Origin of the sequence: Tistrella arctica (assembly GCF_039630945.1) — a bacterium.
In the GTDB taxonomy this organism is placed as follows: domain Bacteria; phylum Pseudomonadota; class Alphaproteobacteria; order Tistrellales; family Tistrellaceae; genus Tistrella; species Tistrella bauzanensis.
On record NZ_JBBKTV010000007.1, the window covers coordinates 230687 to 286783 of the forward strand.

52 protein-coding genes (2 of these 52 only partly in view) are annotated in these 56097 nt (G+C 67.0%); 23 read left to right on the forward strand and 29 right to left on the reverse strand.

Features of this window, described 5'->3' with window-relative positions:
- The 3 genes from WG924_RS17285 to WG924_RS17295 all read right to left on the reverse strand — a co-directional run.
- Positions 1-283: the 5' portion of an ABC transporter permease gene (locus tag WG924_RS17285; protein ID WP_345934346.1), read on the reverse strand. It extends 602 nt beyond the left edge of the window; only the first 283 of its 885 coding nucleotides appear in the window; it begins with the start codon at positions 281-283; its stop codon lies beyond the left edge, outside the window.
- Positions 284-286: 3 nt separating this feature from the next.
- Positions 287-1300: an ABC transporter permease gene (locus tag WG924_RS17290; protein ID WP_345934347.1), complete on the reverse strand. Its 1014-nt coding sequence runs from the start codon at positions 1298-1300 to the stop codon at positions 287-289.
- A gap of 108 nt (positions 1301-1408) precedes the next feature.
- Positions 1409-3037: an ABC transporter substrate-binding protein gene (locus WG924_RS17295; RefSeq protein ID WP_345934348.1), complete on the reverse strand. Its 1629-nt coding sequence runs from the start codon at positions 3035-3037 to the stop codon at positions 1409-1411.
- A gap of 338 nt (positions 3038-3375) precedes the next feature.
- Between WG924_RS17295 and WG924_RS17300 the strand changes: the two genes are divergently transcribed.
- The 3 genes from WG924_RS17300 (at position 3376) to WG924_RS17310 (ending at position 6379) form a co-directional block, all read left to right on the forward strand.
- The gene (locus tag WG924_RS17300) at positions 3376-4011 is read left to right on the forward strand and encodes a gamma carbonic anhydrase family protein (protein ID WP_345934349.1); all 636 of its coding nucleotides are present in this window, start codon (positions 3376-3378) and stop codon (positions 4009-4011) included.
- Between the two features lie 194 nt (positions 4012-4205).
- Entirely contained in the window at positions 4206-5888 is a 1683-nt protein-coding gene (gene ettA / locus WG924_RS17305; RefSeq protein WP_345934350.1) for an energy-dependent translational throttle protein EttA, read from the forward strand.
- A 98-nt stretch (positions 5889-5986) separates the two neighbouring features.
- Positions 5987-6379: a virulence factor gene (locus WG924_RS17310; protein ID WP_345934351.1), complete on the forward strand. Its 393-nt coding sequence runs from the start codon at positions 5987-5989 to the stop codon at positions 6377-6379.
- A 137-nt stretch (positions 6380-6516) separates the two neighbouring features.
- Here WG924_RS17310 and WG924_RS17315 read toward each other — a convergent pair whose 3' ends face one another.
- Positions 6517-7209: an MlaC/ttg2D family ABC transporter substrate-binding protein gene (locus tag WG924_RS17315; RefSeq protein WP_345934352.1), complete on the reverse strand. Its 693-nt coding sequence runs from the start codon at positions 7207-7209 to the stop codon at positions 6517-6519.
- A 91-nt stretch (positions 7210-7300) separates the two neighbouring features.
- Entirely contained in the window at positions 7301-8038 is a 738-nt protein-coding gene (locus WG924_RS17320; RefSeq protein ID WP_345934353.1) for an MlaA family lipoprotein, read from the reverse strand.
- Between the two features lie 415 nt (positions 8039-8453).
- Here WG924_RS17320 and WG924_RS17325 point away from each other — a divergent pair, with 415 nt between their 5' ends.
- The 6 genes from WG924_RS17325 to WG924_RS17350 all read left to right on the forward strand — a co-directional run bounded on the left by WG924_RS17325 (position 8454) and on the right by WG924_RS17350 (position 17496).
- Positions 8454-9419 (forward strand): ArsR/SmtB family transcription factor, encoded by a 966-nt coding sequence (locus tag WG924_RS17325; protein ID WP_345934354.1) that lies wholly within the window; start codon positions 8454-8456, stop codon positions 9417-9419.
- Positions 9420-9495: 76 nt separating this feature from the next.
- Complete coding sequence (gene metF, locus WG924_RS17330; protein ID WP_345934355.1) at positions 9496-10458, forward strand: methylenetetrahydrofolate reductase [NAD(P)H]; 963 nt, start codon at positions 9496-9498, stop codon at positions 10456-10458.
- Between the two features lie 80 nt (positions 10459-10538).
- Positions 10539-14048, forward strand: a complete 3510-nt coding sequence (metH, locus tag WG924_RS17335) for a methionine synthase (protein ID WP_345934356.1) — start codon at positions 10539-10541, stop codon at positions 14046-14048.
- Between the two features lie 478 nt (positions 14049-14526).
- Positions 14527-15666 (forward strand): Re/Si-specific NAD(P)(+) transhydrogenase subunit alpha, encoded by a 1140-nt coding sequence (locus WG924_RS17340; protein ID WP_345934357.1) that lies wholly within the window; start codon positions 14527-14529, stop codon positions 15664-15666.
- Positions 15666-16082, forward strand: coding sequence for an NAD(P) transhydrogenase subunit alpha part 2 (locus WG924_RS17345; protein WP_188575186.1), 417 nt, complete (start codon positions 15666-15668; stop codon positions 16080-16082). Before WG924_RS17340 ends, WG924_RS17345 begins: the two co-directional genes overlap by 1 nt.
- A 64-nt stretch (positions 16083-16146) precedes the next feature.
- A complete protein-coding gene (locus WG924_RS17350) occupies positions 16147-17496 on the forward strand; it encodes an NAD(P)(+) transhydrogenase (Re/Si-specific) subunit beta (RefSeq protein ID WP_372045135.1) in 1350 nt (449 codons plus the stop codon).
- A gap of 108 nt (positions 17497-17604) precedes the next feature.
- On the opposite strand, the gene WG924_RS17355 is transcribed toward WG924_RS17350, so the two are convergent.
- The 4 genes from WG924_RS17355 to WG924_RS17370 form a co-directional block, all read right to left on the reverse strand.
- Positions 17605-18096: a winged helix-turn-helix transcriptional regulator gene (locus tag WG924_RS17355; protein WP_345934360.1), complete on the reverse strand. Its 492-nt coding sequence runs from the start codon at positions 18094-18096 to the stop codon at positions 17605-17607.
- A 33-nt stretch (positions 18097-18129) separates the two neighbouring features.
- The gene (locus WG924_RS17360; protein WP_345934361.1) at positions 18130-19107 is read right to left on the reverse strand and encodes an NAD(P)H-dependent flavin oxidoreductase; all 978 of its coding nucleotides are present in this window, start codon (positions 19105-19107) and stop codon (positions 18130-18132) included.
- 69 nt (positions 19108-19176) lie between these two features.
- A complete protein-coding gene (locus WG924_RS17365; protein WP_345934362.1) occupies positions 19177-20940 on the reverse strand; it encodes an alkaline phosphatase family protein in 1764 nt (587 codons plus the stop codon).
- Positions 20941-21072: 132 nt separating this feature from the next.
- Entirely contained in the window at positions 21073-21639 is a 567-nt protein-coding gene (locus WG924_RS17370) for a TIGR02444 family protein (protein WP_345934363.1), read from the reverse strand.
- A gap of 129 nt (positions 21640-21768) precedes the next feature.
- Between WG924_RS17370 and purE the strand changes: the two genes are divergently transcribed.
- Together purE and WG924_RS17380 are read left to right on the forward strand one after the other, a co-directional pair.
- Positions 21769-22314 (forward strand): 5-(carboxyamino)imidazole ribonucleotide mutase, encoded by a 546-nt coding sequence (gene purE, locus WG924_RS17375; protein ID WP_345934364.1) that lies wholly within the window; start codon positions 21769-21771, stop codon positions 22312-22314.
- 72 nt (positions 22315-22386) lie between these two features.
- On the forward strand, positions 22387-23538 hold the full coding sequence (locus WG924_RS17380; RefSeq protein WP_345934365.1) for a 5-(carboxyamino)imidazole ribonucleotide synthase: 1152 nt from the start codon (positions 22387-22389) through the stop codon (positions 23536-23538).
- Here the strand turns inward: WG924_RS17380 and WG924_RS17385 are convergent, their stop codons facing one another.
- Entirely contained in the window at positions 23539-24282 is a 744-nt protein-coding gene (locus WG924_RS17385; protein ID WP_345934366.1) for a COQ9 family protein, read from the reverse strand.
- Between the two features lie 51 nt (positions 24283-24333).
- Entirely contained in the window at positions 24334-25050 is a 717-nt protein-coding gene (locus WG924_RS17390) for a TenA family protein (RefSeq protein WP_345934367.1), read from the reverse strand.
- Between the two features lie 330 nt (positions 25051-25380).
- Between WG924_RS17390 and rpsU the strand changes: the two genes are divergently transcribed.
- Positions 25381-25587 carry a 30S ribosomal protein S21 gene (gene rpsU / locus WG924_RS17395; protein WP_188575168.1) on the forward strand — a complete coding sequence of 69 codons (207 nt, stop codon included), beginning with the start codon at positions 25381-25383 and terminating at the stop codon, positions 25585-25587.
- A 246-nt stretch (positions 25588-25833) separates the two neighbouring features.
- Positions 25834-26148 carry a Dabb family protein gene (locus WG924_RS17400; protein WP_345934369.1) on the forward strand — a complete coding sequence of 105 codons (315 nt, stop codon included), beginning with the start codon at positions 25834-25836 and terminating at the stop codon, positions 26146-26148.
- Here the strand turns inward: WG924_RS17400 and WG924_RS17405 are convergent.
- Positions 26106-27197, reverse strand: a complete 1092-nt coding sequence (locus WG924_RS17405; protein ID WP_345934370.1) for a helix-turn-helix domain-containing protein — start codon at positions 27195-27197, stop codon at positions 26106-26108. The two genes, WG924_RS17400 and WG924_RS17405, sit on opposite strands and share 43 nt — an antisense overlap.
- Before the next feature lie 184 nt (positions 27198-27381).
- Between WG924_RS17405 and WG924_RS17410 the strand changes: the two genes are divergently transcribed.
- Positions 27382-28329: a TauD/TfdA dioxygenase family protein gene (locus WG924_RS17410; protein ID WP_345934372.1), complete on the forward strand. Its 948-nt coding sequence runs from the start codon at positions 27382-27384 to the stop codon at positions 28327-28329.
- Positions 28330-28344: 15 nt separating this feature from the next.
- Here the strand turns inward: WG924_RS17410 and WG924_RS17415 are convergent, their stop codons facing one another.
- Positions 28345-28938, reverse strand: coding sequence for a UbiX family flavin prenyltransferase (locus WG924_RS17415; RefSeq protein ID WP_345934373.1), 594 nt, complete (start codon positions 28936-28938; stop codon positions 28345-28347).
- Between the two features lie 168 nt (positions 28939-29106).
- On the opposite strand from WG924_RS17415, the gene WG924_RS17420 reads away from it, so the two are divergent.
- On the forward strand, positions 29107-29274 hold the full coding sequence (locus WG924_RS17420; RefSeq protein ID WP_188575160.1) for a YdcH family protein: 168 nt from the start codon (positions 29107-29109) through the stop codon (positions 29272-29274).
- A gap of 224 nt (positions 29275-29498) precedes the next feature.
- On the opposite strand, the gene WG924_RS17425 is transcribed toward WG924_RS17420, so the two are convergent.
- Together WG924_RS17425 and WG924_RS17430 are read right to left on the reverse strand one after the other, a co-directional pair.
- Entirely contained in the window at positions 29499-31136 is a 1638-nt protein-coding gene (locus tag WG924_RS17425) for an acyl-CoA synthetase (protein WP_345934374.1), read from the reverse strand.
- Positions 31137-31229: 93 nt separating this feature from the next.
- Positions 31230-33146, reverse strand: coding sequence for an acetate--CoA ligase (locus WG924_RS17430; RefSeq protein ID WP_345934375.1), 1917 nt, complete (start codon positions 33144-33146; stop codon positions 31230-31232).
- 703 nt (positions 33147-33849) lie between these two features.
- On the opposite strand from WG924_RS17430, the gene WG924_RS17435 reads away from it, so the two are divergent.
- Positions 33850-35136 (forward strand): MFS transporter, encoded by a 1287-nt coding sequence (locus tag WG924_RS17435; RefSeq protein ID WP_345934376.1) that lies wholly within the window; start codon positions 33850-33852, stop codon positions 35134-35136.
- Positions 35137-35143: 7 nt separating this feature from the next.
- Here the strand turns inward: WG924_RS17435 and WG924_RS17440 are convergent, their stop codons facing one another.
- From WG924_RS17440 to WG924_RS17455, 4 genes are all read right to left on the reverse strand, one after another.
- Positions 35144-36913, reverse strand: coding sequence for a serine hydrolase (locus tag WG924_RS17440; protein ID WP_345934377.1), 1770 nt, complete (start codon positions 36911-36913; stop codon positions 35144-35146).
- 186 nt (positions 36914-37099) lie between these two features.
- Positions 37100-37690: a DUF1013 domain-containing protein gene (locus tag WG924_RS17445; RefSeq protein WP_188575151.1), complete on the reverse strand. Its 591-nt coding sequence runs from the start codon at positions 37688-37690 to the stop codon at positions 37100-37102.
- Positions 37691-37885: 195 nt separating this feature from the next.
- A complete protein-coding gene (locus tag WG924_RS17450; protein ID WP_345934378.1) occupies positions 37886-38896 on the reverse strand; it encodes an NAD(P)H-quinone oxidoreductase in 1011 nt (336 codons plus the stop codon).
- A gap of 178 nt (positions 38897-39074) precedes the next feature.
- Positions 39075-39908 carry an MBL fold metallo-hydrolase gene (locus WG924_RS17455; RefSeq protein WP_345934379.1) on the reverse strand — a complete coding sequence of 278 codons (834 nt, stop codon included), beginning with the start codon at positions 39906-39908 and terminating at the stop codon, positions 39075-39077.
- Positions 39909-40208: 300 nt separating this feature from the next.
- On the opposite strand from WG924_RS17455, the gene WG924_RS17460 reads away from it, so the two are divergent.
- Positions 40209-41060: an MBL fold metallo-hydrolase gene (locus WG924_RS17460; protein ID WP_345934550.1), complete on the forward strand. Its 852-nt coding sequence runs from the start codon at positions 40209-40211 to the stop codon at positions 41058-41060.
- 193 nt (positions 41061-41253) lie between these two features.
- Here WG924_RS17460 and WG924_RS17465 read toward each other — a convergent pair whose 3' ends face one another.
- Positions 41254-42177, reverse strand: a complete 924-nt coding sequence (locus WG924_RS17465) for a cyclase family protein (RefSeq protein ID WP_345934551.1) — start codon at positions 42175-42177, stop codon at positions 41254-41256.
- 603 nt (positions 42178-42780) lie between these two features.
- On the opposite strand from WG924_RS17465, the gene WG924_RS17470 reads away from it, so the two are divergent.
- Positions 42781-43557 (forward strand): 3-hydroxybutyrate dehydrogenase, encoded by a 777-nt coding sequence (locus WG924_RS17470; RefSeq protein WP_345934552.1) that lies wholly within the window; start codon positions 42781-42783, stop codon positions 43555-43557.
- Positions 43558-43619: 62 nt separating this feature from the next.
- Entirely contained in the window at positions 43620-44447 is an 828-nt protein-coding gene (locus WG924_RS17475) for an alpha/beta fold hydrolase (RefSeq protein ID WP_345934380.1), read from the forward strand.
- Here the strand turns inward: WG924_RS17475 and rutR are convergent.
- From rutR to WG924_RS17500, 5 genes are read right to left on the reverse strand one after another with little or no spacing between them, the layout of a single operon-like run.
- On the reverse strand, positions 44431-45084 hold the full coding sequence (gene rutR / locus WG924_RS17480; protein ID WP_345934381.1) for an HTH-type transcriptional regulator RutR: 654 nt from the start codon (positions 45082-45084) through the stop codon (positions 44431-44433). The two genes, WG924_RS17475 and rutR, sit on opposite strands and share 17 nt — an antisense overlap.
- A gap of 4 nt (positions 45085-45088) precedes the next feature.
- Complete coding sequence (locus WG924_RS17485; protein WP_345934382.1) at positions 45089-46033, reverse strand: ABC transporter permease; 945 nt, start codon at positions 46031-46033, stop codon at positions 45089-45091.
- Positions 46030-47118 (reverse strand): ABC transporter permease, encoded by a 1089-nt coding sequence (locus WG924_RS17490; protein WP_345934383.1) that lies wholly within the window; start codon positions 47116-47118, stop codon positions 46030-46032. The genes WG924_RS17485 and WG924_RS17490 overlap by 4 nt, the downstream gene beginning before the upstream one ends.
- Entirely contained in the window at positions 47115-48683 is a 1569-nt protein-coding gene (locus tag WG924_RS17495; RefSeq protein ID WP_345934384.1) for an ABC transporter ATP-binding protein, read from the reverse strand. Before WG924_RS17495 ends, WG924_RS17490 begins: the two co-directional genes overlap by 4 nt.
- A 53-nt stretch (positions 48684-48736) precedes the next feature.
- Positions 48737-49717 carry a BMP family protein gene (locus tag WG924_RS17500; protein ID WP_345934385.1) on the reverse strand — a complete coding sequence of 327 codons (981 nt, stop codon included), beginning with the start codon at positions 49715-49717 and terminating at the stop codon, positions 48737-48739.
- Positions 49718-50044: 327 nt separating this feature from the next.
- Between WG924_RS17500 and WG924_RS17505 the strand changes: the two genes are divergently transcribed.
- Entirely contained in the window at positions 50045-51100 is a 1056-nt protein-coding gene (locus tag WG924_RS17505) for an isopenicillin N synthase family dioxygenase (RefSeq protein ID WP_345934386.1), read from the forward strand.
- A 33-nt stretch (positions 51101-51133) separates the two neighbouring features.
- Here the strand turns inward: WG924_RS17505 and gloA are convergent, their stop codons facing one another.
- Positions 51134-51670, reverse strand: a complete 537-nt coding sequence (gene gloA / locus WG924_RS17510) for a lactoylglutathione lyase (RefSeq protein WP_345934387.1) — start codon at positions 51668-51670, stop codon at positions 51134-51136.
- Between the two features lie 300 nt (positions 51671-51970).
- Between gloA and WG924_RS17515 the strand changes: the two genes are divergently transcribed.
- From WG924_RS17515 to WG924_RS17525, 3 genes are all read left to right on the forward strand, one after another.
- Positions 51971-52444, forward strand: coding sequence for a 2,4'-dihydroxyacetophenone dioxygenase family protein (locus tag WG924_RS17515; protein ID WP_345934388.1), 474 nt, complete (start codon positions 51971-51973; stop codon positions 52442-52444).
- A gap of 79 nt (positions 52445-52523) precedes the next feature.
- Entirely contained in the window at positions 52524-52886 is a 363-nt protein-coding gene (locus tag WG924_RS17520) for a nuclear transport factor 2 family protein (protein WP_345934389.1), read from the forward strand.
- Positions 52887-53011: 125 nt separating this feature from the next.
- Positions 53012-53971 carry a helix-turn-helix domain-containing protein gene (locus tag WG924_RS17525; protein ID WP_345934391.1) on the forward strand — a complete coding sequence of 320 codons (960 nt, stop codon included), beginning with the start codon at positions 53012-53014 and terminating at the stop codon, positions 53969-53971.
- Positions 53972-54001: 30 nt separating this feature from the next.
- Here WG924_RS17525 and WG924_RS17530 read toward each other — a convergent pair whose 3' ends face one another.
- The 3 genes from WG924_RS17530 to WG924_RS17540 all read right to left on the reverse strand — a co-directional run.
- The gene (locus tag WG924_RS17530; RefSeq protein WP_345934392.1) at positions 54002-55438 is read right to left on the reverse strand and encodes a PepSY-associated TM helix domain-containing protein; all 1437 of its coding nucleotides are present in this window, start codon (positions 55436-55438) and stop codon (positions 54002-54004) included.
- A 63-nt stretch (positions 55439-55501) separates the two neighbouring features.
- Entirely contained in the window at positions 55502-55924 is a 423-nt protein-coding gene (locus WG924_RS17535; protein WP_345934394.1) for a hypothetical protein, read from the reverse strand.
- A gap of 56 nt (positions 55925-55980) precedes the next feature.
- On the reverse strand, positions 55981-56097 hold the final stretch of the coding sequence (locus WG924_RS17540) for a cache domain-containing protein (RefSeq protein WP_345934395.1). Its footprint extends 378 nt past the window's final position; only the last 117 of its 495 coding nucleotides appear in the window; the start codon falls outside the window, past its right edge; its stop codon occupies positions 55981-55983.

Genomic DNA, 56097 nt, shown 5'->3' on the forward strand with positions numbered 1-56097 from the left:
GATCCAGCCGGGTTGCCACCACGACGCGTGAGAAGATGTCGCGGCCGAGCTGGTCGGTGCCGAACCAGTGGGTGGCGCTGGGCGGGCTGAGTGCCGCGGCGGTGTCGCTGGCCAGCGGATCATGGGGCACCAGCCATGGCCCGAAGATCGCGACCAGCACCAGGGCCACGAACATCAGGAAGGCGATGCCGGTGACCGGGTTGTCGGTGAAGACATGGCGGGCATGGGCGACGAGTGATCCGTTGCGCGCCGGCAGGGCCGGCGGGCCTGCGATTTCGGCCATCGGTCAGCCCTCCATCTGGACGCGGGGATCGATCACGCCATAGGCAAGGTCGATCAGCAGGTTGAGCAGCACATACAAGGCCGCCATCGCCAGCACGAAGCCCTGAACCGGCGCGAAATCCGAGGCGATCAGCGCCTCGACCGCATAGGAGCCGATACCGGGCCAGGCGAAGACCTTTTCCACCAGCACATTCGCCCCCAGCAGGAACGAGAACACCATGCCAAGCGTGGTGATCACCGGCAGCATGGCATTGCGGAAGGCATAGACCACGATCACCCGCCAGGTGCTGAGGCCGTTGGCGCGGGCGGTGCGCACGAAATCCGAGGCCAGCACCGACAGCATCGAGGCGCGGGTCATGCGGGTGATCGGCGCCAGCGAGAAGATCGCGAGCGTGGCGGCCGGCAGGAAGATCTGGGCCGCGGCCGAGCGGAAGGTTTCGATATCGCCGGCGATCAGGCTGTCGATCAGATAGAAGCCGGTGACCTGTGGTGGCGGGGAGAAGAAGATGTCCAGCCGCCCCAGCGGCGCGGGCGCGATGCCGGTCTGGTAATAGAACACATAGACCAGCAGCAGCCCGGTGAAGAACACCGGCAGCGATACCCCCGATGTGGCGAGGATCCGGCTCAGATGGTCGATCCATGATCCCTGGCGGACCGCGGCGGCGATGCCCAGCGGCACCGCGATCAGCACCGCGGCCAGCAGCCCGGTCAGGGTCAGTTCGGCCGAGGCCGGCAGGCGGGCGATGATATCGCGGGTCACCGGCTGGCCGGTGGTCAGCGAGGTGCCGAGATCGCCATGCGCCAGATCGTCGACATAGGCGATGAACTGCTCGTGAACCGGCCGGTCCAGGCCAAGCTGTGTGCGGATCTCGGCGATCGCCTGTTCTGTGGCGGCGGGGCCGGCGAAATAGGCCGCCGGATCGCCCGGCAGCACGCGGGTGAGCAGGAAGGCGGTGATGATCACCCCGATCAGGCTGGGCAGGGCGGTGGCAAGGCGACGTCCGACATGGCGCAGCATGCGCGGTCTCCCGAAGGCGGCGTCTCGCGGGGGGAGAGAGAGGAGCGGGGGAAGGATGCGGGGGCGGTGCTTGCGGGGCCGGTGCTTGCGGGGGGGGTGTTTGCGGGGTCAGGCGCCCTTGACCAGCGTGCGATAGTCCAGCCGGCGGTGGAACCAGTACTCATAGCCGCTGACGTTGCGCTGCATCGCCACGTTCACATAAGGCTGATAGAGCGGGATGCGCGGCATGTCTTCAAAGGCGAGATCGACGAAGCCCCTGACGCTGGCGTCATAGGTGGCGGTGTCGCCGGTCGCGGCGGCGGTGCGGGCGGCATCGATCAGCGCATCCATTGCGGGCGACTGATAGCTCATGGTGTTGAACAGGGCGTTCTGGCCATGATAGCACCAGTAGAAGAAGTACTCCGGATAGTCGAGCCAGCCCGAAAATACATTGGTGTAGAGCGGCATCTGCTTCTTCGACAATTCCGTGCGCCAGTTGGCGCCGGGGATTTTGTTGATCGTGGTGCGGATGCCGATCTGTGCCAGACTTTCCTGAACCAGAACGCAGATCGGCTCGTTCACTGCCGCGAAACCCAGATCGAACGACAGCGTCGTCTCGAAGCCCTCGGGGAAGCCGGCCTCGGTCAGCAGCGCCTTCGCGCGGGCCATATCGGTGGTGTATTTGTGCGGCTGCGGCCAGGCGACCTCGGTCGGCGCATCGGCGGGGGCGCCGAACATCGGTCTGGCCAGGCCGAACATCACCGCATCGATGATCTTCTGATACGGAATGGCGCAGGCGACCGCCTTGCGGACCAGCGGGTTGTCGAAGGGCGGCACGGTCACGTTCATGCCGATATACTGGATGCCGTTGGAATAGGGCGTCGAGACGATGGTCAGCTTGCCGGCATCGCGCAGCGCCACGAAATCCTTGTTCGGCAGGTCATACGAGATGTCGGCGTCGCCGCGTTCCAGCAGCGCCCGGCGGTTGCCGGCATCGGGCACGATCCGCCAGATGATCCGCTCGATCGCGGGCAGGGGGCCGCCCTTCCAGTCGTCATTGCGCCGATAGACCACCTCTGTGCCCGGTGTCCAGCGCTCCACCTTATAGGCGCCGCTGCCGGCGGTGTTCTGCTTGGTGTAGTCCAGCCCCCAGGGATCGGCGGCGGTGGCGTGCTTCAGCACCAGTTTCGAATTGAAGATCGCCGGCACCACCACCGCCAGATCGGGAATGGTCAGCCGGTCCGGAGCGATGAAATCGACCCGGATGGTGTGATCGTCGATCACCACGAACTGCTCGGGCTTGCGCAGGCTGCCGGCCGACATCTGAAAGGTCGGGAAGCCACCCACCGACACCGCGCGATCGAACGACCATTTCACGTCATGGGCGGTGACCGGCGCGCCGTCGTGGAACGTGGCATCCCTGCGCAGCGTGAAGGTGGCGCTGGTGTCGTTGACCGTGAAGCTCTCCGCCAGTTCCATGCGATAGCTGTTGCGGTCGTAATAGGGCGTGCCGTTGGGCAGCGTCTTCATCTGATGGCCGAGCAGCCGGTCATAGCAGTTCCACGACGCCTCATAGCCCGGCACATTGGTGCCGACGCCGTGGATATCCAGATTGTTCGGTCCGCTTTCCGAGACGATCAGCAGGGTATTGCTGCGACCCTGCGCCCGGGCTGCGCCCCACAAGCCCGGCAGGGTGATGCTGGCGCCGGCGGCCAGCGCCGCGACGGAAGCCGATTTCAAAAAGTCTCGACGGTGCATGGCGTCCCCCAGATATCGCGTGCCCGACGCTGTCCCGCACAGCCCGGCCATCTCCGCGGGATTCCTTTTGCACAAACCGCGCCAAGCTGTGAACTTGTATGTAATTCATTGTTATATATAGAATTTTTTGAACAGAAGCATGCAATGCGGCAGGATATTTTGCATACTCATTGCATGCTTTAGGCAATTATATGCATAAAAAATAATCACTTTATACAAGAGGGCAAATTTTATGCAGACAGGATGCGGCTGATCGATACCCGTTCTCGCCTCTTCCGCGCTATGATCGGCGCCACCTTCCGAGCCCCAGGCGCCGCCTTCCCCAACGACCGGGGCCGATGACCGTTGATGACGAGGAAACGCTTGCCATGGCCTTCATCTATGCCTTCGACGACGTGGTGCCGGTGGTTGATCCCACCGCCTATGTTCATGACACCGCGGTGCTGATCGGCGACGTGATCATAGGTCCTGACGTCTATATCGGCCCGGGCGCCTCGCTGCGCGGCGACAGCGGCCGGATCACCGTGCGGCGCGGCGCCAACCTGCAGGACAACGTCGTGGTCCACACCTACCCCGATGGCGAGGTGGTGGTGGGCGAGATGGCGGCGGTCGGTCATGGCGCGGTTCTCCATGGCTGCAAGCTGGGCGCCAACAGCCTGGTCGGCATGAACGCCGTGGTGATGGACGATGCCGAGATCGGCGACTACGCGGTGGTTGCCGCCATGTCGTTCGTGAAAGCGGGCATGAAGGTCGCGGACCGCACCATGGTGGCGGGCGTGCCGGCCAAGCCGCTGCGCGCGGTGGGCGAGGCCGAGATGGGCTGGATCCGTGAAGGCGCGCTCAGCTATGACGATCTGCGCCGCCGTGCCCTGGCCGGCGAGCTTCGGCGTGCCGAGCCGCTGACAGCGCCAGAGCCGGACCGGCGGACGGTGCGGGCCTATCAGGTGAAGACACTCAGCGCCACGCGGGGCTGATGCGCATCGGGTCGGCTCTGTTTCGTCCACGACAGGCCATTGCCGCCCCGTATGGCCCCGGTCGGCGTTGAAGCCGTCTGGCGCATGCGGTACAACCGGGACCGAACCGGGCCCGTCAGCGGCGGGCAGTCCGGATGGTGTTTTTTGCCCATGGGCCGGCTTCGGCCGGCACAAGGGCTCGATCGGGGTGGCAGATGGCTTCCTATCAGTACGTCTATATGATGCGCGGCCTGAACAAGGCCTATCCCGGCGGCCGTCAGGTCGTGAAGGATGTGACCCTCTCGTTCCTGCCGGGCGCCAAGATCGGCGTGCTCGGCGTGAACGGCTCGGGCAAGTCCACCCTGCTGAAGATCATGGCGGGGCAGGACACCGATTATACCGGCGAGGCCTGGGCGGCCGAGGGGCTGAAGGTCGGCCTGCTGTCGCAGGAGCCGCAGCTCGACGCCTCGAAGTCGGTGCTGGAAAACATCATGGACGGCGTCCGGTCGGTCAAGGATCTGCTGGACAAGTTCGAGGCGGTCAGCGCGAAATTCGCCGAGATCGAAGACCCTGACGAGATGGACGCGCTGATCAACGAGCAGTCCGAGCTTCAGGAAAAGATCGAGGCGGTCAATGGCTGGGACATCGACCGGACGGTCGAGATCGCCATGGATGCGCTGCGCTGCCCGCCGGCCGAGAGCGATGTGACCACGCTGTCGGGTGGCGAGCGTCGCCGCGTGGCCCTGTGCCAGTTGCTGCTGTCGAAGCCCGACATGCTGCTGCTCGACGAGCCGACCAACCATCTGGACGCGGAATCGGTCGCGTGGCTGGAGCGGTTCCTGCACGATTATCCGGGCACCGTGGTGGCGGTCACCCATGATCGTTACTTCCTCGACAACGTCGCCGGCTGGATTCTGGAGCTGGATCGCGGCCGCGCGCTGCCGTTCGAAGGCAATTACTCGGCCTGGCTTGAGCACAAGTCGAAGCGGCTCGCCCAGGAAGAGAAGGAGGAAAGCTCCCGCCAGAAGACCCTCAAGCAGGAGCTGGAATGGGTGCGGTCGTCGCCGTCGGCCCGGCGCACCAAGTCGAAGGCCCGTCTCGCCGCCTATGAGCGGCTGCTGGAACAGGATCGCGAGCGCGTCACCGATGCGGCGCAGATCGTCATCCCGGCCGGACCGCGCCTTGGCAATGTGGTGGTCGAGGCGGAGCACGTCTCGAAGGGCTTCGGTGAGCGGCTGCTGATCGACGACCTGAACTTCCGCATCCCGCCCGGCGCGCTGGTGGGTGTGATCGGCCCGAACGGTGCCGGCAAGTCGACGCTGTTCAAGATGATCACCGGCGCCGAGGCGCCGGACACCGGCAGCTTCCGTGTGGGCGAGACGGTCAAGCTCGCCTATGTCGATCAGAGCCGCGACGCGCTCGACCCCAACAAGACCGTCTGGGAGGAAATCTCCGGCGGCCATGAGGACATCGTGCTCGGCAAGCGCACGGTGAAGAGCCGGGCCTATTGCGGCGCGTTCAACTTCAAGGGCTCCGACCAGCAGAAGAAGGTCGGCCAACTGTCGGGTGGTGAGCGCAACCGCGTGCATCTGGCCCGGACCCTGAAGTCGGGCGGCAATCTGATCCTGCTCGACGAGCCGACCAACGACCTGGACGTCGATACCCTGCGGGCGCTGGAAGACGCGCTGCTCGACTTCGGCGGCTCGGCCATCGTCATCAGCCATGATCGCTGGTTCCTCGACCGCATCGCCAGCCATATCCTGGCCTTCGAGGGCGACAGCCATGTCGAATGGTTCGAGGGCAATTTCGAGGCCTATGAAATCGACAAGCGCCGCCGCCTGGGCGACGCCGCCGTCGAGCCGCACCAGATCAAGTACAAGCCGCTGACCCGCGGCTGATCCGATCGGTCGACCTTGACCTTGCAGACTGTATGCGGCCGCCCCTATCTCTTGATCGAGATAGGGGCGATTTTCATGCGCGAAGATGGATCGGGAAGATGACGTATGACGCGAATTCTGCGATCGTTGGCGGTGCCCGGCTGGCAGAGGTGGGCATCGGCCACAACAGCGACGGGCGGAGACCGGCTGTGCATGCGATCGCATTCGATCTCGACACGGATGTCCTGAAGACCCTCTATCACGCACCCTCATGGCAGAACGCCTATAGCGATATCGGCAAATTTCTGATCACCAAGGGATTTATGCGACAGCAGGGCAGCGTGTATTTCGGCAATGCGCAGGTCGATCCGGTGACCTTCGTTCTGGCGGTGATGGAACTGTCGCGCCGCTACCCATGGTTCTCGGCGTCGGTTCGCGACATCCGGATGCTGCGTATCGAGGATAACAACGATCTGATGCCGGCTGTGCGTCAGGCCATGGACAACGCTTGACGGCGACGATGCTCAGTCCCGGTGACACTCGGATCAGCGCAGCTCAGGTCCGTATCATGGCGTAAAAAAAGCCGGCCGCTCCCTCGGGAATGGCCGGCTTTTCGGATCGTGGGATGGCGTGTCGGGCGGTGCCGCGGTCAGGAATTGCGGGCGGTGGCCTGCTCCGTCCGGCGGTTCAGCTCGGTGACCAGCCCGTTGATGCCCGAGCGTTCGATCACCGACGAGAATTCCGAGCGCTGGGTGATGGCCATGCTCACGCCCTCGATGGCGATATCGATGATCTTAGGGGTGGGACCATCGACCCGGACGCGGAAGTCCAGCGGCACCGGTGGCCCGTCGGGGCGCCACATGCGGCCCGAAACCACGGCCATGCGATCGTCATTGCTGTCAGATCTGGCACCCGTGGTGGTGAAGGCCTTGGACTGTCCGGACTGGGCCAGTTGTTCGCTGTAGGTGCCGGCGACATAGTCGGAAAACCGGCTGGAATAGGTCGAGACGACATAGGCATCGAAGGCGTCGCGGAACGCCGCGCGCTGGCTTTCATCGGCCGCGCGCCAGTGGCGTCCCAGCACGAAGCGCGAGATCCAGTCGAAATCGAAGCCGTCGTGGAACAGGGCGCGGAAGCGCTCGGTCCGCCGCTCGGCCGACAGGCCCGGCTCGGACAGCGCCGCGATCGCGTTGTTGCCGAACGCCTCGATGGCAGCCGATGCCGCTTCGGGGTTCGCTTGTGCCGAGGCGGCGGTGATGGCCGTCGACCCGATGACAGGCAGGACCGGTATGGCTGCGCCAAGGGCGAGCGCAACGGCGAGCCTGCGAAGGCGGATGGTCATCGTGATGACTCTCCCGGTGTGGTGGCATGGGCCACCGCATGGATGGCCACACGCCCGAACGAGGTGCGCGTTCTTCTATATGGTCCGCGGATCACTCCGCGTCGAGGTCCAGCCGGAAGACGTCGTCATTCTGGCGGCCACTGGTCGTTTTGCCGTTGGCGATCAGGTTCAGGCGCCGCTGCCAATAGGCGCTGCGCACCGCCGCATAGAAATCGACCGAATTGCGCTGCAGATCGTCGAGCGCCTCGATCGCGCCTTCGCGGGCGACGATGCCGTTGGCGATGGCCAGACCCAGCATGACATCGCTGTCGTCGACGGCATAGCTGACCGGATCGGCAAAGGAACTGGCACCACGGCCGACCGTGTGCCGCAGGGTCGAGGGACCCAGAATCGGCAGAACGATGTAAGGACCGGGGCCGATGCCCCAGACCGCGAAGGTCTGGTCGAAGTCCTCGTCATGCGCTGGTGGCACGCCGGCATCGGTGGCGACGTCGATCAGGCCGCCGACGCCGGCGATGCTGTTCAGCATGAAACGGCCGGCGGTGTCGGCGGCGCGCTGGGGCTCGCCCTGCGCCACATCGTTGATGAACACCAGCGGCAGAGACAGGTTGACCAGGAAATTGCCGATGACGGTGCGGATCGGGGGCGGCACCATTTGGCGATAGAGCAGGGCGACTGGCTTTATGATCAGCCCGTCGAGGAAGGTATTGGCCGAAAACATCGCCCGGTTCAAGGGCTCCAGCGGGTCCGACAGCTCAACCGGCTGGGCGGCGGGGCCCGTGGTCGCCACCGGCGCATCGCCACCGGCCGTGGCGCAGGCCTGCAGCATCAGGGCCGCCGCGACGGCGATGCCTGCCCGCCGGACTGTTCGGCCACTCCGTGCCGACGTGCCGACAGGCGCCGCATTTCGGACAGATACACCGGTTTCAGTGACCAAGGGTTCAAACTCCGCCCGGCTTGCGTCTGCGGCCATACGCTGCTGTCCTCCGTTCCACGGCCCGCCCCTGGTGCCGCGCGCATTCATCCCCTGGAAAATACAAGGGACACGATGACCTATCATAATCGGTTGTTCCAGACCACGGAAAAGCCGCTTGGCCCCCATGGCCCGGGGGATGGCGGCTGCGCCGCGCTGCCGGCTTGCAACAGGCTGCCAAAAGATATAAAGATATGTTTATGTCTTCCAGGGGGAATGTGACGGTATGATGGGCATGGTGGCCGGTGAGACACGGTCGGGCAGGGGAGACATGGTCGGTGTCGCGGCCATGGATACGCTGCTCGACGGGCTGAAGGCCGCGGCCGAGCCGACACGTCTCAGGCTGCTGGCGCTTCTGGCCCATGGCGAGCTGACGGTGACAGAACTGACCCAGATTCTGGGCCAGAGCCAGCCACGCGTCTCGCGCCATCTGAAGCTGATGTGTGAGGCGGGGCTGCTCGACCGGATTCCGGAAGGCGCCTGGGTGTTCTATCGCCTGGCACGCGAAGGGGCCGCCGCCGGGCTCGCCCGCCGCCTGGTGGAGCTGCTGCCGCGTGACGATGCCGCGCTGGCTGTGGATGCCGGCCGTCTGAAGCGGGTGAAGGAAGATCGCGCGCGTCAGGCCGAAGCCTATTTTCGCGCCAATGCCGCCGAATGGCGCCGGATACGGTCGCTGCACGTTCCGGAAGCGCAGGTCGAGGCGGCGTTGAAGACCCTGATCGGCGGCTTCGCGCCCCGCAGCCTGCTGGATATCGGCACCGGCACCGGCCGCGTGCTCGATCTTCTGGGGCCGCTGGTGGAATTCGGCCTGGGCGTCGACCGCTCGCGGGAAATGCTGGCGGTGGCGCGCGAGCAACTGGCGGCGTCGCGGCTGGATCATTGCCAGGTGCGGCTGGGCGATCTGAACCAACTGCCGGTCGCCGATGCCGCCTTCGACGCCGTGATCGTGCATCAGGTGCTGCATTATCTGGACGATCCGGGACATGCGCTGGCCGAGGCGGCGCGAGTGTTGCGGCCGGGGGGCGTGATGGTGCTGGTCGATTTCGCGGCCCATACCCTTGAAGACCTGCGACGGGATCATGCCCATCGCCGGCTGGGATTTTCAGATGCCGAGGTGCAGGACTGGCTGATCGGCGCTGGGCTGGTGCCATTGCCGCCGGAACGGCTGCCGGGCGATCCGTTGACCGTGGTGTTGTGGCCGGCCACCCGGCCGGCCGTCGGCCATGTCGGCGCCTGAGACGAGACGATATCGCGAACAGAAGCACCCGGACCACGAACCGGGGCCGGATCGAGATCATTGGGGAGAGGGTGTGATGACGGTGACCAGCGACAGGCGCGGATTCGTGCCGGCGGCACTCTGGGACCAGCCGGCACCGGTGCCGGAGCTTGGGGTCTCGTTCGAGTTCTTTCCGCCGCGCGGGGCACAAGGAGAGGCGCGGCTGTGGGAAACGGTGGAACGGCTGGCGGCCTATGCGCCCGATTTCGTGTCGGTGACCTATGGCGCCGGCGGCTCCACCCGCGACAAGACCCATGACACCGTGGTGCGGATGCGCGACGAATTCGGTCTGGATGCTGCCGCTCATCTGACCTGTGTCGATGCGGCAAAGCGCGACGTGATGGCGGTGGCCGATGCCTATGAAGCGGCCGGCATCAACCATATCGTGGCGCTGCGCGGCGATCCGCCCCAGGGCGGCGGTGCCTATGTGCCGCATCCTGAAGGCTTCGCCTTCGCGGTCGATCTGGTGCGGGCCTTGGCTGCCCGCGGCGGGTTCGAGATCAGCGTCGCGGCCTATCCCGAGGTTCATCCCCACGCACTGAACCCCGATGCCGATCTGGACAATCTGAAGGCCAAGCTGGATGCCGGCGCCACCCGCGCGATCACTCAGTATTTCTTCGATCCGGCGGTGTATCTGCGGTTCCGCGACCGGGCGGCGGCGGCGGGCATCACCCGGCCGATCCTGGCCGGATTGATGCCGGTGCTGGGCTTTGCCCAGATCCGGCGGTTTTCGGCGGCCTGCGGTGCCGGCATTCCGGACTGGATGATCCGGCTGTATGATGGCGCCGAGGATGACGAGGCCACGCATCAGGCGGTGTCGGCGATGCTGCTGGCGGAACAGGCGCGGCTGCTGGCGGCCGAAGGCTGCCACGACCTGCATTTCTATACGCTGAACAAGGCCGATCTCACCATCGCCGCCTGCCATCTGCTGGGCATCCGCCCGCGGCGCGGGGCTGCGGCGGCCGATGCGGCCATGCCGGCTGCCACGGCCGCCGGCTGACCGGCCGCCCGGCGCCACGAGCCCTACTCAACGATCCAGGCTTCCCGACCATTTCCCGACCCCAGCGCGATCGAGGCAAGATGTCACGGCTTCTCGACTTTCTAGGCTCCAACGTCCTGCTGCTCGACGGCGGCATGGGCAGCCAGCTTCAGGCGCGTGATCTGAGCGTCGACGGCGATTACTGGGGCAATGAAAACTGCTCCGAAATCCTCAATCTCAGCCGCCCGGATATCATCCGCGACATCCACACCGCCTATTTCGAGGCCGGTGCCGATGCGGTCGAGACCAACACCTTCGGCGGCTCGCCGATCACGCTTGGCGAATTCGACCTCACCGACCGGGCGTTCGAGATCAATGTCCGGGCCTGCGAGCTGGCGCATGAGGCGGCGGAGCGGTTCAAGGGCGATGGCCGTGAACGTTTCGTCATCGGCTCGATCGGGCCGGGCACGCGCCTGCCGACCCTGGGCCATATCGATTACGACCGCCTTGAAGCGGCGCTTGCCGTGCAGGCACGGGGCCTGATCGCCGGCCGGGCCGATGCCTTCCTGATCGAGACCTGCCAGGATCCGCTGCAGATCAAGGCGGCGGTGAACGCGGTCAAGATCGCCCGCGCCGAGGCCGGCGTCGCGCTGCCGATCATGGTTCAGGTGACGGTGGAAACCGTGGGCACCCTGCTGGTCGGCACCGATATCGCGGCGGCGACCGCCATCATCGATGCGCTGGATGTGGACGTGATGGGGCTGAACTGCGCCACCGGTCCGCAGGAAATGCAGGAACATGTCCGCTATCTGGCCCAGACCTGGCGGCGGCGGATTTCAGTGCTGCCCAATGCCGGCCTGCCGGAACTGGTGGATGGTGCGACCCATTATCCGCTGGGCGCGCGTGAACTGGCGCAGTGGCTGGAACGCTTCATTGCCGAGGATGGCATCGACATCGTCGGCGGCTGCTGCGGCACCGACCATACCCATATCGCGGCCATCGACCAGATGCTGCGGCGGCGCGGCGGCGCGCGCCATCGGCCGGCGCCGGTGAAGCGCGATGTCCATTGGGTGCCGGGCGTGGCCTCGCTGTTCGGCTTCGTGCCGTATTTCCAGGAAAACGCCTATTTCTCGATCGGTGAGCGTTGCAACGCCAACGGTTCGAAGAAATTCCGCGAGATGCAGGACGCCGGCAACTGGGATGGCTGCACGGCCATGGCGCGCGAGCAGGTGAAGGAAGGCTCGAACGCCATCGACCTCTGCGCGGCCTTTACCGGCCGCAACGAGATCGCCGACATGACCGCGCTGACCACCGCGATGCGGGGTGCGGTTTCGGCGCCGCTGGTGATCGATTCCACCGAGCTCAACGTCATCGAGACCACGCTGAAGCTTTATGGCGGCAAGCCGATCATCAACTCGATCAATTTCGAGGATGGCGAGGCGCCGGCACGGGCGCGTCTGGAACTGGCGCGCAAATTCGGCGCGGCCATGGTGGCGCTGACCATCGACGAAGACGGCATGGCCAAGACGGTGGATCGCAAACTGGCGATCGCCGAACGGCTCTATGCGCTGGCGGTGGATGAATACGGCCTGGCGCCCGAGGATCTGCTGTTCGACCCGCTGACCTTCACCATCGCCACCGGTAACGAGGACGACCGCAAGCTGGGTGTCCAGACGCTTGAGGGTATCCGGCTGATCCGCGAGCGGTTCCCGCGCTGCCAGATCATTCTGGGCCTGTCGAACATCTCGTTCGGCCTGAAGGCGGCGGCCCGCCACGTGCTGAACTCGGTGTTCCTCGACCATGCGCTCAAGGCCGGGATGAGCGGTGCCATCGTGCATCTGTCGAAGCTGATGCCGCTGCACAAGATCCCTGAGAACGAGGTGAAGATCGCCGAGGATCTGATCTTCGATCGCCGGGCCAAGGATTACGACCCGCTGATGGAATTCATGGCGCTGTTCGCCGACCGCAAGGTCGAGACGGCCGCAACCCGCGTGCGGCCCGACACGGTGGAAGAGCGGCTGAAATTCCGGATCATCGATGGCGACCGCGAGGGGCTTGGCGCCGATCTGGATGAGGCGATGGCCAAGATGCCGCCGCTTGAGATCATCAACACCGTGCTGCTCGACGGCATGAAGGTGGTGGGTGAGCTGTTCGGCTCGGGCAAGATGCAGTTGCCCTTCGTGCTTCAGTCGGCCGAGACCATGAAGGCCGCGGTCGCCTGGCTTGAGCCGCATATGGAAAAGGTCGAAGGCGAGGAGAAGGCCACCATCGTACTCGCGACCGTCAAGGGCGACGTGCACGACATCGGCAAGAACCTGGTCGACATCATCCTGACCAATAACGGCTATCGGGTGATCAATCTGGGCATCAAGCAGCCGGTGGCGTCGATCATCCAGGCGGCGCGGGACAGCAAGGCCGATGCGGTGGGCATGTCGGGCCTGCTGGTCAAGTCGACCGTGATCATGCGCGAGAACCTTGAGGAAATGACCCGCGAAGGGATGGACGTGCCGGTGCTGCTGGGTGGCGCCGCCCTGACCCGGAAATATGTCGAGGAGGATTGTGTCGCCGCCTATGGCGCGCAGCGTGTGGCTTATGCCCGCGACGCCTTCGACGGCCTGTCGCTGATGAACGCGGTGGTCGACGGCCGGTTCGATGATGCCCTGGCCGAGGCGAAGCGCAAGCGCGAGGCCCGGCCGTCGACCAGCCGGGGTCCGAAGAAGCGGGCATCGAGCGACGAAGAGCTGAAGGCGATGCTCGACCGGCCGGTCGATTTCGACGAGGTGCGCATCCGCCGCTCGGAACTGCATGCCGATGTCGAGGTTGCCGAGCCGCCGTTCTGGGGCGCGCGGGTGATCGAGCATGTGTCGCTGAAATCGGTGGTGCCGTATCTGAACGAGACCATGCTGTTCCAGTTCCACTGGGGCTATAAGCGCGCCGGCCGCAAACCGGCCGAGTTCGAGGCTTATGTGAAGCAGGAGCTGTGGCCGAAACTCGAAGCCCTGCTGAAGACCTGCGCCAAGGAGAAGATCCTCGATCCGCAGGCCGCCTATGGCTATTGGAAGGCGGCGGGCGAGGGCAATGATCTGGTGCTGTTCCAGCCCGATGGCACAACCGAACTGGCCCGCTTCCGTCTGCCGCGCCAGGACCGCGAGGGCGGCTTGTGTCTGGCCGATTTCGTCCGCGACATCTCGGACCCGGTGCGCGATGTGGTCGGGCTTCAGGTGGTGACGGTGGGGCAGCATGCCTCCGATGTGGCGCGGGAATGGTTCGCCGCCGACCGCTATCAGGATTATCTGTATCTGCACGGTCTGGGCGTGGAAGTGGCCGAGGCGATGGCCGAATACGTCCACAAACGCATCCGCGCCGAGCTGGGCTTTGCGGCGGAGGATGCCCGCGAGATCGACCGCATGCTGAAGCAGGGCTATCGCGGTTCCCGCTACAGCTTCGGCTATCCGGCCTGCCCGAACCTGGCCGATCAGCGCAGGCTGCTGGACTTGCTGGGGGCCGAGCGGATCGGCGTGGTGATGGGGGATGAGGACCAGTTGCATCCCGAACAGTCGACATCGGCGATCGTGCTGTTGCACCCGCAGGCGAAGTACTTCTCGGTCTGACCGCGCCGACCGCCCGCGGCGACGCCACCCACCCGGCATCCTGCGATCAGGATCGATGAGGATGCCGGGTGTTTTGTCCCGTGAAGCAGCTTGTGGTTGAAGAAGCCGGCGCGTGATCCGTGACCGTCCGGCGCAGGCTTTCTGCGACAGATCGATCTAACGTCATGAATCGGGCGTTGAACCCGGCCGCCGATCGGGCGATAAGTGCTGTGGGGGCCTTGGCCGGCGATCGGCCGTCATCGGCGGCGGAGGGGCGCCGGAATGCCCGCGCGGTGACAGGCGGCACGCGCTGGCGATAGGGGGGCCGGATCGCGGTGCAGCGCGGCAGGATGCAGTGCCGTATGGAACGGTGTTCCAACAAATCGTGCGCTTGGCAAATAAAGTTACTTGAGGCAAGGATGCCTGCCTCATAATATTGCTGCGTCGCAGCGCTGACCGCGTTGCGCACCGCAGCGACAGAACGAGGGCCGGAGAGACCATGAGGATCGCAGTTCCGAGGGAGACCCGTGCGCATGAGAGGCGCGTCGCGGCGACCCCCGAGACGGTCAAGAAATATCGCGAACTCGGATGTGAGGTCGTGGTAGAGACCGGTGCCGGGCTTGGCGCCGCCATCACCGACGATGCCTTCAAGGCCGCCGGGGCCGAGATCGCCGCCAGTGCGGCCGAGGCTCTGGCCGGCGCGACGCTGGTGTTGAAGGTGCAGGCCCCCGATGCGGGGACGGAAACCGAGGCGCTGCCTTCGGGTGCCGCCCTGGTCGCCATGCTGAGCCCTTATGCCAATCGCGAACTGGTGCAGCGGCTGGCTGCGGCCAACGTCACCGCCTTCGCCATGGAACTGGTGCCGCGGATCACCCGTGCCCAGTCGATGGACGTGCTGTCGTCGCAGAGCAATCTGGCGGGCTATCGCGCGGTCATCGATGCCGCGGCCGAGTTCGGCCGTGCCATGCCGATGATGATGACCGCGGCCGGCACCGTGCCGCCGGCGCGCGTTCTGGTGCTGGGCGCCGGCGTTGCCGGCCTGCAGGCGATCGCCACCGCCCGCCGCCTGGGCGGCGTGGTTTCGGCCTTCGACGTGCGGCCCGCGGTCAAGGAGCAGGTGGAAAGCCTTGGCGCGTCGTTCGTGGAAGTGCCGAACGACGAGGCCGCAACCGCCGAGACCAAGGGCGGCTATGCCCGCGAGATGAGCGATGCCTATAAGGCCCGCCAGGCGCAGGTGCTGGCCGATCATGTCAAGAAGATCGACATGATCATCACCACCGCCCAGATCCCCGGCAAGCCGGCCCCGATCCTGATCACCGAAGAGATGGTCCAGGCCATGAAGCCGGGCTCGGTGATCGTCGATCTGGCGTCCGAGACCGGGGGCAACTGCGCGCTGACCCGCCATGGCGAGATCGTCGAGGTTCATGGCGTGCGGATCGTGGCCTTCCCGAACGTGCCGAGCCGGGTGGCGGTGAACGCGACCCAGCTTTATGCCAAGAACCTGCTGACCTTCGTGACGCTGCTGGTCGACAAGGAGACCAAGGCGCTCAAGGTCGATACCGCGGACGAGATCATCGCCGGGACATTGCTGACCCGTGATGGCGCCGTGGTGCATCCGAACTTCAAGGAGGGCGAGTGATGAGCGCGCTCGACCAGCTTCAGTCCGCAGCCGATGCCAATGTCGAGGCGGCGAATGCCAGCCTCGATGCCGCGCGTCAGGCGCAGGCCGAAATCGCCCGCCTCGCCGTTGACGGTGCCGCCGCCCATGGTGGCGTCGATCCGCTGGTGCTGGGCCTGACCGTGTTCGTGCTGGCGATCTTCGTCGGCTATTACGTGGTCTGGAAGGTGACGCCGGCGCTGCACACCCCGCTGATGGCGGTGACCAACGCGATTTCCGGCATCATCGTGGTCGGCGCGATCATCGCCGCCGGCCCGTCGACCTTCGGCTTCGCCACCGTCATGGGCTTCCTGGCGGTGACACTGGCCTCGGTCAACATCTTCGGCGGCTTTGTGGTGACCAACCGCATGCTCCAGATGTTCAAGAAGAAGCAGTGAGGACGGGATCGTGAACGCAAATCTTTCCTCCCTGCTGTATCTGGTTGCGGCCATCTGCTTCATCATGGCGTTGAAGGGGCTGTCGTCCCCGGTCAGCGCCCGCAATGGCAACCGGACCGGCATCGCCGGCATGGCGCTGGCCGTTCTGGTCACGCTGTTCCAGCCCGGCGTCGAGAATTACTGGCTGATCGTGATCGGCGTGATCATCGGTGGCGGCATCGGCACCGTGATCGCGCTGCGCATCCAGATGACGGCGATGCCGCAGCTCGTCGCGGCCTTCCACAGCCTGGTCGGTCTGGCCGCGGTGTTCGTGGCCGCCGCCGCCTATTATGCGCCGGAAGCCTATGGCATCGGCACGGTCGGCGCCATCCACGCCAACAGCCTGATCGAACTCAGCCTGGGTTCGGCCATCGGCGCCATCACCTTCACCGGCTCGATCATCGCCTTCGGTAAGCTGCAGGGCATCTTCAAGTCGGCGCCGGTGCGCTTCCCGATGCAGCATTGGGTCAATCTGGCGCTGGGCGTCGCGGTCGTCGCGCTGATCGTGGTGTTCTTCCTGACCGAGTCGCCGGTGGCGTTCTGGCTGCTGACCCTGATCGCGCTGGCCCTCGGCATTCTGCTGATCATCCCGATCGGCGGCGCCGATATGCCGGTGGTCGTGTCGATGCTGAACAGCTATTCGGGCTGGGCGGCGGCCGGCATCGGCTTCACGCTTGAAAACCATCTGCTGATCATCACTGGCGCGCTGGTCGGCTCCAGCGGCGCGATCCTGTCGTACATCATGTGCAAGGGCATGAACCGCTCGTTCGTCAACGTGATCCTCGGCGGCTTCGGCACCGATGGCAGCACGGCGGCGGCGGGTGGTGCCGATCTGGGCGACCGGACCGTGCGCCAGGGCAGCGCCGACGATGCCGCCTTCATCATGAAGAACGCCTCGTCGGTGATCATCGTTCCCGGTTACGGCATGGCGGTGGCGCAGGCCCAGCATGCGCTGAAGGAAATGGCCGATCAGTTGGAAAAGGCCGGCGTCAAGGTGCGCTATGCCATCCATCCGGTGGCGGGCCGCATGCCCGGGCATATGAACGTGCTGCTGGCCGAGGCCAATGTGCCCTATGACGCGGTGTTCGAGCTGGAAGACATCAACCGCGACTTCGCTTCCACTGACGTCGCCTTCGTCATCGGCGCCAATGACGTGACCAACCCGGCCGCCAAGACCGATCCGACCAGCCCGATCTATGGCATGCCGATCCTGGATGTCGAGCGGGCGGGCACGGTGCTGTTCATCAAGCGCAGCCTGGCCTCGGGCTATGCCGGTGTCGAGAACGAGCTGTTCTATCGCAACAACACCATGATGCTGTTCGGCGACGCCAAGAAGATGACCGAGGGCATCGTCAAGGCCATCGAGCACGCCTGATCCAGCGGCGGCGCATCCACGGTTCAACACAGAAACAGCGCGGCTCCGGGAAACCGGGGCCGCGCTGTCTCGTTGGGGCAGGTCGTCTTCCGGTCGTCTGCCGGCCGTTCAGCCGCGCCGCCGCCATCCGGCAAGGCTGTGGGTCTTGTGGCCGGCGCCGGGGCCGGGCACGGCGGTCACCTCGCGCGGGTCCAGCGCCCGGCCGTCTTCCGACCGCACCGCCATCTTCTGGACCGGTCGCCCGGTCGCGGTTTCGACGAGGGTCAGGCGGGGGCCATCGGGGCTGGCATCCCAGGTCTCGCCCCAGTGCAGCAGCGCCACCAGCACCGGATACAGATCGCGCCCCTTCGCCGTCAGCCGGTATTCGAACGACCGGCCATCGGTGGGCGAGGGGCGCTTTTCCAGAATGCCGGCGGTGGTGAGCAGCTTCAGCCGGGCCGCCAGCACGCTCGACGACATGCCCAGATGCGCCTGGAAGGCATCGAAGGTCCGCATGCCATTGAAGGCATTGCGCAGGATCAGCACGGCATGGGCGGTGCCCACGACGTCCAGCGCCCGCGCGATGCTGCACTCCATCTGATCCAGTGCGGTCCGGGTCATGATCGCTGCCGTGGCCTCCCCGCTATCCGGTGGTCAGTGCGCCAGCATGCCGGCAAGCCGGGCGCTGATCAGGCTTTCGGCTTCAGACATGATCCGGTCGATCAGCTCCTGGCAGCTCGGCACGTCGTGGATCAGCCCGGCGACCATGCCGCAGCTCCAGGCGCCGGCATCCATGTCGCCGTCGATCATCACCTTCGGATAGACGCCGGCCACCAGATCGTGGATGTCGTCGATCGTGAGGTCGGCACCCTTGTCGCGCTCGATCTCGACGATCCGGTCGACGGCAGGGTTGGCCAGCACGCGTTCGGTATTGGTCAGCCGGCGCATGATCAGCCGGGTATCGAGTTCCGAGGCGGCGACGATCGCCTGCTTCACATTCTCGTGCACCGGCGCTTCCCTGGTGGCGATGAAGCGGGTGCCCATGTTGATGCCGTCGGCGCCCAGCGCCAGCGCCGCCACCAGGCTGCGGGCATCGGCCATGCCGCCCGATGCGACGAAGGGAATGGTCAGCTCCTCGGCCGCGCGCGGCAGCAGGATCATGTTCGGGATGTCGTCCTCGCCCGGATGGCCGCCACATTCGAAGCCGTCGACGCTCACCGCGTCGCAGCCGATCTTCTCGGCCTTCAGCGCATGGCGCACCGAGGTGCATTTGTGGATCACCTTGATGCCCGCTTCCTTCAGCGCCGGCATATAGGCCTGCGGGCTGCGGCCGGCGGTCTCGACGATGGTGACGCCACCCTCGATGATCGCGCGGATGTATTCAGGATAGGGCGGCGAGGCGAAGGTCGGCAGGAAGGTCAGGTTCACGCCGATCGGCTGGTCGGTCATCTCACGCGCGCGGGCGATCTCGCGGGCCAGAAGTTCGGGCGTCCTCTGGGTCAGGCCGGTGATGATGCCAAGCCCGCCGGCATTCGATACGGCGGCGGCAAGCTCGGCAAAGCCCACATAATGCATGCCGCCCTGGATAATCGGATGCCGGATGCCCAGCAGCTCGGTGATGCGCGTCTTCATGAAGCGTTCCTGCCTTCCCTCGGTGGCCGCGGCTTGTCGCCGCTGACGATATGACTTCGGGAAACGAAGCTATCCTGCTTCGCCCAGGCGCGCAATCGGCTGTGGTGCCTCTCGGGTGGCCCGGATCATCAGATCGCGCCAGTCGCTCATCGGCCGCACCGGCGCATCGGCGGCCAGCATCAGCCCCGGGGTCATGCCCTCGGCCATGAACGCGCGGATCAGCGAGCGGTCGCGGCTGATGACATGGATCGGCACCGATCGCGGCGCGCCGGCCGGCGTCACCAGCGGTGGCTGATGGTCGCCGACCACGATCAGCAGGGCATCCTTGGGCATGCGCTCGGTCGCCCAGCGCCCGACCAGCGCCAGGGTGTAGTCCAGGGCATTGGCATAGCGTTCGGCCCAGTCGGTGGTTGCCGCCGGAAACGGCTGTGCCGCGGGCGGGCGCGCGGTACCGAAGACGGTGCCGTGATCGGTGCCGGCCATCGCCCAGTCATCGAGCAGCGGCGGCAGCGGCCCCCAGGGGTGATGACTGGTGATCATGGCGAATTCCAGGAACAGCGGCTGGCGCCGGCCGCCGGGCGGCGCCTGTTCCTCGGCCACGAACCGGTCCAGGCTGAACTGGTCGGGCACCGTCGGCCAGCCGAAGGCCGGGCCGCGATAGTCCAGCGCCGCCGCATCCAGCACCCGGTCATAGCCGAACAGCGCCGCTTCCGGCCAGACCTGCCGGATGGCCGGCATCAGCGCGACGCTGCGCCAGCCGGCCCGGTTGAACAGATCGACCAGCGTGGTCCGGCCGGCGGTCAGGGCATAGTCATAGGCCGGCTGACGATCCAGCGTCAGCCCTGAAAGCAGCGTGCCATGGGCGAGCCATGACTGGCCGCCCACCACCGGGCTGTCCAGCCAGGCACTGGCGACCCCGAAGCCGGCAGCCTTCAGCACCCGACCCAGATCGTCCAGCCTGTGGCCGATGGTGGCCGCGATCCGCGGGTCATGCTGCGCCGACCAGCCATAGCTTTCCATGAAGAACAGATGCACGTCATGGCCGCGCAGCCGCGGGAACAGGGCCGGTCCCGGCAGGATGGCGGCCGGATCGTCGGCGATCGCGGCGGCAAGCTCGGCATCGATGCGGGCGCGCTGGCCCAGGTGATCGGCCTGAACTGCGGCCAGCCGCAGGGCGCCTGCCCCCACCGGGCCGCCACCCCGGCCGGCGGCGAGCAGCGCCATGTCGCCGGCCAGCACCAGCCCCAGCAGGCATACCGCCACCGCCCGCCGGCGCGGCCCGGACAGCGACCGGCGCGCCAGATCCTGGCCGCGCCGGGCCAGCACATAGACCAGCATGGCCGGCAGCAGCCACAAGGCCAGCACCAGGGCCAGTCGCATCGGGTCGCCCGCCAGGACATCCCACAGGGCCGGCAGCAGGAACAGGTCGCGGCCCAGATCCAGCGGCCGGCCGGCGGCGGCATGGGCGACCAGATCGGCGCCGCGCAGCAGCACCAGCGCCGACAGACCCAGCGCCGCCAGTTTCAGCAGCAGATCGGGCAGCCAGCGTTCCGACCGGGCCGGGCTGCGGTTGAGCCCGCTGCCGCGGTTGACCGGAAAGGCGCCGGGCAGCACCAGCGCCAGCAGGATGACGGCCGCAACCTCGATCGACAGCCGCAGATGCGGCACCGACAGCCAGTCCGATGGGCGCGCCGGCAGGTTGACCAGCAATCCGGCGGCAATCCAGATCAGCAACAGCATCAGCAGGCCGTGGCGCGGCCGGTGTTGTGGTGAGGGCACGCGCGGACGGCGCGGACCGGCGGGCCGGCTGGAAACGGGCTGAGCTGTGGGCACCTGGGGCGCAATCCGGCTGCACGGGGTGGAATATGGCGGGCACGCGGCAGCAAAGCCGGGCGGCCGCGGACGACCTCGGACCACATGTCGTCCGGCTGTCAGCGTAGGGAAATGGCTTCGATCCCTGAAAGATCAAGCCTGATCTTCATCCGGCGCCCGGTCGATCAGCGGCCCCAGGCAGGCGAGCAGCCGCTCGGTCGCATCCGTCCAGTCGGCCTGTGGTGCGGCGAGCAGGCGACCATAGATCTGGAGCATGCCGGCGAATGAAGCCCGGCCCTTGCCGCCTTCGGCAGGCCGGGCCAGGGTGTTCAGGGTGGGGCCGATCGCATCCAGCAGCGCGGTCTCGGCCGCGATTTCGGCCACGAGCAGGTGGTCGCCGATCGCGCGCGCGCGGCCGGCATCGACGGCGCCTCCTGCCGGCGCCGGGCCACGGAGCTGCCGCCGGAGCGCGCGCAGCGGCCGCACCACCTGTGCCCGCCATCCGGCCAGCGCATCATCCAGCGCCGCCACGCCGTGGCGATCGAGCTGCCGGCCCGTCGCTGCGGCATAATGCAGCATCAGGATCAGCGGCACGTCGGCGCCGAAGCGATCCTGCACCGCCAGACACACCGGTGCCGCGCAGGGGCGGGCATAGACCGCATGGGCATGGGCGGCAATCGGCGTGCGCGGTGCCGTCAGGTCGGTGGCGGGGCTGGGCATGGCGGGCGTCTTCCGGCAAAGTCTGTGGGGGCGGTCAGTATACATGCCCCCGGGGTCTCCGTATAATCCGCGGCTCTTCGCTCCACCGCTCTGCCCCCGGGGCCACCTTTGCCAAGGACATGCAGCCTGATGACCGAAAAGATGACCTCCACCCGTGCCGAGGCCGCTCCCCAACCGGAAACCGGCGCACCCGTGGTCGGCATCGTGATGGGCAGCCAGTCCGACTGGGCGACGATGTGCCATGCCGCCCGGCTGCTGGAACGCTTCGGCGTGCCGCATGAGGTCCGGATCGTCTCGGCCCACCGCACGCCGCAGCGCATGGCCGACTACGCCGCGACCGCGCGGGCGCGGGGGCTTCAGGTGATCATCGCCGGTGCCGGTGGCGCCGCCCATCTGCCGGGCATGATCGCCGCCCAGACCAGTGTGCCGGTTCTGGGCGTGCCGGTGCAGAGCCGGGCGCTGAACGGCATGGACAGCCTGTTGTCGATCGTGCAGATGCCCGCCGGCATTCCGGTCGGCACGCTCGCGATCGGCGAGGCCGGCGCCAAGAATGCGGCGCTGCTGGCCACGGCAATCATTGCCAATCACGATCAGGCGGTGTGCGCGGCGCTGGAGGCCTTCCGCGCCGAACAGACCGATGGCGTCGCGATCGCGCCGGTCGACGATCCGGCCTGACCGGCCGATTGTCTCAACGGCACCCGATCCACGCGCCGCTTTTCTCCGCCCGCCAGCCATGGACCCGCACCGATGACCCAGCCTGCCGCCACCGCCATCGCCCGACCATCCCCCCTCAAGCCCGGTTCGGTGATCGGCATCATGGGGGGCGGGCAGTTGGGGCGGATGGCCGCGATGGCGGCGGCCCGCATGGGCTATAAGGTCCATATCTATGCGCCGGAGGCGGAAAGCCCGGCGGCCGAGGTGGCCCTAGCCCGCACCCGTGCCGCCTGGGACGACGACGTGGCGCTGGCCGCCTTCGCCGAGGCGGTCGACGTGGTGACTTTCGAATTCGAGAACGTGCCCGCGGCGAGTGTCGCGCGGCTGGCCGGCCGGCGCCCGGTCCGCCCGTCCTGGACGGTGCTGGAAAGCACTCAGGATCGGCTGACCGAGAAGGATCTGGTCAACCGGCTCGGCATCGGCACGGCACCCTATGCCCGCGTCGACGACCTGGACGGGCTGGTGGCGGCGATCGGCGCGCTGGGCCGGCCGGCGATCCTGAAGACCCGCACCCTTGGTTATGACGGCAAGGGCCAGGCGCGGATCGTAGCCGATGGCGACCCGCGGGCGGCGGCCGAGGCGGCCTTCGCCACCATCGCCGGCGCGCCGGCGATCCTGGAGGGCATGGTCGATTTCACCTGCGAAATCTCGGTGATCGTCGCCCGCAGCCCGTCGGGCGAGGTGCGCTGTTTCGAGCCGGCCGAGAACAGCCATCGCAACGGCATTCTGCATATCAGCCGGGTGCCGGCGCGGATCAGCCCGGCGATCGCCGCCGAGGCCGAGCGGGTGGCGCGGGTGCTGGCCGATGCCATGGGCCTGGAAGGCCTGCTGGCGGTGGAGATGTTCGTCACCCGCGACGGCCGGGTGCTGGTGAACGAGATGGCGCCGCGGCCGCATAATTCCGGTCACTGGTCGTTCGATGCCGCCGCCACCAGCCAGTTCGAGCAGTTCATCCGCGCGGTGGCCGATCTGCCGCTGGGCGATCCGTCGCGGCTGGTGGATGCCGAGATGGAAAACCTGATCGGCGGCGATATCGAGCGCTGGCAGGTGATCCTGGCTGAGCCCAGGGCCAAGCTGCATCTTTACGGCAAGAGCGAGGCCAAGCCGGGGCGCAAGATGGGGCATGTCACCCGGCTTGGCACCGCCGGCGTCACGCCCGCATCCGGGGACGGATCGGGCGCCTGATCAGCGCCCGCGCATCCTGAGCGGGTTGCGCCGCAGAAGACCGCCGCCACCGGGCAGCAGGCGGCGTGGGTCGGGCAGCAGCTTCTCCACCCGCCCGCGCAGCTTCTGGATGCGCATGACATCGGCGATCCGCCGGTCGAGAAACGCCCAGCTATCGGCGAAACCCTCGCTCCGATCGTCCAGCCAGACCGCCAGGGTGGAACTGTAGACCCCGGCCAGCGTCGCCCGTTTGGTATAGAAGCTGAAATCGGTGGCGGTGTCGCCGGCGGCCCACCACATCGCGTCCACCGTCCGGTACAGCGTCTTCACGCCCAGGGCGGCGTTCTGCGGCAGCGCCAGAATGCCCAGCGCGGTGCGGATCGCTTCGCGATGCAACGCATTCTGTTCCAGCCGCACCCGGACGGCGGTGCTGATCCGGACCCGCATCGGCATGGTGGCAAGGCCCATCGCTTCAAGCTCCGCGACCATCCGCCGGTCGGCCCAGTCGCAGAAATGCACGATCAGATCCACCCGGCCACGCGGAAACAGCCGCCGGATCGCCACCGGATCGAAGCCCGCGGCAACCCCCGCCCGGCGCACGACCTCGTCGGTCCAGCCGTCGAAGGGCAGGTCGGGCAGGGCTGCTTCCAGCACCAGATCCCGGTCGCGCAGCACCTGCGGCAACACCGTCTCCATCGGCTCGACGCCGGCTTCGGTGTCGGCGGGCGGCGTGATGCCATCGATCGGCGTATATGGCTCGGTCATCGACCATCTCCCACGGCGGTTTGCCCAAGGCGGTTGACGTGCGGCATCACGTCAATCCCGGTTGTCCTGATAGGCGGCGTCGAAAAAGGCCCGTTCGGCCGCAACCGCACGGCGGAACAGATCCTCCACCCGCGCACGGGCGTCATCATTCAAAGTGGGGCCGACGCGGTCGAGTTCCGAGACCAGCCAGCCCACAAAGTCCCGGAAGAACGGGTTGTCGTGCAGGGTGATCCATTCCGCATGCTCGAACCGGTCGGGCAGCCGGCCATCGGCGCGGGCGGCCCAGGTCAGATAGCTCCATTCCGCCACAACCAGTACCGCCAGGCAGCACGGGTAATCGGCCGTCAGCCGGGCTTCGGTCATCAGCGCCTGAAAGGTGGTGGTGGCGGCATGGTCGGGTGTGTCGCGGCGCGTGGCCTCGGTCACGCCCAGCGCATCGAAGGCGCGCAGGAAATAGTCGTTCTCGTCGCTGGTGACCATCGCCGCGAAGCGGGTGAGCGGAATTCGCGTCTCGAACCGGTCGGCCGCCGCGATCGCCGCCCCCAGCAGGGCCACGAAACCGTCGACGAACCGGTGATCCTGGATCAGATAGCGGCGCATCACGTCATCGGCGACGCTGCCGGCGAGCAGCTCCCCGGTGAAACGATGCGCCACGACGGCCGACCAGTCGGGCTCGCTCCGGTCGCGCAGCCACAGGCTCAGCCGGCCAGTTGCGTCGGTGGCGGTTGCGTCGGTGGCAGATGCGTCGGTGGTAGGGGCGGGTGACATCGGGCGGGGTTCCTCCGATATGATCCTGAGTGGTCCGGGTGCAGTCGCCAGGCTTGAATGCGCCGGCCCGATCCCATATACTCCCTTTTGAACAAACGCGCACGCCGCCGACAATTCGGGACGGGAAGCCGGAGGGCTCCTCGTGCCGGCTTTCGTTTCTCTGAACGACTGAATCGGTTTGACTTTCGCCAGCCGCCTCTATAGGAAAGGCCGGCCGACGGTCGCCGAATGTTTCGACGGGCGTGTCTGTCGCGGTGTCTCGCGACGGGCCCGGACGATCGATGCGTCCGGACCGGGTTTCAATCGACTGAACAGACGGGTGTAGACTTGGTGCAGGTCATCGTTCGCGACAACAACGTCGACCAGGCGCTTCGTGCGCTTAAGAAGAAGATGCAGCGCGAAGGCATTTTTCGCGAGATGAAGATGCGTCGGCATTACGAAAAGCCGTCGGAGAAGCGCGCCCGTGAGGATGCGGAGGCCATTCGTCGGGCCCGCAAGCTCGCGCTGAAGCGTGCGCAGCGCGAAGGTCTGCTCTAAGCAGCAGGCGCTTGCCGCGCCCGATGGTTTGAGGCGATGCCGGATCGGCCCGATCCCGAAGCGATGCACCGCAGCCAGCCATGACGAAGAACCGCCCTCCGGCCGGAGCGGCGGTTTTTTGTTGTGCGGGCATGCGGGCGACGGGCATATGGGTCGCGGCCGGGGCGACTTCACGTGCAGGGCGCATGCCCTTCGGCCAGATAGACTATCCCCCGACCGCCTGCCCAGACGAAAGGCCCGCGACCCATGATCCGCCATATCGTGATGTTCAATGCCAGGAATGCGGCCGATGTGCCGGCGATCCGCGACGGGCTGGCGGTTCTGGGCGGGATCAGCCATGCCCGCCGCTTTGAAGTGGGGCTGAACACCAGGCGTGACGCGCTGTCATCGGATGTCGATGTCATCGTTTATGCCGAGTTCGACGACGAGACGGCGCTGGCGGCCTATAAGGCCGACCCGCTATATGCAGACTCGATCGACCGCGTCCGGCATCTGCGCGATATGCGCGTGGTGGCCGATTATGTGGTCGAGGATGCGGTGGTGGTCGACAGGCGGGGCTGAGCGCGGGCGAAACGCCCGGGAGCGTCACCGGTCCAGCGTCTGAAGGCGCGCGAGAACGCCGCCGCATCGGCATAACCCAGCCGGGCTGCGGTGGCGTCGACCGTCAATCCATCGAGCATCAGCAGCCGGCGGGCGCGTTCGGCCAGGGCCGCGTCGCGTTCCTGACGAAAGCCGGTGCCGGCTTCGGCCAGCCGTCGGCGCAGGCTGCGTTCCGACAGGGCCAGGCGCCGCGCGGCGGTGCCAAGATCCGCCGGCGGCAGACCGTCGCTCATATCGCGCAGCAGCACCCTCAAAGCCGCCACCGGCCCGGCCGCGCCCCGATGGGCGGCCTCGGCCAGGAAGGCCCGTTCCGCCGCGCGGGTCGCCGCCGGATGGGCGAGCGGCAGGGCGCGTGGCGTCAGCGTTGCCGGATAGCGCAGCCGGTGCGGCGCATGGGCGGCCGCCCGGTCTCCGAAAACCAGCGCCGGGCCCAGAACCGCGCCGAACCGGTCGCGCAGCTCCGGATCGCGCGGCAGGGCCAGGGCAGTCTGCGCCATGGCTGGGCGGACCGCCTCGCCCAGCAGGTCGGTGACCAGAACGGCGGTCGAGACCAGTCCGCGTGCGACCAGGAACCGATGCACCGGCGGTGCCAGCGCCTGCAACGGCCGGTCGTTGAGGGTGAAATCCAGCGCCGCCGGGGTCATGCCGACCGTGATCGCGCTGAACGACAGCCCCAGGGTCGGCAGGCGGCCCCACAGCGAAAGCGCATCGCCCAGCGTCGGCCGGGTCAGCATCGCCCAGCCGAACAGCCCGAAGGCCGAGACACGATAGCGCAGGCCGGCTTCCAGCCCGGCAGCCGCAGGGTCGAGCCCCGGCAGCGCCGCCACCAACGCCTCGATCATCGCCAGTTCCTGCCAGGCCAGGACATGAGCGCCCGGCGCGTCGAGACCTGACGGATCAACCGCGGCCGCAGCGGCAAGCCTTGCTGTATCCATGCCCCGATCCGATGCCATCGCCAGGATGTTGATCACGCCCACAGGGTCGCGGCGGTCCCCGGCGGGAATCGTCATCTCATGCCTCCCTGCGGTTGCCGGTCTGGCGCGTGCTTCTGGTCATGTCTTGTTATTAGGGGTCGACCTGGCCGGAAAGATCAAGAACCCGGCCGATCGGGCCATGGCACGGAACGACCCGTGGTTGCAGACTTCCTGATGAAACCGGCGCCAGGTCCGGTTCGCCGAAGGGAGGACCCGATCCATGAACGCAGGACCGTTCTTCACGTCCAGGCCGCCATCCGCTGCCAGCAATCGGCCGATGACATCGCCCCATTTCACCATCCGCCCGATGACCGGGGCGCTCGGCGCCGAGATCGCCGGCATCGACGTGGCGACCGCGTCGGACGCGGCGCTCGACGATCTGCGCGCGGCACTGGTGCATCATCAGGTGGTGGCGATCCGCGGCCAGCAACTCGACCCGGCGGGGCTGGAGGCGGTGACCAGCCGCTTCGGCGCCTTTGGCGAAGACCCCTATGTCAAGCCGATGCCGGGTTTCGCCAACGTGCTGCGGCTGCTGAAGGAAGCCGATGAAGAACACCCGAACGTGTTCGGCGAGGCCTGGCACAGCGACTGGTCGTTCCTGGATACACCCCCGGCCTTCACCCTGCTCTATGGCCAGGACATTCCGGTCTGGGGCGGCGACACCATGTTCGCCAGCATGCAGCGCGCCTATGAGGCGCTGAGCCCCGCCATGGTGCGGATGCTGGAGCCGTTGATGGGGGTGCACAGCGCCCGGCGCGGCTACAGCCCGGCGGCACGCGGCGCAATGGCCGACCGGTTGCCGAACATGGAGATCGTGGTCAGCGAAACCGCCATGGACACCCGCACCCATCCGGTCATCCGCACCCATCCCGAAACCGGGCGTCGGGCTTTATATGTCAGCGCCGCCTATACCATCGGCATCGACGGCTTCAACGAGCCGGAGGCGCAGGCCCTGCTGGGTTATCTGTTCGACCTGTCGATCGATCCGCGCTTCACCTGCCGGCTTCGCTGGGAACCGGGCACGCTGACCATCTGGGACAACCGCTCGGTGCTGCATCTGCCGATCGGCGACTATCAAGGCGCCCGGCGTGAGATGTATCGCAGCACGGTTGCCGGCGATCGCCCGGTTCTGCTGCCCGAAGGCGCGCAGGCCCAGCCGGAACATTGAGCCGGAGGTCAGCGGCTATGCCGGGTGCGGACCGGTGGCCTCGCCCCAGCGCTTCACGCCGCCGCTGTCGATATCGAACAGGTCCAGCACCCGGCCCACCGTGTGGTCGACGAGATCGGCCAGGCTGTCGGGGCGGGCATAAAAGGCCGGCACCGGTGGTGCGATGATCGCGCCGGCCTCGGCCGCCTGGGTCATCGCCCGCAGATGGCCCAGATGCAGCGGCGTTTCCCGCACCATCAGCACCAGCCGCCGACGTTCCTTCAGCACCACGTCGGCGGCGCGGCTGAGCAGGCCGGTGGTGTTGCCATAGGCGATTTCCGACAGGCTGCGGATCGAACAGGGTGCCACCACCATGCCCATGGTGCGGAACGACCCGCTGGAGATGGCGGCCCCCACATCGCGCGGATCGTGAACGGTATCGGCCAGCGCCTTCACATCGGCCACCCGACGCTCGGTTTCATAGGCGATGGTCATCTCGGCCGCCTTGCTCAGCACCAGATGGCTCTCGATGCCCAGGCCGCGCAAAATCTCAAGCAGGCGAATGCCATAGATGACGCCGGATGCGCCGCTGATGCCGACGATGAGCCGCCGTGGCACAGCGCCAGGCATGCTGGCCGCAGCCTTGCCATTCATTGCCGACACGGGATCGTCACGAGGGGGGTTGAAGCCGTCCGCTGTCATATCCACGTAACTTTCTGTGGGATCGCCCCTGTCGATGCAGACCGGTTCAGGCCGGGCTGGTCGACCTCAAGATGGTGTTACGCAACGGAGGTGTCCATGAGTGTTCAGGCGCGTGTCGAAGCCTTGAAGCACAAGCATGCCGTACTCGAAGAGGCGCTTCATACCGAATACACCCGGCCCAAACCCGATGAAACGGCGATCAACGAGCTGAAGCGCAACAAGCTTAAGCTCAAGGAAGAGATTTCCCGCCTGGAGATCAACTGACCCGCGAAGCTCCCGCAAGCGCAGGCTGTCCGGCGCCCCGGCGATAGGCCGGGCCTGCCCGACGGTGCCGTCAGGCCGGCCCGATGAGAGGCCGCCTGATGGTGGATGGATGATCAGCGATCCCGCGAAACCCCTGCCGCCCGGATGGATGGCAGGGGTTTTCGTTGAGCGGCGTGCCGGCTGGACGTCTGGCCCGTCCTGGACATCTGCCCTGTGGATGGGCCTCAGAGCGCGCGGGCCTTCTCGCGCAGGACGAATTTCTGCACCTTGCCGGTCGATGTCTTGGGCAGGTCGGTGAAGATGAAGGTCTTGGGCAGCTTGAAGCGCGCCAGATGCTTTTCGCAATGGGCACGGATATCGGCTTCGGTGGCGGTGCTGTCGGGCTTCAGGGTTACGAAGGCGCAAGGGCTTTCGCCCCATTTCTCGTCCGGTCGGGCGACCACGGCTGCTTCCAGCACCGCCGGATGACCATAGAGCACCTCTTCCACCTCGATCGACGAGATGTTCTCGCCGCCTGAGATGATGATGTCCTTCGACCGGTCCTTCAGCTCGATATACCCGTCCGGATGAGTGACCCCCAGATCGCCGGAATGGAACCAGCCGCCGGCAAAGGCCTTGTCGGTGGCGGATTTGTTCTTCAGATAGCCCTTCATGGTGATATTGCCGCGCATCATCACCTCGCCCATGGTCCGGCCATCGGCCGGCACCGGTTCCATGGTCTCGGGGTCGGCGACCATCAGCCCCTGCTGCAAGGTATAGCGCACGCCCTGGCGTGCCTTGATCCGGGCGCGTTCCTCCAGCGGCTTCTCGTCCCATTCGGGCTTCCATTCGCAGACGACCACCGGGCCATAGACTTCGGTCAGGCCATAGACATGGGTGATCTCGAAGCCCATCGCCTCCATGCCGGCAATCACCGATGACGGTGGGGCCGAGGCGGCGGTCATCATGTGCACGGTATGGTCGAAGCTGCGCTTCACCGCGTCGGGCGCATGCACCAGCAGGCTGAGCACGGTGGGCGCGCCGCAGAGATGGGTGACGTGATGGCTGGCGATGGCATCGAAGATCGCCTTCGCCTCCACCTTGCGCAGGCAGACCTGGGTGCCGGCGGCGGCGACCATGGTATAGGGGAAGCACCAGCCCGAGCAGTGGAACATCGGCAGCGTCCACAGATAGACCGCGCCCTTGGGCAGATCCCAGGTCAGAATGTTGTTGATGCCGTTCATCCAGGCGCCGCGATGGCTGTAGACCACGCCCTTCGGGTCGCCGGTCGTGCCCGAGGTATAGCCCAGCGACAACGACTCCCATTCATCGGCCGGCATCTGCCAGGCGAAATCCGGGTCGCCCTCGGCCAGCAGGGCCTCGTAGTCGGTCTCGCCCAGGAAATCGCCATGGGTGATCGCCGGATCGTCGATGTCGATGACCAGCGGCTTGGTGTCGAGCAGGTCGAGCGCCGCCCTGATCACCGGGCTGAACTCGCGATCGGTCAGCAGCACCCGGGTTTCGGCATGGGTCAGGATGAAGGCCAGGGCCTCGGCATCCAGGCGGATGTTCAATTCGTTCAGAACCGCGCCGATCATCGGCACGCCGTAATGGGCTTCAAGCATCGCCGGCGTGTTCGGCGCCATGATCGACACCGTGTCGCCCCGGCCGATGCCGCGCGCCTTCAGCGCGCTGGCCAGCCGGCGGCAGCGGGCATAGAGGTCGCGATAGGTCCAGCGCTGGTCGCCATGGATCACGGCCACGCGGTCGGGATGCACGTCGGCGGTGCGCTCCAGCAGCGACAATGGGGTCAGCGGCTGGTGATTGGCCGGGTTGCGGTCCAGGTCGCGCTCATATTTCGACGGGGCGATGTCGGCCGGCATGGGGCGTGGTCTCCGGTGGTGTCGCTTGGCGAAGGGCAGGCGTGTCGAACAGATCGGCGGCGGCGCGGGCGCCGCCGCCGGATCGTGGGCGGATCAGTCGTCGAGGGTCGAGGTGTCGCCTTCCGGCAGGCCGAGTTCGCGCGCCTTCAGCAGGCGGCGCATGATCTTGCCCGACCGTGTCTTGGGCAGTTTGGACACGATGACCAGTTCCGATGGCTGGGCGATCGGCCCCAGATCCTCGCGGACATGGGCGATCAGCTTCGCCACCAGCGCATCATCGCCGGTCTGGCCGGCGCGCACCACCACGAAGGCCTTGATCCGCTCACCTTTCAGGTCATCGGGCAGGCCGACCACGGCGGCTTCGGCAACCGCGGGATTGCCGACCAGCGAGCTTTCGACATCCGCCGTGCCGATCCGATGGCCGGCGACGTTGATCACGTCGTCGGAACGGCCGAGCAGGGCGATATAGCCTTCCTCGTCGCGCACCGCCAGATCGCCGGTGACATAGCCGCCCAGGCGCTCCGACCAATAGCTGGCATAACGGTCGGGATCGCCCCACACCGTGCGCAGCATATAGGGCAGGGGCTTTTCCACCACGAACAGCCCGCCCTGTCCGGCGGGCACCTCGGCGCCGGTATCGGGGTCGACGATGCGGGCGATCAGGGTCGGCATGGCGATGCCGGCGCGGCCGGGGCGGCTCGCCATGGCCGGATAGGTGCCCAGCATCGGGTTCGCCACTTCGGTCTGGAAGAAATTGTCGACGCAATGGGCGAAAGGCACGCCGTCATCCGACAGAATCTCGCGCTGTGCCCACGACCACGCCTCGGGGTTCAGCGGCTCACCCGCACAAGCCATCACCTTCAGGCTGCGGCGGCTGTATGTCTTGACGAAATCGGTGCCGAACCGCATCCACATCCGCACGGCGGTCGGCGCCGTGAACATCTCGGTCACGCCGAAACGGTCGACGACATCCCAGGTGACGCCGGCATCGGGATAATCGGGCGTGCCCTCGCGGATGATCTGATGGCAGCCGACCAGCAGCGGACCATAGGCGATATAGGAATGGCCGACGATCCAGCCGATATCCGACAGAGACCACCACACCGAATCCTGCGTCACCCCGAAAAACGTCCGGATCAGGGTGTCGCAGCCGACCATATAGCCGCCATGGACATGAACCACGCCCTTGGGCGCGCCGGTGGTGCCGGAGGTGTACAGGATGAACAGGGGGTCTTCCGCCTCCATCTCTTCGGCGGCGATGAACTCCGGCTGGTCGGCGATCAGGGCGGCGAAGTCGACCTCGCCGGCCTGGACCTCGCGGCCGGTCCGGCTCAACACCACCACATGATCCACCCTGGGGGCATCGGCGCCGGTCAGCGCCCGGTCGACGATGCCCTTCAGATCCACCACCTTGCCACGGCGCCAGGTGGCGTCGGAGACCAGCACCACCTTGGCGCCGCTGTCCTGGATCCGCTTTTTCAGCGCGCCATCGCCCATGCCGGCATAGACCATGGAATGCACCGCGCCGATGCGCGCGCAGGCATGCATCGAGAACACGCCCTCAGGCGTCAGCGGCATATAGATCACCACCCGGTCGCCGCGGGCGACGCCCAGGCTTTTCAGGCCATTGGCGATCCGGCTGACCTGGGCCAGCACCTCGGCATAGGTGAAGCTGCGCTCGTCGCCATTCTCGGACACGAAGGTCATTGCCTTGGCGTCGCCGCGGCCGGCGGCGATATGGCGGTCCAGGCAATTGATCGAGATATTGGTGCGACCGCCGACGAACCATTGATGGTTCGGCATCTCGAACCGGCAGACCTCATCCCAGGGGCGGCTCCATTCCAGGCTGCGCGCGCGTGTATCCCAATAGCCGAGCGGGTCGGCATTGGCCGCCGCGACATAGGCCTTGGGATCGCGCACGGTGGCGGCCTCGACGACGCCGGCCGGCGGATTGAAGCGTTCGGTGACGGTCAGAAGCGCTGCGATCTTGGCTGCGGCCTGATCGGACATGGTCGTTTCCCCCCTCGATGACGCTGCGCACATGCCGGTCACGATCGTGCTGCCCCGCCGGTGTGCTGCCCTCCCGGCGTTCCGCCCTGCCGGCGGGGCCATTCTGCCGCGTCGGCATATGGCCACAGGCATAATATTCGGCATGTGCGGCATGCTCTACGCGCAATTCCGTGTGCTTCACGGTTGTGTCTGTTGATCGTGTAAAACCGCCATCAAGTCAAGGCCGCCAACCGTCGCGCAGGGCTCCCGAGCCCCCCTTCAATGGTCGGGGGGCACAGGTCGCGACCGGCCCGGCCAAGTCGCCTTCGGGTGCGGTCGCAGGTCGTGCAGCCTGCGGCTGAATGTTGTGGGCGGGCAAGTGGCGCATGATCTGACTTGAAATAATATTTCAAATAACTGGTACTGATCAAAATCTACTTGCGATAAAACGCCATAAAAGACATCATTTGGATGTCGCGGCCATCTCCTTCGTCCCCGCCGCGGCTCGTTTCCGGGAGTTAGCCGGCCGACCCGCATGTGGTCGGCCGGTCTTTTTTCGTGGCGGAGGGCGGAGGCGAGGCCAAGCGACACTTGCTCTTGACCCAAGCGTGACAGGGGTATGAGGGACGGGGGCTCACTGTGATGATGGCGGGCGACGACGGGGGCGGGTATATCCGGCCTCGCGATCAGTTTAAGCGCCCCCCATCCCGGAGCCGTCACGTCCATGTCCGCCACACAGCATCCCGCAGCCGATCCATCCTCGACGCCCGGTTTCGGCCTCGCCGCCTGGACCGTTGTTCTGATCGGCTTTCTGTCCCTGGGTCTCGCTTTCTCGACGCGGGCGGCCCTCGGTTTGGCGATGCCGGTCTGGGAACAGGCGGAAGGCTGGAGCCGTGCCTCGGTATCGGATGTGGCGGCGCTGGCGCTGGTGGTGATGGCCTTGCTGGCGCCGACCGCCGGCATGCTGGCCGACAGTCATGGCCCCCGGCGGCTGCTGACGGCCGGGCTGGTGATGGTGGCCGCCGCCTGCGGGCTGGTGGCGATCGCCGACAGCACGATGATGCTGATGCTGGCCTTCTCGGTGGTCGGCGGCATCGGTTTCGGCGCGGTGGCAACCCATGTGGTGGCGACCGCTGTGGCATTGATGGTGCCGGCGGAACGCCGTGGCCTTGCAACCGGTATCGCCACGGCCGGTGCGACGGCGGGTCAGTTGGCGCTGGTGCCGGTGCTGTCGATGTGGATGACGCCCGATGACTGGCGGACCGGCTTCATGGGGCTGGGGCTGGCGGCCCTTGCCGCGGCCTTGGCGGCTCTGGTTCTGCTGCCCCGTGCCCGCGCCATGGCCGCCAGCCGCGCGGCCAGTCGCAATGGCTCGGCACAACCAGCCGCCGAGCCTCTGGGGCGCCGGCTGGCCGTCCTGGCCACCAGCCCGGTCTTCCATGCCCTGTTCTGGAGCTTCGTGATCTGTGGCGTGACCACGGCGGGCGCGATCGAGACCCATCTGATGCCCTATGCCGCATTGTGCGGGTTTCCGGCGCTGCCATCGGCCACGGCCTATGGGGTGCTGTGCGCCATCAACCTGATCGGCATGATCGGCGCCGGCCATCTGGGAGACAGGATCGATCGGGGCCGACTGCTGGCGGTGATATATGCCGGCCGGGCGGTGGCGCTGGTGCTGCTGGTTTTCGTGGGCGACACGTATGCGCTGCTGCTGATCTTCGCGGTGCTGTTCGGCCTGTTCGATTATTCCACCGTCGCCCCCACGGCCGGTCTGGTCGCCGACCGCCTGGGTCTGCACCGCATGGGGCTGGCGATGGGGCTGCTGTCGGCCGGCCATGCGCTGGGTGCGGCACTTGGTGCCTGGGCCGGTGGCCGGATCTTCGCGTTGACCGGCGACTATCTGGGCCTGTGGTATGGCGGTGCGGCGCTATCGGGCGTGGCGGTGCTGATCGTGCTGACCCTGGCCGCACCGCGCGGCCGGGACATGGCGTCCCGGCCGGCGATGGCGTGACGCGGTATCAGTCCAGGCTGGCGGCGATCGCCCGCAGCCAGGCGATCGTCTCCATGCCGCGATTGGTGGCCTCGTCCATGCTGGTGCCATAGCGGCGGTTGGCCGACAGCTTGACGATGGTCACGCCGCGTGACGGGTCGACATAGACGAACTGGTTATAGATGCCGGTGGCGCTGAATTCGCCCCGGTCGCCCGCCGGCAGCCACCATTGATAGCCATATCCATGCCCGGACGTGCCGCTGGCGATATGCGGCCGGCCCGGCGCCAGATGCGGGGCCGTAACAGTCACCGAGGCGCGCACCCAATCGGCGGGCACGATCTGCCGGCCCTGCCAGACACCGTCATTGCGGTACAACTCGCCCAGCCGGGCGAAATCCCGCGCGGTCAGGTTCAGGCCGGCAAAGGCCATCTCGACGCCGGCCGGATCGATCAGCCAGTGGCCGGCATGGGTCATGCCCAGCGGCTCGACCAGCTTTTCCCGCATGTAATCGGTGATCGAGCGGCCGGTGGCGCGGATCAGCAGCGCACCCAGCGCCTGGGTGTCGCCGGAATTATAGCGGCAGATGGTGCCGGGCGGGTTCTCGGCCACCATCTCGGCCACGAAGCGGTCGAGCGAGCCGTCGCCGCTCATCGCCGCACCCAGGCGATGAACGTCCGACTGATTGTCATTGTAGTCCTCGTTCCAGCGCGCACCCGACGACATCTGCAACACATGGCGGATCGAAACGCCGTCATAGGCCGAGCCGGGCATCACCGGCACGTAATCGCTGATCGGCTCGTCGACCCCGCCGATATGGCCCTCGGCGATGGCGATGCCGACCATGGCCGACACGAAGCTTTTCGCCACCGACCACGAGATCCACTGAACGTCGCGCCCGCCGGTCAGCGCATAGCGTTCATGGCGCACCATGCCGTCCTTCAGCACCAGCAGGGCGGCGGTGTCGGTGTCGGCGAAGAAGCCCTCGAAAGATAGCGCCTCCCCGTCGAAGTCATGGGTGGCCGGCAGCGTGATCGCCGGGCCTTCGGGAAACACGAACGGCGTGGCCGCGGGGGCCATGGTCGTTGCCGGCAGCCGGTCTTTCAGCCGCGGAAAGTTCTCGTGCTGAGGGGCGCCGCTGAACAGCTTGAAATCTTCGATGGCGGCCGTGGGTTGATCGGTCATGCGCTGGTCTTTCGCGGGCATGGTGGGCCGGAGGGGAGACGGCGGGGCGGGGCTGAGCATCCCGGCGATCCGGTTGCGCAGGCGCTCCGGATCGATGGGCGTCAGCCCCAGTCGATTGAAGAAGGACGTGCCGAAGGCAAGCGAGACGGCGGCAAAGGCCGTATCGAAGGCAGGGGCTGGGCCGGACGGCGCCATGTCGCGCGCGATCGCCTGCGCCACATGGTCGACCAGCCGGCGATAGATCGTGCCCAGCCGCACGCGCAGCGCCTCGTCGCGCAGCGACAGGTGCCACAGATCCATGATCACCATGTTGGTGGTCTTGTCGGCGAAGATCCGATCGAACAGCAGGTCGGCCAGATCATCGGGCGTGCCGGCGGCCGCACCCTCGCGCACCAGGGCCATTTGGGCCTCGCCCCGCGCCAGCAGGCGGTCGATCAGACAACCGACCATGGCGTCGCGGTTGCCGATGAAATACCGCACCAGCGGCCGCGGCTGGCCGGCCTCGGCGGCGACATCGGCCAGCGTCGTCTCGGCCAGCCCTTTTCGCGCCACGCAGGCCTCGAAGGCCGACAGGATGGCTTCCCGGCGCTCTTCCGCCACCGAAGGACGTCCCATCAGGGCCTCTCCCACCATAAATTGTCATCTGTGACAGGATAGGGCGTCGCGGTCATTCTTGTCAAACATGACAATCAACCCTGCGCATGGCGGGCTGGCGGGCAAAGAAAAAGGCGGCATCCCTGGGGATACCGCCTTTTGATCTGTCTGCCGCGCCGCATCGGCCCGTCGTGCCGTGCGGGGCGATCAGTAGTCGTCGTTGGCGCTGTCGTCGTCCTCGTCGAAATGCACCGGCTGTGGCGGGGCTTCGTTGGGGTCGCGGTTCAGCCGCTTGATCGCCAGTTCGCGGTTCAGGTCGGTCTGGGTGCACAGGCCCAGCAGCACCGGATCGCGCGGTTTGATGTTCGCGCTGTTCCAATGGGTGCGGTTGCGCACCGCGTTCACCGTCTGCTTGGTGGTGCCCAGCAGCTTGCAGATCTGCACGTCGTCCAGCTCAGGATGGTTCTTGAGCAGGAAGGCCAGCGCATCCGGCCGCTCCTGGCGCTTGGCGACCGGGGTATAGCGGGGGCCCTTGGTGCGGCGCATCAGTGGCACCGTGGGTTCACGCAGCTTCAGCCGGGCCTTCGGATCACGCTCGCAGCGCGCGACTTCCTCAGGGCTCAACTGGCCGCTCTTGATCGGATCCTGACCGACGATGCCGGTCGCGACCTCGCCGTCGGCGATGCCCTGCACCTCCAGCGGATGAAGGCTGCAAAACTCGGCGATCTGGTCGAAGGTGAGGGCGGTGTTCTCGACCAGCCAGACGGCAGTGGCCTTCGGCATCAGGGGACCAGCCATGTCGCTCCTCGTTCGAACTCGTTCGGGCAACCGCTCAGGGTCAGGCGCTTGGGGGCCGGGCCCCGGCGGCGGTCATGCCGATGACTATAGCGAAGCACCGGCTTTAAACGAAAGCCGCGCGACAGGCAAGGGCCGACTGGCCGCCGTCTTTCGACGGCCGGCCGGCCGGGCACTGTCACCGCAACGGATCGGGGCTTAAAGATCGGCCACCTTCAGCACGATCTTGCCGATATGGTCGCTGGATTCCAGCCGGGCATGGGCATCGGCGGCCTGGGCGAGCGGCAGGATGGTGTCGATCACCGGGCCGATCGTGCCGGCCCCCAGCAGCGGCCACACGGTTTCCAGCAGCGCATCGGCGATTGCCGCCTTCTCGGCCACCGGCCGGGCGCGCAAAGTGGATCCGGTGATGGTCAGCCGCTTCATCATGATCGGCCTGAGGTCGATATCGGTCTTCGGTCCCTGCAGGAAGGCGATATAGACCAGCCGGCCGTCGCGGCGCAGAAGCTCCAGATTGCGGGCCAGATAGGGGCCGCCGACCATGTCCAGGATGACGTCGACGCCGGGGTCGCCCGCGGTTGCGGCCACGATCGCGTCCTTGAAGTCGGCCGCGCGGTAATTAACCGCCAGTGTGGCCCCCAGATCCTCGCAGGCCCGGCACTTGTCGTCGGTGCCGGCGGTGGCATAGACCGTGGCCCCCAGCGCGCGGGCGAGCTGGATGGCGGTGGTGCCGATGCCGCTCGACCCGCCATGCACCAGCAGCCGTTCACCGGCCTTCAGCGCGCCGCGGTCGAAGACATTGGTCCAGACGGTGAAATAGGTCTCGGGCAGGGCGGCGGCGCGGACCAGATCGAAGCCCTCAGGCACCGGCAGGCACTGTTCCTGCGGGGCCGCGACATACTCGGCATAGCCGCCACCGGTGACCAGGGCACAGACCCGGTCGCCGACCGTCAGGCGGGTGACGTCGCGGCCGGTGGCCACCACCACGCCCGATACCTCAAGCCCCGGAATGTCGGAGGCGCCGGGCGGCGGCGGATAATTGCCCTGGCGCTGCAGCGCATCGGGCTTGTTGACGCCGGCGGCGGCGATACGGATCAGCACCTCGCCGGCCCCGGGCTGCGGCACCGGCCGGGTGGCGGGTTTCAGAACCTCGGGTCCGCCGGGGGTCGAGATTTCGATGGCGGTCATGGTCTCGGGAAGGCTGGTCATGCGGACGTCTCCGTCTTGTCCTGCGACGGCCTTGGCCATCGTGGTCCCTGCCAGGCCGGCCGTGTCTGAAGGCGGGCGATCCTGGCGGGGCAGTCGGGGGGGAGCATGACCTGAAACGGCGGCGAGGTGAAGTGTTCCGGCCCCGCCGCCATCCGGTCCGCTCGACCGCGACGGCGGATCACGGTTCCAGAACCATGCCCTCACGCGCGACCACGCTGCCGGGCCGGCCTTCGGCGACCTCGGCCGCGATGCCGTCCATGATCGTGTCGTCATGGGCGGGATCGTGATGGAAGACCACATAGGTCTTCACGCCGGCGGCATCGGCAAGCCGCATTCCGGCCTGCCAGGTGGAATGCCCCCAGCCGACGCGGGCCGGATATTCGGCGTCGGTGAACATCGCGTCGTAGATCATGATGTCGGCACCGGCCACCAGCTCGGCGACCCGCGGATCGACCCCCTCGACCGGGTGCTCGGTGTCGGTGATATAGCAGATCGACCGGCCGTCGAATTCCACCCGATAGCCCACCGCACGCTGCGGGTGGTTGAGCAGGGCGGTCCGGATCCGGATGCCGGGATGCGGCTCAAGGACGTCGCCGGGCAGGAAGTCGCGGAAACTCATATCCGCCTTCATGATCTCGACCGGTACCGGAAACACCGGGTCGCTCATCAAGGTGCACAGCAGGTCGCGCAGGCCCCGTTCCGGCTTCAGATGGCCCGCCCACATCCGATAGGTGTTGCGCGGGTCGAAGGCGGTGGAGAAAAACGGAAAGCCGCAGATATGGTCGAAATGGGTATGGGTCAGGAACAGATCGGCCTCGACCGGCACCGTCAGGCGCAGGCTCTCGTCCAGAACCCTGAGACCGGTCCCGGCATCGAAGATGAGCCGCTTTTCGCCGCACCTCATCTCAAGGCAAGACGTGTTACCGCCATAGCGCACGGTCGATGGGCCGGGGCAGGCGATGCTGCCGCGCACGCCCCAGAACTTAACCCAGAATTCCTGCTTGTTTACCAATCCCTTATCCGCCAAGTGGAGCGGCCTCTCCTGTCTGACCCCGCGAGTGTCCACGATCTTGGTGACAAAACGGCGACGCCGCCCCGTGCGGTTCCGGCATGGCCGGTCCGCCTTGGGTGCTCACGCGATCTGTCCCTGCCCGTGCAGCCGCTGCGTCTATTGGCCGCGGTCATGCATACTCCCCGCCGGGCAGTGTGCCCGCTTCCAGTGCATGATGCAAACTGCGCACATCTTGCCGTCGGCGCTTCCACAGACTACCGTTCAGGGCAGCACCGGTGGATCACGACGAACGGGCGCATGATGACCTTCTCCGTCGCCTTCTGGGGTGTTCGCGGCAGCATAGCCTGCCCGACCCCGCGCCATATGCGGTATGGCGGAAATACGTCGTGTGTGGCGGTCACATGCGGTGACCGCCAACTCATATTCGATGCAGGCACGGGTCTGCGTGATCTCGGCCATCAGATGAACATGGCTGGCATCCGCACGGCGACCCTGCTGCTGTCGCATACCCATTGGGACCATATCGTCGGGTTTCCGTTCTTTTCGCCGGCATTCCGTCGCGGCAACCGCTTCGAGGTGCTGGCGGGCCATCTGATCGCCACCGGCGGCATCCGGCGTGTGATCGACCGGCAGATGCAGTCGCCGACCTTTCCGGTGCCGCTGGCCGCCATGAATGCCGATATGACCTTCGATGACTTCGCCGCCGGCGATACGCTGATGCTGGGCCCCGATATCCGGGTGCGGACCCTGCCGCTGAACCATCCCGACGGCGCCACCGGCTATCGCGTCGACCACGCCGGCCATTCGGTCGCCTATATCACCGATACCGAGCATTGCCCCGGCGCCCCCGATGAAAACGTGCTGGCGCTGATGGACGGCGTGGATCTGGCGATTTACGACAGCACCTATACCGACGCCGAATTTCTGGGGAAAGTCGGCTGGGGTCATTCCACCTGGCAGGAAGGTGTGCGGCTGGCCCGCCATGCCGGTGCCCGCAGACTGGCGATCTTTCACCACGATCCCGACCACGAAGACGATTTCATGGACCGGGTGGGCGCCGATGCCCAAGCCATGTGGCCGGGCGCGCTGGTGGCGCGCGAGGGCATGGTGGTGGATCTGATCGCCGGCACCTGCCGGATCCTGCCGCGCTGATCCGCCGGCACGCCCGTGCGGCGGCCGCGCCAACAGAGAGGACGGCGCCCGGCGCCGGGTCGCCGATTGCGCCGTCCCCAAGGCGGGCACGGACGGGCCGGGAGCTGGAAGAGTGCCCGCCCGTGCCGGATGCCATCCCGCGTGCTGCCATCACCGGACGGCAAGCCCTGTTTTCAATGCAAAGCCTGCTCCGTCAGCGGATGGCGACCGGATTGATGATCGCCTGAACCGCGCCGGTATAGCGGGGCTGGCCCAGCACGAACATGAACTCATAAGCCTTGTCCTTGGCGAGTTCGGCCGTGTTCATGTTCTCAAGGATATAGATGCCGTTCTGCGCCAGCAGAACCTGGTGCACCTCGAACACGCCGGTGCCCGGCTCGAAGGGGATCACCTCCAGCGCCCAGCTGTCGGCACCCACGGCCACCACGCCCTTTTCGGCCAGATAGCGGGCACCTTCAACGCCAAGGCCGGGTTCGACCGAGCCATAGCGCTTGTCGTCCTGGCCGATCAGGCTGATCCAGCCGGTGTTGAACAGCACCACGTCGCCCTTACGGATCTCGACGCCCTGCTTCTGCGCCACCGCCTCGATCTCGGCCTTGTTGAAGGCGGTGCCTTCCTTGACGACATCGGTGCCGTAATGGGCCGCCATGTCGAGCATGACGCCGCGGGTGGTGATCGGCGGCACCTTCTCGATACCCAGCTTCTTCAGGCCGGACATGTCGACGAAGTCCTTGGCGTGATTGCCATTGTAATAGATGCCATCGATGCCGATATGACCCAGCCCGTCGATCTGGCTGCCGATGCCCAGCCAGCCTTCGATGATGTCGTCGTTATAGGTGGTCTTGGTGCTGCCCAGGCTGCCGCCCTGCACCTGGCCGGGCTGGACGACATAGATCTTGAAGCTGCGGGGCGCATAGGCCGGGGTCTGGCTGTTGGTCTCGATGCCAAGCGCGTAGGTCTTGCCGGTGGTGATCAGCTTCGAGGCTTCCAGCACCTTTTCGGCGCTGAGATTGTTGGCGGCGCCGATCTGGTCGTCCGGGCCCCATTTCGACTTGGTCCAGTCGTCGGCGGCAAGCGCTGCGCCGCCGATCAGGCAGGACATGGCTGCCGCGGCCATTGTGGTCAGGCCGCGGTGCAAGGTGGTGTGGTTCTGGTTGGTCATCCTCTGGATCTCCTCCCTGAGCCCGGGCCTGAGGAAGGCCCGGCGCTCCGCCTGTCGTGTCCGGGTCGCTTGCTGCCGCCCGGTTCACTGACATACCCGTCCCGCATCGGCCGATGGATCGTGGCCGGTGGATCGGGCATCCGCTCGCTGGGGCATCTTTTCGGCATGTGATCTGACGTCGCATTATCCGGCCCCATTGCTGAAGATGGTTAACCGAAGATGTATCACGCGCAAGGCAATTATAATTTTGGTCCCGATGTGCGAAATCTTCGGACAAAATTCGCATATCTAAAGACATTTTAAACATGATTTGGAATTTGTGCGCATGCTCACATCATCGGGGCGGGGCGTACGCCGCAGCAGGCGATACGCGGCTTCACGCTGGCCGTGGCCGGGCGGGCAGCGCTAGACTGCGGCACGGGTTGAGCCTGCGGCGCGGCCGGATGCCGCGTCACCCTGCGGAGCACCGGTCCGCATGACAGGGTCATCACGTCCCAAGGGGGGGCATCCGGTCGACGGGGCCGCCCCGTCCGAGCACAAAGGAGCCGTTTCGTCATGATGCTCAAGGGAAAGACCGCCCTGGTCACGGGATCGACCAGTGGCATCGGCCTGGCGATCGCCCGCTCGCTGGCCGCCGAAGGCTGCGACCTGATCCTGAATGGCTTCGGCGACGCGGCGGAGATCGAGGCCCTGGTCGCCGAGATCGCCCGGACCTGCGGCGTCGCGGTGGTCTATGACGGCGCCGATATGAGCAAGCCCGATCAGATCGAGGCGCTGTTCGCGAACGCGGCGCCCAAGGGTGTCGATATTCTGGTCAACAATGCCGGCATTCAGCATGTCGACAAGATCGAGGATTTCCCGGTCGCCCAGTGGGACCGGATCATCGCCATCAATCTCAGCTCCGCCTTCCATACCAGCCGGCTGGCGCTGCCGGGGATGAAGGCCAGGGGCTGGGGGCGGATCCTCAACATCGCCTCGGCCCATGGTCTGGTGGCGTCGGCCGAGAAATCGGCCTATGTGGCGGCCAAGCACGGCATCGTCGGGTTGACCAAGGTGGCGGCACTTGAGACCGCCGAAAGCGGTGTCACCTGCAATGCCATCTGCCCGGGCTGGGTGCGCACGCCGCTGGTGGAACGCCAGATCGAGGCCAAGGCCAAGGAAGGCGGCATCGACATCGAGGAAGCCAGCCGCGACCTGCTGGCCGAAAAGCAGCCGACGCTGCGCTTCACCACGCCGGAACAGCTTGGTGGCGTCGCGGTTTTCCTGTGCAGCCCGGCCGCCGACAACATCACCGGCATCAGCCTGCCGGTCGATGGCGCCTGGACCGCCCGCTGATCCACCCCACCCCCAGAAAACCGGCCGCGCGCCGATCCATGAGCTCCGGAGCCCCCGATCCCATGTCGACCGATATCCCCACGACCGGCACCGACCCGCATGTCTATATGGTCAATGGCAACCCCGCCACGGCGCGGGTGCAGGGCGATCCCTCGGCCAGCGAGGGTCCGGTTCTGGTGCTGCTGCATGGCGCCGGGTTGGATCGGCGCTTCTGGCGCCCGGTCTTCGACCATGCCGGCATCCCGTTGCCGATCATCGCCTTCGATCTGCCCGGCCGCCAGGGCAGCGAGGGCGAGCCTCTGATCCGGATCAGCGACAGCGCCGCCTGGATCGTGGCGGCGCTGAAGGCGGCCGGTGTGCGGCGCTGTGTGCTGGCAGGCCACAGCATGGGCACGCTGATCGCGATGGAGACCGCTCTTCTGCTGTCTGGCGATGACGAGACCCGCGTGGAGCGGCTGGTGCTGCTGGCGCCGGCCGATCAGATCGCGGTCAATCCCGATCTGCTCGAACAGACCCGCACCGACCCGGCCGCGGCGCAGGGGCTGATGAACAAGTGGTCCTACGGCATTCCGGATGGCCCATATTGCGCGGAAGCGCGGGCCAATGGCGCCGACACCCCGGCGGGTGTGCTGTTTGCCGACCTCACGGCCTGCGACAGCTTCGGCAGCACGCTCAACCTTGCAGCGGCTTTGTCGGTGCCGGTCGACGTGGTGGTGGGCGAAGCCGACAAGATGACCCGCGCCAAACAGGGCAGGGCATTGGCCGAGGGTCTGCGCCATGCCGAGGTGACCGCGATCGAGGGCGCCGGCCACATGATGCTGCACGAAACCCCCGAGGCGGTGTTCGCGGTGCTGCGCCGGGCGGTGGGCGCCATCAGCCCCGCGGTCTGATCCCGTCGAGCAGCAGCCGGGTCAGGCTATCGGCGGTGCGGGCGGCGAAGGCGGGGTCATCGAGCGTGCCGCCGCCTGACACCGCTTCGACCTGCACCGCGAAGTCGGCGTAATGCTGGGTGGTGGCCCAGATCGCGAAGATCAGGTGTTGTGGGTCGACCGGCGCCATGCGGCCGCTGGCGACCCAGGCGTCGATCACCCGGGCCTTGTCGTCGACCAGATCCTTCAACGCTCCGTCCAGAATTGGCCGGAGCAGCGGCGCACCGCGCAGCATCTCCATCGCGAACAGCCGCGATGCCGCCGGATCACGCCTGGACCAGACCAGCTTTTCAAGCACATAGCCGCGGATCGCCGCCAGCGGTTCGTCGGCGGCATCGATCTCGCGCAGCGGCTCCAGCCAGCGGTTCAGCACCCGGTCGAGCGCCGCCGTATACAGCCGCTCCTTGGTCGGAAAGTAATAGAGCAGGTTGGTCTTGGACATGCCGGCCTCGCGGGCGATGCCCTCGATCCGCGCGCCGTCGAGCCCGACGCGGGAGAAGACCGCCACCGCCGCGGTCAGTATGCGGTCGATGCGTTCATCGGATGCACGGTGGCGGCGCGGCTGCGGTGACAGGGCGGGGATGCGGGTCGCGTCCATCGGCTCAACGGCTCTCCCGTCGATAGAACTGGCCTGAGGCCTGTGGCGCGCGGCTGCGTCCGACCAGGCCCACCAGGGTCAGGATGGCCGCGAGATAAGGCAGCACCACGAACAACTGGTACGGCACATCGGTGTTGGCGAATTGCAGCCGCAACTGGATCGCATCCGACAGCCCGAACAGCAGGCAGGCGGCGGCGGCGCCGATCGGCGACCAGCGCCCCAGAATGACCGCCGCCACCGCGATGAAGCCCTTGCCGGCGGTCATGCCCTCGGTGAACAGAAACACTTGCGACAGCACCAGCACGGCGCCGCCCAATCCGGCCAGCATGCCGCAGAGGGTGACGGCGCCCAGCCGGTGGAGCCTGACCGACAGGCCCGCGACATCGGCCGCGCGCGGGTTCTCGCCCACCGCCTTCAGCCGGAGGCCAAGTCCGGTGCGGGCCAGAATCAGGGCTGCCAGCGGCACCGCCAGAATGGCGGCCCAGGTCATGGGATCGGTCGCGAACAGCGCCTTGCCGACGATCGGGATGTCGGCGAGACCCGGGATGGTGATGTCGGCAAATCCCGGCACCCGGTTTTCGGCCGCGCGGCCGGTCGCGGTCAGCCGGTGCAGGAAGGATGCGACCCCCAGGCCCAGAAGATTGGCGCCGATGCCGGCGACGATCTGGTTGGCGCCGGCATAGACCGTGGCGATACCGAACCCCGCGCCCAGCAGGCCGCCGGCCAGGGCGCCGGCCACCACGCCATACCCGGCCGAGCCGCCGGCGATCGCCCCCCATGAGGCGCCGAAGGCGCCCAGGATCATCGAGCCTTCCAGGCTGATATTGACCACGCCGGCGCGTTCCGAGAACACACCGCCCACGGCGGCGAAAACCAGCGGCACCGACAACCGGAGCATGGTGGCGAACAGATCGGCCAGGGCCGCGGGGTCGGTGAACAGATCGATCATGGCTGCACCGTTGCCGAGGCTGAAGCCGGGGGTCGCGTGCGGGCGAACAGCCGGTCGAAGGCACCACGGCGCTGAAGCGCCAGTCCGGATGCCGCGAACAGTACGATCAGGCCCTGGACGATGGTGACGGCGGTGGCATCCAGCCCGGCGCTCTTCAACGTCGTCACCGCGGTGCGCAACAGGGCCATGAACGCGGCCGCCACCATCGACCACACCGGGTCGCCGCCGGCCAGGAAGGCCACCACCAGGCCGTCATAGCCATAGCCCGAGGCAAAGCCCGCGAACAGCCGGTGCTTCAGGCCGATCACCTCGAAGGCGCCGGCAAGCCCGGCGGCGGCCCCGCCCAGAGCGAAGGCGATGATCGTGGTGCGGCCGACCGCGATGCCGGCGTAATGCGCCGCACCCGGCGCCTTGCCGGCCACCTCGACCCCGAAGCCCCAGGCGGTGCGCGCCAGCGCGATGCGCGCGATCACCGCCAGCGCCAGCCCGACCAGCAGGCCGATATGGGCCTCGGTATCGGCCATCATCAGGGGCAGACGCACGATTTCCGGCACCTCGGGCGAATAGGGATAGGGAGCGCCGGGCGCCTTCAACGGGCCGCTGGCGGCATAGCTGATCAGGTTCAGGGCCACATAATTCATCAGCAGGGTGGTCACCACCTCGTCGATGCCGCGCCGCGCCTTCAGCACGCCGGCAATGCCGGCCCACAGCGCCCCGCCAAGCGCGCCGGCCAGGGTCGCGGCCGCGATCGCCAGCAGGCCATTGGCATCGTCGGGCATGCGCAGGGCAACCACGGTGGCAAACAGCCCGCCCATATAGATCTGGCCTTCGGCGCCGACATTATAGAGCCCGGCGCGCAAGGGAATGGCGACGGCGATGCCGGCCAGCAGCAGCGGCGCCATCCGCGCCAGCAGATCCGAGATGCCCCAGTAATCCAGAAGCACGCGGTCGACGATCTGGCCACCCAGTTCGATCGGATCGCCGCCGGTGGCCGCGATCAGCAGGCCACCCACCGCCAGTGCCAGAGCCACCGCGCCGACCGGCACCGCCGGCCCGGCCGCGAGCCGTCGCAGATCCACCCTCATGCCGCCGCTCCGGCCGTGTCGTCGGTGGATGGGCGATCGATACCGCCCATCAGCCGGCCCAGGCTTTGTGGATCGGCCTGATCACGCGACAGGATGCCGGTGATCCGGCCACCGCTCATCACCGCGATCCGATCGGCAACCATGCGCAGTTCATCCAACTCGGTCGAGATATACAGAACGGCGGCCCCCGTCGAGGTCAGGGCCAGAACCTTGCGCTGAACGAAGGCGGTTGCGGCCACGTCCAGACCCTTGGTCGGTTGTTCCGCGATCAGCAATCGGGGCTGATGGCCAAGTTCCCGCGCCAGAACCAGCTTCTGCTGGTTGCCGCCCGACAGGGCCCGGACCGGGCCGTTCACGGCGCCGCGCACATCGAAATCCGCCACGGCGCGGGCCAGGCGTGCCGCGGCCAGCGCCCGGTCGATGATGCCGAACCGCCGTCGCACCGGCGGGCGGTCGACATCGCGCAGGATCAGGTTGCGGCTGCCATCCATGTCGAGCACCAGCCCGGCATGATGGCGGTCGCGGGGCACATAGGCGACCCGGTGGCGCGCCAGTCGCTGCCGCGGCCGGCTGGGTTCCACGGTGACCCCGTCGACCAGAACGTCGCCGCTACGCGGCCGGCGCAAGCCTGCCAGGGCCTCGGCAAGCTCGGCCTGACCATTGCCGTCGACGCCGGCGATGCCCAGCACCTCACCTTCATGGATGCGGAACGACACACCACGCACGGCCGGCCGGCCGGCGTCGTCGTCGACATCCAGCGCCGCCACCTCCAGCACGGGAACCGCATTGTCATGGCCGGCGGCGGGGGCCGGCATCACCTCGGCCCCTGCCGCCGGTGCCGGCATCGCCGCCTCACCCGGTCCGACCATCAGTGCCGCCAGCCCATCGGCATCGATGGCGGCGATCGGCAGGGTCGCCACCAGCCGGCCACGGCGCAGCACGGTCACCGCATCGGCGGCGGCAAACACCTCGGCCAGTTTGTGGGTGACCAGCAGCACCGTGCGCCCGGCAGCCGCCAGCCGCCGCAGGGCCGCCATCAGGCTGGACGCCTCGGCCGGCGTCAGCACGCTGGTCGGTTCATCCAGAACCACGATCGTGGCACCGCGCACCAGCACCTTCAGAATCTCGACCCGCTGGCGCATGCCGGGGGGCATCTCTTCGATCCGCCGGTCCAGATCGACCGTGAAGCCCAGATCGCGGGCCAGCGCCCGGCCGGCCGCGGCAGCGGCGATCACGCCGGTGCCCACGCCGCCGCCGGTCGCCAGTGCGATGTTCTCGGCACCGGTGAAGCGATCAACCAGGGTGAGGTGCTGGTGGATCATGCCGAAGCCATGATCCAGCGCCAGCTTCGGGTCGCCCGGCGGCACCACCCGGCCATCCAGGCGCACCGTGCCCGCGTCGGGGCGATACAGCCCCGACAGGATGTTCATCAGCGTCGACTTGCCGGCGCCGTTCTCCCCCAGCACCGCATGTACGGTGCCGGGGGCGATATCCAGGGTGACGTCGGCCAGGGCCGGAACACCACCAAAGCTCTTGGCGATGCCGTCGAGCGTCAGGCGCGGCATGGTCGGTCTGGTCCTTGTATCGATGAGGGGGCTGTGGCTGGTGGCCGTATCGCTCAGATCTTGCGCTTGCCGCTGGCCAGATCGCTGATCAGCTGATCGACATCAGCCTTCACCTCGGCCGGCACATCGGCATGGAAGCTGCCGAAACGGGCGGCGTCGGGCGTATCCAGGCCATAGACATAGGCCTTGCCGCCGGCCTGGCCGGCCTTGGCGTCTTCCAGGAAATGCACCAGTGCCGCGTTCACATCCATGATCACCGACTGCACCACCGTATCCGGCCAATCGACGATGGCGTCGTAATAGATGCCGAAGGCCTTGATGCCGGCTTCCTTGGCGGCGGTCAGCGCGCCGTTGGAGGCAAGGTCCATGGTCGGAAAGATCACGTCGGCGCCCTGCGAGATCTGGGCGCTGGCGGCTTCTTTGCCCTTCGCGACATCGTTCCAGTCGCCCATATAGGTGACCAGCACCTTCGTGCCCGGCCGGCCGGCCTCGGCGCCTTTGGTGTAGCCATCGACCAGTTCGGTCGAGAACTTGATCTCGGTGGCGCCCAGCCAGCCGATCGTGCCGCTGGTGGAGAGTTTCGCCGCCATATAGCCCAGCACATAGCCAAGCTGGGTGTAGTCGAAATTGATCGTGGCGACATTGCCGCCGGCTTCCGCACCCGACGACACCACGAACAGCGTGTCCTTGAACTGGCGGGCCAGCTTTTCGGCGGGGTCCTGGAATTCGCCGCCATGGCCGATGACCACGCCATAGCCGCGACGCGCGAAGTCGCGCATCGCCGACAACTGGTCGGGTTCCGCCACGCCCTCGGCATAGGCGACATCCAGGCCCATGGTCTCCTTGGCCTTCATCAGCCCTTCATAGGCGCTCTGGTTCCAGGCCTGATCACGGATGCTGCCGGGCAGAACCGCGGCCACGCGCACGGCCTCGTCGGCGGCGCGGACGGCGGGGGCGGTGAACGCCGTGGCGGCGATGATGGCGGTGACGCCGGCGAACATGCCGAGCCGGCGGGCGAGGCGCGAAATGGCCATGGTGTGGCGGTCCTTCAGAGCCGAGGGGGTGCGTGCTGGGGCATCGGTAAAGCAAGCCCCGTGCCGCTCTGCCCGATGGCCGCAGATGAACTGCTCGCTGCCCGAACCGGGGGCCGCTGCATCGCCATGTGTGCATAATTTATGAACAGACGGCGAATGTTGTCTATATTTTGACCAATTGGTCGGAATTTGCTGCCACCCCACGGCAGCATGGTCGGCCGTCTGTCGCTGTGGTCCGCTTCTTGCTGGCGCCCGCTTCATGCTGGCAGCAGCGTCGCCCGCTCCGGCGGGCCATCTTCACCGACAGCCGAACGGAGACCCCAGACCATGGCCGTGGTTCAAACCGGCAACGGGCCGCGCGAACTCGTCGCAACCGGGCTTGCCGCCCGCAGCCTCGCCTTCACCGATATTCCGGTGATCGACTTTCAGGCGCTGGTCGATCCGGCAGCCAGCGCCGCCGAGCGGATGGCGGTGGGAGATGCGGTGCGCGATGCCTGCACCCGCGTCGGCTTTTTCTATGTCCGCAACCATGGGGTCGATCCGGCGGCGATCGAGGCGACCTATGCGGCGGCCCGCGATTTCTTCGCGCTGCCGATGGATCGGAAGATGCAGATCCATATCCGCAAATCGACCAATCATCGCGGCTATGTGCCGCTGCTTGAGGAAAACACCGATCCCACCGCGCGCGGCGATGTGCACGAAGCCTTCGACATGGCGCTGGAGGTGCCGGCGGACGATCCGGACGTGCTGGCCGGCAAATCGATGTACGGGCCGAATGTCTGGCCGGAGCTCGATGGCTTCCGCCCGGCCATGGAGGCCTATTACGCCCAGATGTACGGGTTTGGCCGCCGGATCTTCCGCGGCTTCGCCCTGGCGCTGGGCTTGCCCGAGGATCACTTCGAGCCCCTGATCGGCAAGCCGATGGCGCAGTTGCGCGTGCTGCATTATCCCAGCCAGGACGGGCCGGTCGACGAGAGCCAGATCGGCATCGGCGCGCATTCGGATTATGAATGCTTCACCATTCTGAACCAGCAGGCCGCCATCTCGGCGCTTCAGGTGGTCAACGGCGCCGGCGAGTGGATCGAGGCACCGCCGATCCCCGGCACCTTCATCGTCAATGTCGGCGACCAGATGGCGCGCTGGACCAATGACGTCTTCGCCTCGACCGTGCATCGGGCGATCAACCGCTCAGGGCGCGAGCGCTATTCGATCCCGTTCTTCTTCGGCCCCGATTACGACACCCCGATCGAGGTGCTGGAGACCTGCGTCACGCATGCGCGCCCGGCACGCTATCCCACCGTCACCTCGGGCGCCTATATCCTGTCGCGTTTCGACGAGACCTTTTCCTATCGCAAGGCAGGCGGCGAGGCCGATGCCGGCTGAACCGGCCGCCATCGGCCTGTCGTCATCGTATGGTTACGGCACGATCAGCGCGGCGAGGCCGCCGGCCGACAGAATCTCGATCCAATAGCCGTCGGGGTCGCGGATGAAGGCGAGCCCCTTCATCCGGCCCTCGTCGGGCCGTTTCACGAAGCTGACGCCCAGGGCCGCGAAGCGCGTGCAGGCGGCCTCGACATCGGGCACGGTGATGCCGATATGGCCGAAGCCGCGCGGCTCGGCATTGCCGTTGTGATAGCCGGCGAAATCGGGATCGGTTTCCGTGCCCCAGTTATGGGTCAGCTCCAGAACGCCCTTCTGCCGGAACACCCATTCCGCGGCGGCGCGCGGATCTTCCGGCACCGGCGCATCGTCGGCACCCATATAGCCCATGAAGTAGAGCGAGAATTTCATCTCGGGAAAGTCGAAGCGCCGCAGCAGGCGCATGCCCAGAACTTCGCCATAGAAGGCCACCGACCGTTCAGGGTCGCGCACCCGCAGCATGGTCTGATTGAGCACGAAGTCGCTGGTCGCCGTTTCGCTGGCTGCCGGGGCGGCGCCATCAGTACTGGCCATGGGGCATCCTCGTCATTGTCGTCACATAGGGTGGGGCCGTCACATCGCGTCGGTAAGGCCGGGGCATGGCGCAGATGACCGCGTCGGCCGTGTCGGCACCATAACCCGATCGCGGCCGCACGGGCATGTCCTGATCGGGCATGCGCACGCACAGCCGGATCAGACTGCACCGCCAGACATGCGGCCCGGCCCGTCTGTCGCTAGCCTGTTCAAGCCCGCAAGAGGCCCTGACCCGATCAGGTGACGGCCGCGAAACGACGGGCGCAGACAAGCGTGACGATGGGAGGACGACCCGTGCAGATGTCGACCGGCAACATTGCCAAAGCGCAGACCCCCGAAGAATACGTCCAGATCGATGATGGCCCGTGGGCGCCGTTTCCCGATGCCTTCTCGGCCGGCGGCATCACCTGGAAACTGCTGCATGTCTCGCCTGAGGCGGGCAGTTGGACCGCGATCTTCACCTGCCCGGCGGGGTCATCCTTCGCCGCCCATATTCACACCGGTCCTGGCGAGTATTTTCTGACCCGGGGGCGGATGGATGTTCGCGGCGGCCATGACCAGGGTGGCGATACCGCCGTGGCACCCGGCTATGGCTTCGAATCCTCGGGCGCGCGCCACGACCGGACCTCATTTCCCGAGCCGAGCGAATTCTACATGACCTTCCAGGGGCCGCTCGCCTTCATCCAGGCCGATGGCCAGGTGATCGCCAATATCGGCTGGGCCGAGGCACAGGGCGCATGGCAGGCGTTTCTGGCAGAGGCGGATGCGGCCTGAGGGCGCATCCGAGCCGGTCAGGTCAACGCCCAAGGGGCGCCGGCTGGCCGGCGCCCCGCAGATATCGAGGATCAGTCCCATGTCCATGAGTGCCCGGCAGGATGACGCCACAGCCGCAACGGCGCGCGTGCTCGCGCATCACCTCGCGGCCTTCGCCGATGGCGTGCCCGCCATTCTGTCCGATTATGCCGAGCATGCGGTGGTGATCACGCCGGATGGCGTTCATCGCGGCCCCGTGCAGATCAGCGGCTTCTTCGATGCCTTTCTTCGCGGGGTGTCCGGGGCCTTCTGGGAGGCATTCCGGATCGACCGGCAGATTGTCGAGGGCGAGGTTGCCTATCTCGTCTGGTCGGCACCGCCCTTCGTGGCGATGGCAACCGATACGCTGGTGGTGCGTGATGGCCGGATCGTGATCCAGAGTTTCACATCATTGTCGGCCTGACGGGGAGACGAATGCCGGGCGTGCGGATTGCGTTGTCCGCCGCCGCCATCATGCTAGGATCATGTCGTAGGGCACGAAAATGACGTTGAATAACAAGAAGACGTCGGTCCGGGAGGACATCCGCCATGGCCATGACCGCGGAGACCGTGTGGCGAAGCGCCATTCATGACGATAAAGAGCAGCAGGAGGCGTGGCGCGAGAGACTATGCCGGGTCTATGACGCCTGGACACTGACCGGTCCGGCGCAGCCGGCTTTCGACGTGGAGATCTTGCAGCGCAGCATCGATAGCTTCCAGGTGATCGAATGCCGTTGCGATCCATGCGGCGGCATACGCAGGCGCCAGGGCTCGTCCCATGACCAGCCCGATCAGATGGCGGTGCAACTGGTGCTTGGCGGGCGCGAGCACTTCACCATCGATGGCCGGGCGATGGTGCTTGGCCCCGGCGACGTGCTGATCTGGAACACCACCCGGCCGATGCGCTTCGAGGTGGTCGAGCGTCTGCACAAGATCTCGGTCCTGATGCCGCTTGCGCGGTTGCGGCAATGGCTGCCCGGATCCTGGCACGCGATCGACAGCCGGATGCCGGCGGGATCGGCCGCGGCCGCTGTGATCGCCGACTTTATCGGCATGATGGCGCCGGCGGTGTTGGCGGGCCGGATGGGCCGTGGCGATGCGCTGACGGAAGCGATGCTGGGCGTGCTGGTGGGCGCGCTCGATGCCGATCACGCAGCCTGCCCGCCGGGCGGGCTGCGCGAGGCGCAGATCCTGCGGGTGAAAGCGCATATCGAACGGCATCTCGACGATCCGGCGCTGTCGCCGGCGCGGATCGCGGCCGCGACGGGCATGTCGTTGCGCCATCTCCATGGCCTGTTCCAGCCGGAAGGCGCCACCCTGTCGCAATACGTCATCGCGGAGCGTCTGCGCCGCTGTCGCCGCGACCTCGCCAGCCCGGTGATGGCGCGGCGCACCATCACCGATATCGCCTTTTCCTGGGGCTTTCAGAACGCCGCCCATTTCAGCCGCCGGTTCAAGGCGGCCTATGGCACCTCGCCCACCGATTTCCGGCACAGCCCGCATGGCTGACCGTACCGGTCGTCGAAGACGCGCGGCCGGTCAGGTGGCGGCATGGCGGCGGCGGGCGATCAGGAAGGCCATGGTTTCGGCGGCGAGTGCCGCCAGCATGGTGGCCCCCATCACCGGGAAGATCACCGCCGGCACCAGCATCAGGGCGGCTGCACGTGCCATCACCCGGCCTTCAACCTGCCGGGGTGCCGCCAGCCGGCCCTTCGGGCGGCGCTTCCACCACATCACCGGTGCTGCCAGGCACATAGCGGCCAGCCCGATGCAGGCGATCAGCAGCACCAGCCGGTTCAGGGGGCCATATTCCTGGCCCATATGGACGTTGACGCCCCATTCGGTCAGCCGCGCCACGGCACCGAAATCGGCATAGCGGGCATCGATCAGGGTTTCGCCGGTCCAGCGGTTCAGATGGATGATCTGCTGGCGCGCCAGATCATGCGGAAACACCATCGCCGTATACACCCCGTCGGGCACCCGGGGCACCGACAGCTTGTATCCGGGGGCGATGCCAAGCCGGCGGGCGATGGTGTCGGCGCGGTCGATGCCGATATCGGGCATGGCCGAACCGCTGCCGGCCGGTGCCACCGATCGCGGCAGGGGGGCGTCTTCCAGCGTCCAGGCGGTGTCCCCCAGCGCCGATGTCGGCACGGGCGAGACCGGCACCGCCTGCCAGACACCCAGCGGATAGCCGAGGCCGGCATCGGTGGCGGCGGTCCGCACGGCCGGACCCCAGACCTGGGTCCAGGTCATGCCCGACACCGCCAGGAACAGGATCACCGGCGCCACGACGATGCCGATGACCGCGTGCATGTCGCGCCAGAACACCCGCCCGGCCGGACCGGGGCGGCCACGGGATGCCGTGCGGATGCGGAACACGCCGCCACCGCGTTGCCCGCCACCGTCTTGCCCGCCGCGCCCGCGCGGCCACCACAGATAAATGCCGGTCAGGATCAGCGATACCGTCCAGCCGCCGACGATCTCGATGATCAGATTGGGGATGTCGCCGGCGATGATCAGGCTGTGCAGCCGGCGCACCACCATCATCGGCGCCGCCAGATCGGCACGGTCGCCCAGTACCCCGGCATCGCGCGGGTCCAGGAACACCGTGCGGGCGGTGCCGTCGGGATCGCGGATGGCGATGCCGGCGCTCCGGTCGGCGGCCGCCGGTGCCAGATAAGCGGTGACGGTGGCCGAGGGGTGGCGTTCGGTGACCGCCCGGATCAGCGCCGAAGGCGGCACCAGCGCATCGCCGGCCGCGACCGGCTGGTCCAGCACCAGCAGCCGGCCATCGATCAACCGGTCCAGGCTGTCCTTGTAGAGATAGACGCCGCCGGTCGTGGCCAGCAGCAGCAGGAAGGGCAGGGCGATCAGCCCCGCGAAGAAATGCCAGCGCCAGAGGCCGCGATAGAGCGCGCGCCCCAGCGTGGCCGTCGCCGCGCGTGCCTGCGCGGGTGTGGCCGTAATGGTCATCAGAAGGTCCGATCCGCAACCTGAAGCAACAGATGCGCGGCCGCTGGCAGGCGGCGGCGCGCGTTATGCGAGGGTCGGGAGCGGGCGCGGCGGCGCCGTGGCACCAAGAGGCGGGCCGGCGCGGGCGGTGACCGGCGCGGCGGCGGGGATCATCACCCGTGGCCGGGGCTCGGCCACCATGGCCGGCAACGACAGGGCGGCCGGCACCGGCAGGCGATCGGCCATGGCGGTGACGGCGAAATCGCAGACCGTGCCGGCGCCGGTGGTGTCGCCGTCGCCCGGTGCCTCATCCGGGGCCGCAATCACCAGCCCCAGGCAGGTGACGATGTCGAAGCGGCCATCGGCGCGTGCCGTCGGATCGGGCATCACACCGGCCGGCAGCATCGCGCGCAGGATCACCGCCAGGGCAATGGCCCAGGCGGCGAGGCCATGGCGGGGGCGGCGCCCGATGCGGCGGCCGCCGGATGACCGGCTGCGCATTGTCATGGCCCCTTTGTGCCGCAGGACCACCGGCCGGATACTGCGACAGAGTGTCGCAGGTGTCAGGCGTCGGGATAGAGGAAGGCCGAGACGCCGATCAGCAGGTCGCCGCTGCGCTGGATATAAGCCTGTTTCTCCAGCACGCGTCCGCTCGCCTCATGGGCATAATCATAGCGCGA

Excerpts from the sequence above, each read along its gene's own strand:
- WG924_RS17340 (WP_345934357.1), top strand. The coding sequence starts at position 14,527 with ATGAGGATCGCAGTTCCGAGGGAGACCCGTGCGCATGAGAGGCGCGTC.
- WG924_RS17345 (WP_188575186.1), top strand. The coding sequence starts at position 15,666 with ATGAGCGCGCTCGACCAGCTTCAGTCCGCAGCCGATGCCAATGTCGAG.
- WG924_RS17495 (WP_345934384.1), bottom strand. The coding sequence starts at position 48,683 with ATGCCGCGCCTGACGCTCGACGGCATCGCCAAGAGCTTTGGTGGTGTT.
- WG924_RS17355 (WP_345934360.1), bottom strand. The coding sequence starts at position 18,096 with ATGACCCGGACCGCACTGGATCAGATGGAGTGCAGCATCGCGCGGGCG.
- WG924_RS17315 (WP_345934352.1), bottom strand. The coding sequence starts at position 7,209 with ATGACCATCCGCCTTCGCAGGCTCGCCGTTGCGCTCGCCCTTGGCGCA.
- WG924_RS17400 (WP_345934369.1), top strand. The coding sequence starts at position 25,834 with ATGATCCGCCATATCGTGATGTTCAATGCCAGGAATGCGGCCGATGTG.
- WG924_RS17475 (WP_345934380.1), top strand. The coding sequence starts at position 43,620 with ATGTCGACCGATATCCCCACGACCGGCACCGACCCGCATGTCTATATG.
- WG924_RS17430 (WP_345934375.1), bottom strand. The coding sequence starts at position 33,146 with ATGTCCGATCAGGCCGCAGCCAAGATCGCAGCGCTTCTGACCGTCACC.
- WG924_RS17410 (WP_345934372.1), top strand. The coding sequence starts at position 27,382 with ATGAACGCAGGACCGTTCTTCACGTCCAGGCCGCCATCCGCTGCCAGC.
- WG924_RS17350 (WP_372045135.1), top strand. The coding sequence starts at position 16,147 with ATGGCGTTGAAGGGGCTGTCGTCCCCGGTCAGCGCCCGCAATGGCAAC.
- WG924_RS17385 (WP_345934366.1), bottom strand. The coding sequence starts at position 24,282 with ATGACCGAGCCATATACGCCGATCGATGGCATCACGCCGCCCGCCGAC.
- metH (WP_345934356.1), top strand. The coding sequence starts at position 10,539 with ATGTCACGGCTTCTCGACTTTCTAGGCTCCAACGTCCTGCTGCTCGAC.
- WG924_RS17300 (WP_345934349.1), top strand. The coding sequence starts at position 3,376 with ATGACCGTTGATGACGAGGAAACGCTTGCCATGGCCTTCATCTATGCC.
- WG924_RS17390 (WP_345934367.1), bottom strand. The coding sequence starts at position 25,050 with ATGTCACCCGCCCCTACCACCGACGCATCTGCCACCGACGCAACCGCC.
- WG924_RS17295 (WP_345934348.1), bottom strand. The coding sequence starts at position 3,037 with ATGCACCGTCGAGACTTTTTGAAATCGGCTTCCGTCGCGGCGCTGGCC.
- WG924_RS17535 (WP_345934394.1), bottom strand. The coding sequence starts at position 55,924 with ATGACAATGCGCAGCCGGTCATCCGGCGGCCGCCGCATCGGGCGCCGC.
- gloA (WP_345934387.1), bottom strand. The coding sequence starts at position 51,670 with ATGGCCAGTACTGATGGCGCCGCCCCGGCAGCCAGCGAAACGGCGACC.
- WG924_RS17405 (WP_345934370.1), bottom strand. The coding sequence starts at position 27,197 with ATGACGATTCCCGCCGGGGACCGCCGCGACCCTGTGGGCGTGATCAAC.
- WG924_RS17515 (WP_345934388.1), top strand. The coding sequence starts at position 51,971 with ATGTCGACCGGCAACATTGCCAAAGCGCAGACCCCCGAAGAATACGTC.
- WG924_RS17370 (WP_345934363.1), bottom strand. The coding sequence starts at position 21,639 with ATGCCCAGCCCCGCCACCGACCTGACGGCACCGCGCACGCCGATTGCC.
- WG924_RS17520 (WP_345934389.1), top strand. The coding sequence starts at position 52,524 with ATGTCCATGAGTGCCCGGCAGGATGACGCCACAGCCGCAACGGCGCGC.
- WG924_RS17460 (WP_345934550.1), top strand. The coding sequence starts at position 40,209 with ATGACCTTCTCCGTCGCCTTCTGGGGTGTTCGCGGCAGCATAGCCTGC.
- WG924_RS17440 (WP_345934377.1), bottom strand. The coding sequence starts at position 36,913 with ATGGGACGTCCTTCGGTGGCGGAAGAGCGCCGGGAAGCCATCCTGTCG.
- purE (WP_345934364.1), top strand. The coding sequence starts at position 21,769 with ATGACCGAAAAGATGACCTCCACCCGTGCCGAGGCCGCTCCCCAACCG.
- ettA (WP_345934350.1), top strand. The coding sequence starts at position 4,206 with ATGGCTTCCTATCAGTACGTCTATATGATGCGCGGCCTGAACAAGGCC.
- metF (WP_345934355.1), top strand. The coding sequence starts at position 9,496 with ATGACGGTGACCAGCGACAGGCGCGGATTCGTGCCGGCGGCACTCTGG.
- WG924_RS17425 (WP_345934374.1), bottom strand. The coding sequence starts at position 31,136 with ATGCCGGCCGACATCGCCCCGTCGAAATATGAGCGCGACCTGGACCGC.
- WG924_RS17435 (WP_345934376.1), top strand. The coding sequence starts at position 33,850 with ATGTCCGCCACACAGCATCCCGCAGCCGATCCATCCTCGACGCCCGGT.
- WG924_RS17360 (WP_345934361.1), bottom strand. The coding sequence starts at position 19,107 with ATGAAGACGCGCATCACCGAGCTGCTGGGCATCCGGCATCCGATTATC.
- WG924_RS17500 (WP_345934385.1), bottom strand. The coding sequence starts at position 49,717 with ATGGCCATTTCGCGCCTCGCCCGCCGGCTCGGCATGTTCGCCGGCGTC.
- WG924_RS17310 (WP_345934351.1), top strand. The coding sequence starts at position 5,987 with ATGACGTATGACGCGAATTCTGCGATCGTTGGCGGTGCCCGGCTGGCA.
- WG924_RS17525 (WP_345934391.1), top strand. The coding sequence starts at position 53,012 with ATGGCCATGACCGCGGAGACCGTGTGGCGAAGCGCCATTCATGACGAT.
- WG924_RS17445 (WP_188575151.1), bottom strand. The coding sequence starts at position 37,690 with ATGGCTGGTCCCCTGATGCCGAAGGCCACTGCCGTCTGGCTGGTCGAG.
- WG924_RS17470 (WP_345934552.1), top strand. The coding sequence starts at position 42,781 with ATGCTCAAGGGAAAGACCGCCCTGGTCACGGGATCGACCAGTGGCATC.
- WG924_RS17420 (WP_188575160.1), top strand. The coding sequence starts at position 29,107 with ATGAGTGTTCAGGCGCGTGTCGAAGCCTTGAAGCACAAGCATGCCGTA.
- WG924_RS17485 (WP_345934382.1), bottom strand. The coding sequence starts at position 46,033 with ATGATCGATCTGTTCACCGACCCCGCGGCCCTGGCCGATCTGTTCGCC.
- WG924_RS17380 (WP_345934365.1), top strand. The coding sequence starts at position 22,387 with ATGACCCAGCCTGCCGCCACCGCCATCGCCCGACCATCCCCCCTCAAG.
- WG924_RS17320 (WP_345934353.1), bottom strand. The coding sequence starts at position 8,038 with ATGCTGCAGGCCTGCGCCACGGCCGGTGGCGATGCGCCGGTGGCGACC.
- WG924_RS17290 (WP_345934347.1), bottom strand. The coding sequence starts at position 1,300 with ATGCTGCGCCATGTCGGACGTCGCCTTGCCACCGCCCTGCCCAGCCTG.
- WG924_RS17505 (WP_345934386.1), top strand. The coding sequence starts at position 50,045 with ATGGCCGTGGTTCAAACCGGCAACGGGCCGCGCGAACTCGTCGCAACC.
- WG924_RS17490 (WP_345934383.1), bottom strand. The coding sequence starts at position 47,118 with ATGAGGGTGGATCTGCGACGGCTCGCGGCCGGGCCGGCGGTGCCGGTC.
- WG924_RS17450 (WP_345934378.1), bottom strand. The coding sequence starts at position 38,896 with ATGACCAGCCTTCCCGAGACCATGACCGCCATCGAAATCTCGACCCCC.
- WG924_RS17325 (WP_345934354.1), top strand. The coding sequence starts at position 8,454 with ATGGTCGGTGTCGCGGCCATGGATACGCTGCTCGACGGGCTGAAGGCC.
- WG924_RS17465 (WP_345934551.1), bottom strand. The coding sequence starts at position 42,177 with ATGGCCGCGGCAGCCATGTCCTGCCTGATCGGCGGCGCAGCGCTTGCC.
- WG924_RS17415 (WP_345934373.1), bottom strand. The coding sequence starts at position 28,938 with ATGCCTGGCGCTGTGCCACGGCGGCTCATCGTCGGCATCAGCGGCGCA.
- WG924_RS17530 (WP_345934392.1), bottom strand. The coding sequence starts at position 55,438 with ATGACCATTACGGCCACACCCGCGCAGGCACGCGCGGCGACGGCCACG.
- rutR (WP_345934381.1), bottom strand. The coding sequence starts at position 45,084 with ATGGACGCGACCCGCATCCCCGCCCTGTCACCGCAGCCGCGCCGCCAC.